The 57,671-nt window shown below is 63.8% G+C and carries 47 protein-coding genes (2 of these 47 running past the window's edge); 21 read left to right on the top strand and 26 right to left on the bottom strand.

Going from position 1 to position 57,671, the window contains the following annotated elements:
• From wecB to AC6RIC_RS24260, 8 genes are all read right to left on the bottom strand, one after another.
• Nucleotides 1–175, bottom strand: the start of a protein-coding gene (gene wecB, locus AC6RIC_RS24295) for a non-hydrolyzing UDP-N-acetylglucosamine 2-epimerase (protein ID WP_499734266.1). 911 nt of this gene lie to the left of the window's left edge; only the first 175 of its 1,086 coding nucleotides appear in the window; its start codon is at nucleotides 173–175; the stop codon falls past the left edge of the window.
• Nucleotides 172–1,254 carry a polysaccharide biosynthesis protein gene (locus AC6RIC_RS24290; RefSeq protein ID WP_499734265.1) on the bottom strand — a complete coding sequence of 361 codons (1,083 nt, stop codon included), beginning with the start codon at nucleotides 1,252–1,254 and terminating at the stop codon, nucleotides 172–174. Before AC6RIC_RS24290 ends, wecB begins: the two co-directional genes overlap by 4 nt.
• On the bottom strand, nucleotides 1,244–2,125 hold the full coding sequence (locus tag AC6RIC_RS24285) for a dTDP-4-dehydrorhamnose reductase family protein (protein WP_499734264.1): 882 nt from the start codon (nucleotides 2,123–2,125) through the stop codon (nucleotides 1,244–1,246). The genes AC6RIC_RS24290 and AC6RIC_RS24285 overlap by 11 nt, the downstream gene beginning before the upstream one ends.
• Complete coding sequence (locus tag AC6RIC_RS24280) at nucleotides 2,122–3,336, bottom strand: glycosyltransferase (RefSeq protein ID WP_499734263.1); 1,215 nt, start codon at nucleotides 3,334–3,336, stop codon at nucleotides 2,122–2,124. The genes AC6RIC_RS24285 and AC6RIC_RS24280 overlap by 4 nt, the downstream gene beginning before the upstream one ends.
• Nucleotides 3,333–4,547: a glycosyltransferase gene (locus tag AC6RIC_RS24275; RefSeq protein WP_499734262.1), complete on the bottom strand. Its 1,215-nt coding sequence runs from the start codon at nucleotides 4,545–4,547 to the stop codon at nucleotides 3,333–3,335. The genes AC6RIC_RS24280 and AC6RIC_RS24275 overlap by 4 nt, the downstream gene beginning before the upstream one ends.
• 446 nt (nucleotides 4,548–4,993) lie before the next feature.
• Nucleotides 4,994–6,268: a glycosyltransferase family 4 protein gene (locus AC6RIC_RS24270; RefSeq protein WP_499734261.1), complete on the bottom strand. Its 1,275-nt coding sequence runs from the start codon at nucleotides 6,266–6,268 to the stop codon at nucleotides 4,994–4,996.
• A 19-nt stretch (nucleotides 6,269–6,287) separates the two neighbouring features.
• Nucleotides 6,288–8,198 carry an asparagine synthase (glutamine-hydrolyzing) gene (gene asnB / locus AC6RIC_RS24265; RefSeq protein ID WP_499734260.1) on the bottom strand — a complete coding sequence of 637 codons (1,911 nt, stop codon included), beginning with the start codon at nucleotides 8,196–8,198 and terminating at the stop codon, nucleotides 6,288–6,290.
• 5 nt (nucleotides 8,199–8,203) lie between these two features.
• Entirely contained in the window at nucleotides 8,204–9,148 is a 945-nt protein-coding gene (locus AC6RIC_RS24260) for a class I SAM-dependent methyltransferase (RefSeq protein WP_499734259.1), read from the bottom strand.
• Between the two features lie 55 nt (nucleotides 9,149–9,203).
• Between AC6RIC_RS24260 and AC6RIC_RS24255 the strand changes: the two genes are divergently transcribed.
• Nucleotides 9,204–10,028, top strand: a complete 825-nt coding sequence (locus AC6RIC_RS24255) for a class I SAM-dependent methyltransferase (protein WP_499734258.1) — start codon at nucleotides 9,204–9,206, stop codon at nucleotides 10,026–10,028.
• 6 nt (nucleotides 10,029–10,034) lie between these two features.
• On the opposite strand, the gene AC6RIC_RS24250 is transcribed toward AC6RIC_RS24255, so the two are convergent.
• The 3 genes from AC6RIC_RS24250 to AC6RIC_RS24240 are packed head-to-tail and all read right to left on the bottom strand — an operon-like array spanning nucleotide 10,035 to nucleotide 12,880.
• On the bottom strand, nucleotides 10,035–10,769 hold the full coding sequence (locus AC6RIC_RS24250; RefSeq protein ID WP_499734257.1) for a TylF/MycF/NovP-related O-methyltransferase: 735 nt from the start codon (nucleotides 10,767–10,769) through the stop codon (nucleotides 10,035–10,037).
• 16 nt (nucleotides 10,770–10,785) lie between these two features.
• Entirely contained in the window at nucleotides 10,786–12,054 is a 1,269-nt protein-coding gene (locus AC6RIC_RS24245) for an ABC transporter ATP-binding protein (protein WP_499734256.1), read from the bottom strand.
• 1 nt (nucleotide 12,055) lies between these two features.
• The gene (locus AC6RIC_RS24240; RefSeq protein WP_499734255.1) at nucleotides 12,056–12,880 is read right to left on the bottom strand and encodes an ABC transporter permease; all 825 of its coding nucleotides are present in this window, start codon (nucleotides 12,878–12,880) and stop codon (nucleotides 12,056–12,058) included.
• A gap of 62 nt (nucleotides 12,881–12,942) precedes the next feature.
• Between AC6RIC_RS24240 and AC6RIC_RS24235 the strand changes: the two genes are divergently transcribed.
• Complete coding sequence (locus tag AC6RIC_RS24235) at nucleotides 12,943–13,218, top strand: hypothetical protein (RefSeq protein WP_499734254.1); 276 nt, start codon at nucleotides 12,943–12,945, stop codon at nucleotides 13,216–13,218.
• 32 nt (nucleotides 13,219–13,250) lie between these two features.
• Here AC6RIC_RS24235 and AC6RIC_RS24230 read toward each other — a convergent pair whose 3' ends face one another.
• Entirely contained in the window at nucleotides 13,251–15,143 is a 1,893-nt protein-coding gene (locus AC6RIC_RS24230) for a hypothetical protein (RefSeq protein ID WP_499734253.1), read from the bottom strand.
• Between the two features lie 470 nt (nucleotides 15,144–15,613).
• Here AC6RIC_RS24230 and AC6RIC_RS24225 point away from each other — a divergent pair, with 470 nt between their 5' ends.
• The gene (locus tag AC6RIC_RS24225; protein WP_499734252.1) at nucleotides 15,614–16,855 is read left to right on the top strand and encodes a glycosyltransferase; all 1,242 of its coding nucleotides are present in this window, start codon (nucleotides 15,614–15,616) and stop codon (nucleotides 16,853–16,855) included.
• A 20-nt stretch (nucleotides 16,856–16,875) separates the two neighbouring features.
• On the opposite strand, the gene AC6RIC_RS24220 is transcribed toward AC6RIC_RS24225, so the two are convergent.
• The 6 genes from AC6RIC_RS24220 to AC6RIC_RS24195 are packed head-to-tail and all read right to left on the bottom strand — an operon-like array spanning nucleotide 16,876 to nucleotide 23,260.
• Nucleotides 16,876–18,030: a glycosyltransferase gene (locus AC6RIC_RS24220; RefSeq protein WP_499734251.1), complete on the bottom strand. Its 1,155-nt coding sequence runs from the start codon at nucleotides 18,028–18,030 to the stop codon at nucleotides 16,876–16,878.
• A 10-nt stretch (nucleotides 18,031–18,040) separates the two neighbouring features.
• A complete protein-coding gene (locus tag AC6RIC_RS24215; RefSeq protein ID WP_499734250.1) occupies nucleotides 18,041–19,171 on the bottom strand; it encodes a glycosyltransferase family 4 protein in 1,131 nt (376 codons plus the stop codon).
• Entirely contained in the window at nucleotides 19,168–20,325 is a 1,158-nt protein-coding gene (locus tag AC6RIC_RS24210) for a DegT/DnrJ/EryC1/StrS family aminotransferase (protein WP_499734249.1), read from the bottom strand. The genes AC6RIC_RS24215 and AC6RIC_RS24210 overlap by 4 nt, the downstream gene beginning before the upstream one ends.
• Nucleotides 20,325–20,927 (bottom strand): acyltransferase, encoded by a 603-nt coding sequence (locus tag AC6RIC_RS24205; RefSeq protein WP_499734248.1) that lies wholly within the window; start codon nucleotides 20,925–20,927, stop codon nucleotides 20,325–20,327. Before AC6RIC_RS24205 ends, AC6RIC_RS24210 begins: the two co-directional genes overlap by 1 nt.
• A 3-nt stretch (nucleotides 20,928–20,930) precedes the next feature.
• Nucleotides 20,931–21,869 (bottom strand): Gfo/Idh/MocA family oxidoreductase, encoded by a 939-nt coding sequence (locus tag AC6RIC_RS24200; protein ID WP_499734247.1) that lies wholly within the window; start codon nucleotides 21,867–21,869, stop codon nucleotides 20,931–20,933.
• A 50-nt stretch (nucleotides 21,870–21,919) separates the two neighbouring features.
• Nucleotides 21,920–23,260, bottom strand: coding sequence for a nucleotide sugar dehydrogenase (locus AC6RIC_RS24195; protein ID WP_499736654.1), 1,341 nt, complete (start codon nucleotides 23,258–23,260; stop codon nucleotides 21,920–21,922).
• A 529-nt stretch (nucleotides 23,261–23,789) separates the two neighbouring features.
• Between AC6RIC_RS24195 and AC6RIC_RS24190 the strand changes: the two genes are divergently transcribed.
• The 9 genes from AC6RIC_RS24190 (at nucleotide 23,790) to AC6RIC_RS24150 (ending at nucleotide 35,228) form a co-directional block, all read left to right on the top strand.
• Entirely contained in the window at nucleotides 23,790–24,989 is a 1,200-nt protein-coding gene (locus AC6RIC_RS24190; protein ID WP_499734246.1) for a glycosyltransferase family 4 protein, read from the top strand.
• Nucleotides 24,986–25,738, top strand: coding sequence for a polysaccharide deacetylase WbmS family protein (locus AC6RIC_RS24185; protein ID WP_499734245.1), 753 nt, complete (start codon nucleotides 24,986–24,988; stop codon nucleotides 25,736–25,738). The genes AC6RIC_RS24190 and AC6RIC_RS24185 overlap by 4 nt, the downstream gene beginning before the upstream one ends.
• A 26-nt stretch (nucleotides 25,739–25,764) precedes the next feature.
• Nucleotides 25,765–26,670, top strand: a complete 906-nt coding sequence (locus AC6RIC_RS24180) for a methionyl-tRNA formyltransferase (protein ID WP_499734244.1) — start codon at nucleotides 25,765–25,767, stop codon at nucleotides 26,668–26,670.
• Nucleotides 26,670–27,317: a NeuD/PglB/VioB family sugar acetyltransferase gene (locus tag AC6RIC_RS24175; protein ID WP_499734243.1), complete on the top strand. Its 648-nt coding sequence runs from the start codon at nucleotides 26,670–26,672 to the stop codon at nucleotides 27,315–27,317. Before AC6RIC_RS24180 ends, AC6RIC_RS24175 begins: the two co-directional genes overlap by 1 nt.
• Complete coding sequence (locus tag AC6RIC_RS24170; protein WP_499734242.1) at nucleotides 27,314–28,360, top strand: lysylphosphatidylglycerol synthase transmembrane domain-containing protein; 1,047 nt, start codon at nucleotides 27,314–27,316, stop codon at nucleotides 28,358–28,360. Before AC6RIC_RS24175 ends, AC6RIC_RS24170 begins: the two co-directional genes overlap by 4 nt.
• Nucleotides 28,361–28,620: 260 nt before the next feature.
• Nucleotides 28,621–29,580, top strand: a complete 960-nt coding sequence (locus AC6RIC_RS24165) for an NAD-dependent epimerase/dehydratase family protein (RefSeq protein WP_499734241.1) — start codon at nucleotides 28,621–28,623, stop codon at nucleotides 29,578–29,580.
• A complete protein-coding gene (locus AC6RIC_RS24160; RefSeq protein WP_499734240.1) occupies nucleotides 29,577–30,710 on the top strand; it encodes a DegT/DnrJ/EryC1/StrS family aminotransferase in 1,134 nt (377 codons plus the stop codon). Before AC6RIC_RS24165 ends, AC6RIC_RS24160 begins: the two co-directional genes overlap by 4 nt.
• Before the next feature lie 412 nt (nucleotides 30,711–31,122).
• The gene (locus AC6RIC_RS24155) at nucleotides 31,123–32,028 is read left to right on the top strand and encodes a class I SAM-dependent methyltransferase (protein ID WP_499734239.1); all 906 of its coding nucleotides are present in this window, start codon (nucleotides 31,123–31,125) and stop codon (nucleotides 32,026–32,028) included.
• Between the two features lie 1,160 nt (nucleotides 32,029–33,188).
• Nucleotides 33,189–35,228 (top strand): NAD(+) synthase, encoded by a 2,040-nt coding sequence (locus AC6RIC_RS24150; protein ID WP_499734238.1) that lies wholly within the window; start codon nucleotides 33,189–33,191, stop codon nucleotides 35,226–35,228.
• A 42-nt stretch (nucleotides 35,229–35,270) separates the two neighbouring features.
• Here AC6RIC_RS24150 and AC6RIC_RS24145 read toward each other — a convergent pair whose 3' ends face one another.
• Both AC6RIC_RS24145 and AC6RIC_RS24140 read right to left on the bottom strand, forming a co-directional pair.
• A complete protein-coding gene (locus tag AC6RIC_RS24145; protein ID WP_499734237.1) occupies nucleotides 35,271–36,353 on the bottom strand; it encodes a YeiH family protein in 1,083 nt (360 codons plus the stop codon).
• Nucleotides 36,354–37,041: 688 nt separating this feature from the next.
• Entirely contained in the window at nucleotides 37,042–37,668 is a 627-nt protein-coding gene (locus AC6RIC_RS24140) for a LysE/ArgO family amino acid transporter (protein ID WP_499734236.1), read from the bottom strand.
• Nucleotides 37,669–37,736: 68 nt separating this feature from the next.
• Between AC6RIC_RS24140 and AC6RIC_RS24135 the strand changes: the two genes are divergently transcribed.
• Nucleotides 37,737–38,654 carry a LysR family transcriptional regulator ArgP gene (locus tag AC6RIC_RS24135; RefSeq protein WP_499734235.1) on the top strand — a complete coding sequence of 306 codons (918 nt, stop codon included), beginning with the start codon at nucleotides 37,737–37,739 and terminating at the stop codon, nucleotides 38,652–38,654.
• Nucleotides 38,655–38,752: 98 nt separating this feature from the next.
• On the opposite strand, the gene AC6RIC_RS24130 is transcribed toward AC6RIC_RS24135, so the two are convergent.
• The 4 genes from AC6RIC_RS24130 to AC6RIC_RS24115 form a co-directional block, all read right to left on the bottom strand.
• Nucleotides 38,753–40,603 carry an ABC transporter ATP-binding protein gene (locus tag AC6RIC_RS24130; RefSeq protein ID WP_454658479.1) on the bottom strand — a complete coding sequence of 617 codons (1,851 nt, stop codon included), beginning with the start codon at nucleotides 40,601–40,603 and terminating at the stop codon, nucleotides 38,753–38,755.
• A gap of 18 nt (nucleotides 40,604–40,621) precedes the next feature.
• On the bottom strand, nucleotides 40,622–41,563 hold the full coding sequence (locus AC6RIC_RS24125; RefSeq protein WP_454658478.1) for an ABC transporter permease: 942 nt from the start codon (nucleotides 41,561–41,563) through the stop codon (nucleotides 40,622–40,624).
• The gene (locus AC6RIC_RS24120) at nucleotides 41,529–42,488 is read right to left on the bottom strand and encodes an ABC transporter permease (RefSeq protein ID WP_454658477.1); all 960 of its coding nucleotides are present in this window, start codon (nucleotides 42,486–42,488) and stop codon (nucleotides 41,529–41,531) included. Before AC6RIC_RS24120 ends, AC6RIC_RS24125 begins: the two co-directional genes overlap by 35 nt.
• 146 nt (nucleotides 42,489–42,634) lie before the next feature.
• A complete protein-coding gene (locus AC6RIC_RS24115; protein WP_454658476.1) occupies nucleotides 42,635–44,422 on the bottom strand; it encodes a peptide ABC transporter substrate-binding protein in 1,788 nt (595 codons plus the stop codon).
• A 453-nt stretch (nucleotides 44,423–44,875) separates the two neighbouring features.
• On the opposite strand from AC6RIC_RS24115, the gene AC6RIC_RS24110 reads away from it, so the two are divergent.
• From AC6RIC_RS24110 to AC6RIC_RS24080, 7 genes are all read left to right on the top strand, one after another.
• On the top strand, nucleotides 44,876–45,676 hold the full coding sequence (locus tag AC6RIC_RS24110; protein ID WP_499734234.1) for an SDR family oxidoreductase: 801 nt from the start codon (nucleotides 44,876–44,878) through the stop codon (nucleotides 45,674–45,676).
• A 60-nt stretch (nucleotides 45,677–45,736) separates the two neighbouring features.
• The gene (iolG, locus tag AC6RIC_RS24105; protein ID WP_499734233.1) at nucleotides 45,737–46,747 is read left to right on the top strand and encodes an inositol 2-dehydrogenase; all 1,011 of its coding nucleotides are present in this window, start codon (nucleotides 45,737–45,739) and stop codon (nucleotides 46,745–46,747) included.
• Nucleotides 46,747–47,529 carry an inositol monophosphatase family protein gene (locus AC6RIC_RS24100; RefSeq protein WP_499734232.1) on the top strand — a complete coding sequence of 261 codons (783 nt, stop codon included), beginning with the start codon at nucleotides 46,747–46,749 and terminating at the stop codon, nucleotides 47,527–47,529. The genes iolG and AC6RIC_RS24100 overlap by 1 nt, the downstream gene beginning before the upstream one ends.
• Nucleotides 47,530–47,620: 91 nt before the next feature.
• The gene (locus tag AC6RIC_RS24095) at nucleotides 47,621–48,658 is read left to right on the top strand and encodes an ABC transporter substrate-binding protein (RefSeq protein ID WP_454658472.1); all 1,038 of its coding nucleotides are present in this window, start codon (nucleotides 47,621–47,623) and stop codon (nucleotides 48,656–48,658) included.
• A gap of 232 nt (nucleotides 48,659–48,890) precedes the next feature.
• The gene (locus AC6RIC_RS24090; protein ID WP_454658471.1) at nucleotides 48,891–51,107 is read left to right on the top strand and encodes an ABC transporter permease; all 2,217 of its coding nucleotides are present in this window, start codon (nucleotides 48,891–48,893) and stop codon (nucleotides 51,105–51,107) included.
• Nucleotides 51,104–52,171 carry an ABC transporter ATP-binding protein gene (locus AC6RIC_RS24085; RefSeq protein ID WP_499734231.1) on the top strand — a complete coding sequence of 356 codons (1,068 nt, stop codon included), beginning with the start codon at nucleotides 51,104–51,106 and terminating at the stop codon, nucleotides 52,169–52,171. Before AC6RIC_RS24090 ends, AC6RIC_RS24085 begins: the two co-directional genes overlap by 4 nt.
• Nucleotides 52,172–52,328: 157 nt before the next feature.
• Complete coding sequence (locus AC6RIC_RS24080) at nucleotides 52,329–54,056, top strand: Na/Pi cotransporter family protein (protein ID WP_499734230.1); 1,728 nt, start codon at nucleotides 52,329–52,331, stop codon at nucleotides 54,054–54,056.
• Between the two features lie 9 nt (nucleotides 54,057–54,065).
• Here AC6RIC_RS24080 and AC6RIC_RS24075 read toward each other — a convergent pair whose 3' ends face one another.
• Nucleotides 54,066–54,386 carry a YnfA family protein gene (locus AC6RIC_RS24075; RefSeq protein WP_257734905.1) on the bottom strand — a complete coding sequence of 107 codons (321 nt, stop codon included), beginning with the start codon at nucleotides 54,384–54,386 and terminating at the stop codon, nucleotides 54,066–54,068.
• 186 nt (nucleotides 54,387–54,572) lie between these two features.
• Between AC6RIC_RS24075 and AC6RIC_RS24070 the strand changes: the two genes are divergently transcribed.
• Nucleotides 54,573–55,826, top strand: a complete 1,254-nt coding sequence (locus AC6RIC_RS24070; RefSeq protein WP_454658467.1) for a TIGR03862 family flavoprotein — start codon at nucleotides 54,573–54,575, stop codon at nucleotides 55,824–55,826.
• A gap of 46 nt (nucleotides 55,827–55,872) precedes the next feature.
• Here the strand turns inward: AC6RIC_RS24070 and AC6RIC_RS24065 are convergent, their stop codons facing one another.
• Nucleotides 55,873–57,671 carry the 3' portion of a class I SAM-dependent DNA methyltransferase gene (locus AC6RIC_RS24065; protein ID WP_499734229.1) on the bottom strand. Its footprint extends 1,642 nt past the window's final position, so 1,799 of the gene's 3,441 nt are visible here — the last part of the coding sequence; the start codon falls outside the window, past its right edge; its stop codon occupies nucleotides 55,873–55,875.

Below are 57,671 nucleotides of genomic sequence, written 5' to 3'. Positions count from 1 at the left end.
TGTGGTGATCGGGCTCGCGCAAGCCGAGCTCCTCGAAGAAGAGCTCGCTCAGGCTTCGGTCGAAGTTCTGGCCGGTGTGGACGAGAACGTGGTCGCAGGCCGCATCCAGCTTCGGAATGATACAGGAGAGCCGGATGATCTCCGGCCTCGTCCCGAGGATCGTGACGATCTTCACCGGAGCAGCTCTCCCTGCTCGCCCGCGACGTCTTCAAGCATCAGGCGCCGGCGAACGAGCATCGCCTTGACCTCTTCCTTGGATACGACCGGTGAACCGGAGCTGTATTCGTCGTCGAGCACGATCGGCCCCGAGTCGACCGCGATCTCGGGCAGCAGCGGCGCGATCGCGTAGAAATCCCCGTTGTTGCGCGTGCGGAAGGCTTCCTCGCGGGAGACCAGTACCTCATGCAACTTCTCGCCCGGGCGGATGCCGGTGACGTTGATCGGGATGTCCCGGCCATCGATCAGAGCCTCCGCGAGATCGGCGATGTTCGCCGACATCACGCGGGGCACAAAGATCTCGCCACGACGCCCGTTCTTGACCGCTGCAAAGATGGTGTCGACGGCCTCGTCCAGCGAGAGGAGGAAACGGGTCATCCGGCGGTCGGTCAGCGTCACAGGGCCGCCCGCGCGGATCTGGTGATGGAACAGTGGTATCACCGAGCCGCGCGAAGCCAGGACATTGCCATATCTGACGACGATGAAGCGGGTGTTGGGGCGGTCGAGATTGGCGCGGATCAGCAGGCGCTCCTGCAACGCCTTGGTCATGCCCATGACATTGACCGGGTTGACCGCCTTGTCGGTCGAGATACCGACCACCGTCTCGATCGGCAGATCCCGTTCGCGGATGGCGCGGACGATGTTCTGCGCCCCGATCAGATTGGTCTGGATCGCCTCGAACGGGAAATACTCGCAGGCCGGAACCTGCTTGAGGGCCGCGGCATGGAAAACGATGTCAGCGCCGCTCAAAGCACTGGCGACCGATGCGTAATCGCGAACGTCGCCGATCTGGAATTCGAGCAGGCGTTCGAAGTTCGAATACGCGATCTCGTCGGTCGCGAACGCCTTGTGCAGGTATTGCGTGCGGATGTCGTGCTGCTTCGCTTCGTCGCGCGAGAACACGACGACCTTCGACGGCTTGCCGAACTCATTCGACATGATGCGGCGCAGCAGGGTTTTGCCCAGGGATCCCGTACCACCGGTGATAACCACGCGTTTGTCGGTAAGCATGTCGGTCCTTCTCAGCTCAGCGCGCACTGGCACTGTAGAATGGCGCCTCGGCGGCGAGATCGGCGATCATTTGCGGCCAGGACGGAAGCGCAAGCCCGGTTTCTTGGGCGAAGCGGGAACCGTCGAGGCGGCGATCGCAGTGGAAGTCGTCGTCCGGCGCAATGTCGATCGTCAGACCCATCGCATCGCGAACGAGCTTGAGCAGCTCGTATTTGTTGATCGGCTGCGCGGCAACCTGCCAAAGCCCCTCCAGCTCCGGTTTGGTGCGCAGGATGGCTGTGACGAGGTTGGAGGCGGCTCCGGTGGTCATGCCGCTGTAGAGCGCGCCTCGAAAGCCTTTCACCCGGCCGCCGTTCTGGCTGATGAACCAGTCGACCAGGCTATGGCGTCCGCGCAGTTCCCGACCAATGATCGAGCTCCGGAGGGTCAGGCAGCCGGGCGCGGTTACCTCGCCGAGGAGTTTCGAGCGACCATAGACGTCGGTTGCATCCGGGGTATCGGTTTCTTGATACGGCCCCTTCTTGCCGGAGAAGACGCAGTCGGTGCTGAAGGTGATGAGTCGGGCGCCGGCCCGTCCCGCTGCCTCTGCAAGCTGGTGCGGAAATAGCGCATTCAGCCGGATGGCGGGAACGGCTGACTTGCCGTCGGCGACCTGCTTGATCGCGCCGACCGCATTGATGACCAGTTCCGGGCGGGCCGTTTCGACCGCGTTTGCGACCGTACTGAAATCAAGCGCGTCGACACTGCCAAGCACCGTCGCGTTCGCGAAATGCGGCAGAGCGGCCCAGTCCGCAGCGTCGCCACGGACCGTTCCGGTGACGTTGAAGTCGGCAGACAATCCACGAACGAGGCGATGGCCCAGCATGCCACTCGCTCCGACGACGAGGATACGCTTCATACGGCAGATGTCTCCTGGCGGCCAAGGATGTTCTCATAGGCTGCTATGACCTGAGAGCCGATCTGCGTCGAGTCCAGCCGCGCTAAGGCCGTATCCCGGTTGATGATCGCAGCTTGGTCTATAAGTGCATCATCGGTAACGGCCAACCTAATCTTCTCGGCAACATGATCGCTGTCGTCCGCGTTGACCAGAAACGCTGATCGGCCATCCTCGACCCATTCATCCGCACAGGCACTGTCGGATTGTATGGGGAAGGAACCCATCACCATCGCTTCCGTCATCGAAGTGCAGATCGCGTCCGAGATGCTGAGCGAGATCGACAATCTTGACTGGCCGTGAAGGCGCAAGATGTCGTCATGCGTGACGTGCCCCAGCAACTCGATATTCAACCCTGAGCGCAAGGCCATCAACTGCGCTGGAATCTCGACGACGTCGGTCGGGAAGGGTGAATAGACAACGATCTTGTAGTCCTTGAGAAGCGGAGCTGTCCGTTCCAGGGCACGTAGTGCGACGAGTGAACGACCGAAGCTGTACTGATATCCCTTGACCGCGATGACCCGACGCGCGGACGGGGGACCTTCCTGGCACAGCGCGAAGCAATGGTCGAGATCGAAGCCGCCGGTATTCGGCAGCACTGGCATCACTTCGCCTCGGAAGCCCAGCTCCTGGGCGAGGACGACATCGCGAAAGCACTCGCAGCCATAGATGTCTGCGCCAGCCAGCACCGCGCGGATGCGATCCTGATGGTACGGCAGCTTGCCGAAGGCATAGATGTCACTTCCCCAGTTGGTCGCAATCCAGCGGGGGAAGCGCGGGCCGAAGCGGCGTTTCGTTTCTTCGACGAGATACCCCGCATGCTGGAATTCCAGCGAGTGGAGCAGATCCGGCTTGAGCCATTTGACGAGGGCGGCGAGCTGAGCTGCCTGGCCGAACCCGAAGCGCTCGGCCGTGAGTTTCGCGCGCAGCCCCAGGATTCGTCCGCGCCGGAACGGCCACAAGCCGCGCATGGTAACGCTCAGGTCGCTTTCCGGGGGGCGATATCCGCTCGCGACATTCCAGATCGTGACGTTCCGCATCTTGGGGTGCGGCTCGCAGTAATAGACCGGGAAGAGATGGACGTCCCAACCGCTCCTGGCGAGCAACGAGAGATAACGTGCCGTATGGACGCTATCCGCCATCGCGACGAATAGGAGGCGTGGCCGTTGCTTCATGCTCGGCTCCCGGATTGGCTGGATACGCAAGCAAGGGTTTGGGCAAAACGGGTTGCGGCCACCTCCGGGCTGAAATCCGCCTGAGCCCGAGCTTTGGCATTGGCGACCAGCTTCGCGACATGGTCCGGCTGCGTCAGCAAGCGCTGGATGGCCGCTGCCAGTGTTGCGGGGTCGCGCTCCGTCACGACCTCGGCGCAGTCGTGTTCGCGGCCGTACCAGGCGATGTAGCTGTCTGCGGGAGCATGGATCAGCAGTGGCCGGCCGCTGCTCAGATATTCCCCCATCTTGCCGGGCGCCGAAGTGCGGATGACGGCCTGGGCACTGGATTGGAAAGCGAGTGGCAGGAACAGGATATCGGCGTCGCGCTGCACGGCCGCCGAGGTCTTGTCGTCGACATGGCCGTGATGAACGAAGCGATCGAGCCCGTTGGCGGTCAGGGTCTCGGCCGGCGTTGCGGAATAGATGTCGAGCGTTGCCGTGCAATCGAGCAGGCCTAGGGCTTGGCCGAGCGTGACGAAGGCATCGAAATGCACATGGTAGATCGAGCCGGTGTAGACTATCTTTTTGGGGCCATCGCGCCGGACAGCCTCGCCCGATGGCGGGGATACATCGGACAGCCAGGGGTTGTTGATGACGACGAGCTTGTCGCCGAGCCCGTAGCGTTCCTGATATTCACGGCGCAGGAACTCGTTGGGAACGATGACCTTGGCCGCATTCGCGATGAAGCGGCGCTCGAGTGCTGCGGCCAACCGTCGTAGCCGGGGCTGAAACGCCCATTGCTCGACATAGTCGTCGAACATGTAGGGGATGAACGCGCAGCCGGTGCGCTTGCTGGCAAGCCAGGCTGCCGGCAGGTCCGCGATATCGCCCGAGCAGGCGATCGTTACGCCGCTCCGCCGCTCTCGGATCAGCTTGGCGATCTGTCCGGTGCGAAACCAAATCTCGGGCAGGGCGCCAAGCAGGCGTGCGTAGGGGGCGAGCGGGCGCCGGATGAGGATGCGGTTCAGCCAATCCAGTTTTCGCAGGTGAATGTAGTCGCCCAGTAGCCAAGGGCCATCCTGATCCGAGCGCGCTTGGCTCCGGTCATACGTCTCGACTGATGCCAGCGCGTAGGTTTCCGCTGGAAAGCCCTGGAGCAGCCGTTGAATGACGCGTGGCTGGCCGTATCGTGACGGCGGCAGGTAATGCGAGACGAGCAGAACTTTCATCATGGGCTTCGGCTTGATTGGGAGGTGTCAGGGCAGGGGCTGTGAATCGGAGGCGCAGGCGAGCCCCCAGTTTGCTTCAGTGTTGTGGCAAACAGTGCCCCCAGTATAGATGGGCGACCGTTGAACGCGGCTGACTTATCGAGATGGGCCACCTCTCTATCGTCCGATCGCATAAGACCCCTTCGCGTACATGTTTTGCCTATAGCAGGCCTGTCCATCGGCTGCCGCGATAGTTTGGCATTAGGATGGCGCTCTCCGCGTAAATCTACATATCGCGGGCGCGGACAGGCGAATCCTCATAGCTCGCCACAAGGATATCCTTGCCCGATGGAATGGTGTGAGCTGGTAGCTGGTGCGAACATGGCCGCCGCTGGCGACCGGGCGCGGAGTGCCTTCCGCGTGAGAAAACCTTTGATGCTCTTTGCCTTGACCGTCGCCTCTGGCGAAGGTCACATCGCGCCTTGCTTGTGTAATGCCTGCGTGTGCGTTTCGATCGGGCGGCGCATTTGTGCAAGCAGCTCCGCGTAATAGGTGCGGATCGGCTGTTCAAACTGCCGTCTATCCCCGAGATTGCGCACGAGCGACAGATTTCTCTGCGCCATTTGATCAAGCTGTTCGCCGCCATCCATGGCTTTCAGGATCGCGTCCCCGATCTCGTGAACGTAGAGGTTGCGTGCGAAGAAGACGTTCTCGGGCTCCGATACATGAGGCGTGATCGTTGGTAGCGGCGATACGATCGGTATGGCGCCCCCTGCCATCGCTTCGAGCAGCGTGTTCGGAATTCCATCCATGACCGATGGGGCCAGCACCACCCGCGCTTGGGTCATCAGTTCCAGGATTCGCTCCCGCGGCAGACGCGGGTGAACCTCGATCGATGCCTGCATCTCCGCAGGTAAGCTGTGGAACCAGGGTAGAGCGTCAGGATTGACGGCCGTGCAGACGACCCTGCAAGGCGCGAGGCGCGGCCAGACGATCTTTAGGGCCTCAAGGACCGGCAGTACCTTGCTTTGGAGGTGTTCGTAGGCCTTAGGCACGAACAGCAGGCGCTCTCTTTGCGAGGGAGGCACGGTGTGCCCAACCGCCAAGGCGTCTATATCGATCCCGCCGGTTCCGGGTACGCGACCGATCGACGAGCACTTTCCGACAGGCAGTCCGAGCCCTACTGCTGCGTCAAGGTTCTGATCGGTATCGGCGATAAAGGAATCGCAGGCCTGGAAAATAGCATGGAGCGTTTGCCGGCGGTCGTCGAGATGCCGGTTGACTTCGATATCCGGGCCGCCGCGCGCTTGAACAACCCAAAGAGGCTTGTCTGCGCCCAATCGGGATTGCACGCGCAGATAGGACTCTGACGCCGGGAATATGCCGAAGCTATGAACGACATTGGGGCGCCATTTGCGAAGGACACGATGCAGGGCCCACTCGGTGAGGCGGCCATTATAGAGGCCGTCGATTTCACGCAGCAGGGCCGAGATGAGCCAGTGATTGGTGAACAGCGGCCGGATGTTCGGAGAAAGCGGATACTGTGGCAGGGGCGAGTAGGTCGGCAGGTCGAAATCAGCAGGAATCACGCCGTTCACGCTGCCAAAGCAGCGTACATTGATCTCGGATCCGCGAAGGACGTTCATCCAGGATCGTGCATGGCTGCCGTGGACGTCGCCGACGAACAGGATGCGCCCCGCGCCCGGATATGGATCCGACCCGAATGGGTGTCTGCTGCTGACCATGTTCTGACGATGCCAACCTTTACGCAGCGCGAGTCTGCTCGCCGATCGCCGACGGAGCGGCTTTCAGCACATTCTGCCACCAGAGGCACAGTACCAGCAGCAGCCAAGGCCGCCCCCAGTGTAGTTGTCCGGCCAGAAATCTGTCGGCCACGCGCGCTGTCTCCGCGCTGTCGATCAGGTGGCTGAGACCGCTGGGAAGATGCCTGAGGTTGTCCTGCAAGCTCTCCAGCATCGGGCCCCGCAGCCATTTGTCGATCGGCATGGAGAAACCGCGCTTGGGTCTGCTCAAAAGCTCTCCGGGCAGATGCTTCCTGGCGATATCCTGGAGAATGCGCTTCGTTCCGAGAGCTACATAGCTGTCATCGCCGAGTGCGGAGTGCGTCGCCCCCAACTTGGCTGAATCGGGGAGCGAAAGTGCGATATCGGACAGGTCAGGGTCGAGAAACGGCACGCGGACCTCGATGGAATGCGCCATGGAAGTCGCATCGACATCTCGCAGCAGCTGGTTCTGGGTGTAGCCGGCAAGGCAAAGCCCTGAAACTCTGTTGAGCGCGGTATCATCCGCCAGGATGTCGGATCGGGTCAGGTCCGCGAGTTCCGCTGCCGCAAGCTCGTCCGGCGCTCGGCCGATCAGGCGCGCTGCGGCTTCCGGCTCGAAATGGCGGTACTGGGCCGCAAATGTGCGGAGGAACGCGCGGTCGTCTGTAAGGCTGCCTGTGCTGCCGGGCAGTAGGCGCCGAAGCCGCTGCGCCCACGACATGGCGGATCGCTCCTGGTTCGAGGCTTGAAAGCCTTGCATTGTGCGGAACCAAGGGTAGCCGGCGAAGAGCTCATCGCCGCCGGTCCCTGAAATCGCGACCTTTACGTCCTGTGCGGCAACCTCCGAAACGATCCAAGCGTTAAGGCCATCGACAGAGGGTTGGTCCAAGGCGCCTGCAAAGGAATTGAGCAACCGGGCGACACGCTCAGGAGCGACGCTGACCCGGGTGTGATGTGTCGAGAGGTGCCGTGCCACGACGAGAGCGTCTTCGGTTTCGTCCAGATCGGCGCCGTCATCACCGAAGCCGACCGAAAAGGTTCGAATGGGGTCCGCCTTGGCTTTGGCCATCAGCGCGACCAGCAGGCTGCTGTCCAGGCCGCCACTGAGGAAGGCTCCCACCGGTACATCGGCGACCATTTGCTCGCGGACGATGCGGTCGAGCTCGGCCTGCACGGCGTCAACCTGTTCCGGATAGCTCGCGGCAGCGATGTCGGCACGGCGCCCCGAGCCGGGCTCCCAGAAACGTCGGATCGTCCTGCCATCACTCGACAATCGCAGGAGGTGTCCGGGCATCAGCATCTCAACGCCGGCCAGCATCGTCGCCGGTTGGCATACCGCTCCGCGCATTAACAATTGCCTGACGGCGTCGGGGTTGAGGCGCGGCTCCGCGACCCCGGACGCGATCAGAGCCTTGATCTCGGACGCGAAAATCAAGCCGCTTCCGATCTTCGCATAGATGAGGGGTTTGATGCCGAGGTGGTCGCGCGCGAGCAGGAGGATGTCCCGCCCACTGCGCCGGTCGAGCAAAGCTATGGCGAACATGCCCCTCAGGTGCTCGACGAATCCTTCGCCGAATTCGAGATACAGATGCAGCACGACCTCTGTGTCGCTCTGGGATTTGAAGAGATGCCCCTTGAGCTCGAGCTCCTGCCGCAGATGGCGATGGTTGTAGATCTCGCCATTGAAGACCAGGACCACCTCGTCTGCCCCCCAGATCATCGGTTGATGACCTGCATTCGAGGTGTCGACGATGGCCAGCCGGGTCATGCCCAGCGTGCCGCCTGCATGTTCGAATACGCCGCGGTCGTCCGGGCCGCGATGGTGCATCGCCTCCACCATTGCCTGGATGGAGGCCGCTTCGACGCCAAACGATCCCGCGATGCCACACATGCTGCTCAGCCCCGGAATTCGGCGTAGAGGGTGTGCCCGGGCAGGGGAGGCAGCTCGGAAATGCCGCGACGCTCGAGGGCCTCCAGAAAGCGCTCGACCCTGTTCGACTTGAGCAACTGGTGTTTGACCAGGCCTGGAAGGCGACTGTTGCGGATCATGACCGGCAGATAGAAGCGCCAGATGTAGCGTGCGAGCGGTTCCCGGCGAATCCGCAGAAGCGAGAAGCCGAATTTCTGGCCAAATGCCTCCATCGATTTTGCGTTCCAGCGCGAAACGTGGTGCGGCGGGAGATCCGTCACCGAATTGGTGAAATGGCGGATCGGGCCGTCCGCATCGGGCGTCGACAGGATGAGCAACCCACCCGGGCGCAGTTGTTTTCGCAGGAGTTCGCCGAACGCCCACGGTTCATCCAGATGCTCAAGTACTTGCATGCATGTCACGGCATCGAAGCCTCCAGGCACCGCCATGTCATCCATGCTTCGCAGCGATTTCAGGCCGCTCGCGGCCAGCTCGGCCTCGGCTTCAGGGTTGAAGTCGAAACCGTAGGCTTCATAGGCGCCGCTGGCCGTCAGCTGGCGCAGAAAAGCTCCCCCGCCGCAGCCTGCGTCCAATACTGTCCGAGCTCCGGAAGCGGCGATGCTAGAAACGGCTTTGCGAAATTCCCAGCGATCTTGGGTGTAGTAGCTCGCGCCCTCTCCGGTGATGGCGGCATAGAAGGAGCCGGTCCCGGCCCGCGGGGGAAGAAACTGTCTGAACTCGCAAGTGGGGCAGCGATGCAGGACGATGTCCTCGTCAAGGCAGGTCTCGTAATCCTGCCAGACTGCTTCCGGGAACAGGAGTGCGCCCTGTACTTCCCAATCGAGCAGGTTTTTCCGCAACGTGACCGTCTGGCCGGCAGGCCGAAATCCGACCTGGCCGCAATTGGGGCATCCGAGACTGCTGGCGTTCATGACACCCTTGAGGTAACGAGACCCGTTCTGATCGTGGGTAGCTGGAGAATGCGGCGTGGGCCTAAACGCGGAAATGGTTCGCATCCTGGTGGAGTTGCGACCGCAACTCGGCGTCGGCGGTCTTAGCGTGATCGAGCTGGGCGCTCAAGACCTCTGTGCAGCTCCAGAAGCCGTCGACCACGTTCTGGTACAAGGCGGTGTCGGGGCCGCGCCGGAGGCCATCACAACGGCCCGGGCTCTGTACGAACGTCTCGGCTATTCCCGTTATGAGTGCATCGACGCGACCGATCTACATGGGGCGCGGATATTCGACCTGAATCGCAACATCGCGCAGGAATATGGCTTCACGGATCGGTTCGATGTCGTGACGAACCTTGGAACGGCCGAGCATTGTTTCAATCAGTTCGAGGTCTTCCGCAACATGCATGAGATGTGCAAGGTCGGAGGATTCATCATTCACGCTGCCCCGAGCGCGGGAAATGTCAATCACGGGTTCTTCAACTATCATCCTAGATTTTTTGCGGATCTTGCAGCGGCAAATAAATATCGGATCGTTAGGTTAGCGTTTACCGTCGATTACCAACCCAATCTTATTGAATACTCCCTTGAGCGGTTCAAGCGATACGATAATCGTGACCTGCTTTTTTATGCTGTTCTGCAGCGTGTGTCGGACGACGCCTTCCAGACACCGTTCGACGGCATGTTCGCATCGGAGAACGCGCTGCAGAGCTATGCCGGCCCGACGGGTGATCCGCTGACCACTGCGTTCGCGCCTTATCTCAAGGGAGGCGACTGGAGCGGCACGCGCGGCCATGCCGTCCTCCCTTGGTGGAGACGCGGTCGGGCCGGCCGTTTGCTTGCAGGCTTGTCCGGGCGCTGAACGTCGTCAGCGGTCCGGCAGCGCCGAAACCGTCCAGGCCAGGCCATGATGGCCGAACGAGAAAAGCTCGCGAAGGGCCAGTCCCGGATTGCGCTCTAGCCACTCACGCGTCGCGCGCTGCTGCCCGAATTCGGGCAAGTTACGGAACACCCTCCAATCGTCGAAGAGAAGGATGGACCCGACGGACAGGCGCGGAGCCAGGAAATCGAGAACGGGGACCGTCGATTCGTAGAAGTCGCAGTCGATCCAGGCGGCCGCCACTTTTTCCAGTCCGAGCTTGGTCGCCGTCTCCGGCGTCAATGTCTTGTCGAACCACCCTTCAATGAAATCGATCCGGCTCATATCGGCGCCCGAGGCCGCAACGCGCCGGCGGACATTCTCGACCGAAACCGCGAATTGGCCTTCGTGAAAGTTGCTGCTGTAGCCGTCGACATTGTCGATGCCGGTGGGGGCCGGCAGGCCCTCGAAGCTATCGAAAGCGAAATAACGCATCTGCGGCAAGGCGGGTGCGAGAAGCCTCGCCGCGTACTGGAACGTGTCGCCTTTGTAGACGCCGAATTCGCAGTAGTCGCCGGGGACTTCCGCGCCCACGAGATAATCGCCCATTTCTTCGACCGCGGCCCAGCGCCGGTTGGTGACGCGCTGCTCGAGATAGGCGACCCGCGCGGCAAGCGCCTCGATTGCGCCGCGCTGATCGGGCCATACCTTCGAACGCCACCGGCGGATGCGGGACAGGATCATTCCGAAGCGCTCCATCTTATCGATCGATCCAGGCGTCGAACCGACATTGGTAGACCCCGGGGAAAATGGCTGTGTGCTGCGTGGTCGTCAGGTCCGGCTCGACCTGGAATGAGACGGCATGGAGAACGCCGTCGATGTCTTCGACATTGGTGCGGCCAAGCCAGAGGCCGATGGAATATTCGCCCGGCTTCAACCGCAAATCGCGCAGCGCAAAATTGACATGGGCGGACTGGTTCAGCGCCAGATCGAGCGGGCGGCCGGCGAGCAGCAGATTCGCGTCGATCAGGCGATAGCCGGTTGCGTCGTAGACGACGATGGCCGCGTTGAGGTGCTCGACCGCCTGGGAGGCCTCGATCTTCAGCCCGATCCTCAGGTCGTGACCGGTGATCAGGATATCGCTGGGATTACCGTCTCGGTCGAGCGGCGTCAGCGAAATTTCGGCAAAGCGCGCCTTGCCGGTTCCGAAATGCTGGACATCTGCAAGGTCGAAGGTGCCGAACCCGCTCAGAGAGGAGCTTAATGTGCGCTGGTATTCAGACAGCACCGCATCGACGCTGGCATCGCGGATGAGTTTGCCTTGCTCCAGGAAGATCGCCCGGTTGCAGATGGCCGCGATAGCCGGGAGGCTGTGGCTCACGAACAGGATCGTTCGGCCGGACTGCGCTTCATCTCCGATCTTCTGCTGGCATTTTCGTTGGAATGCCGCATCGCCGACTGCGAGCACCTCGTCGACCAGGAGGATCTCGTGGTCGAGATGGGCCGCCACCGCGAAGGCCAGGCGCATGTACATGCCGGACGAGTAATGCTTCACCGGCGTGTCGACGAAGCCCGGGATCTCGGCGAACGCGATGATCTCATCCAGCCGCTGGATGATCTCATGCCGCTTCATGCCGAGAATGGCGGCACTCAGAAAAATGTTCTCGCGGCCGCTCAGGTCGGGATTGAAACCAGTGCCGACTTCCAGCAGCGAGCCAACGCGCCCCTGGACCGTCACTTCGCCAGTGGTCGGTGCGGTGACGTTCGACAGGATTTTTAGCAGGGTGCTCTTGCCTGCGCCGTTGCGGCCGACGATGCCGACCATGTCGCCCTGCGCGATGTCAAAGTCGATGTCGCTCAAAGCCCAGAACGCGTCGCCCTGCATTCGGGTGTTGCCGGGCGTCGGTGCCGGCGGGGGCGCCGGTCGCAGAAACGAGGTGAGGGTCTTCAGCAGCGTGTCGTGGCGCTTTCCATGAGTGATGGTGTAGCGCTTGCCGAGGCCGCGCGCGGAGATGACGTTCTCACTCATGTCAGATCGCATCCGCGAACAAGCGCTCTTCGGCCCGCAAAAAGAGCAGGCCGGTCGGGATTGAGACGGCTACGAAGACAAACCATGTGACGAACATCGCTGGAGTGAGCGTCCCGGTGCCGAGAAGCAGATATCGGAAGGCTTCGATCGGGAACACCGCTGGATTCAGGATGTAGATATTCCAGAGGGTGGGGGGCACCAGACTGATCGGGTAGACGACGGGCGACCCGAACAAGCCGATCTGGAGCAGGAACGGGATGATGAACCGAACATCCCGGAACCGGACGTTGAGGGTTGCCAGCCAGAGACCGGGCCCGAGCGCGGTCAGAACAATTGCCAGGCCCAGGAAAGGCAGGAGCAGGGCGGTCGGCTTCGGGACGATGCCATACAGCATCATCATCACGGCGAGGACGACTAGGGCGATCAGAAAATCGACGAAAGGCGTAAGTGCGGCGCTGAACACCATCACGCTTCGGGGGAAATAAACCTTGGTCATCAGCGCCGAATTGGCGACGAGACTGGACGATGTGGAGCCGAGCGTGGATCCGATCAGAGTCCACGGCACGATGCCGGTAAGCACGAGCACCGCATAAGGCAGATCGTCGGAAGGAACGCGCGCGAGATAACCGAGCGTGATGGAAAACAGCGCCATCATCGCGACAGGCTGCAGGAACGCCCACAATACGCCGGCTGCGGTCTGCCTGTAGCGCACGGTCAGATCGCGCCAGCCGAACCAGATCAGCAATTCCCGGTGAGCCCACAACTCGGCCAGGCCCATGTCCAGGCTGTCGGGCTTGGCGGTGATCCGGCGCGTAACGTGTTTCATGGCAAAGCCCGCTCTGCGGCTTTCAACGCGGTTGGAAACTGCATGTGCACTCCGGAAGGGGCGTGATCCTGATGCTGGACGGCAATCGAGGAGGCGGCCAGGACGTGCAGTATCGAAGCACCTGCGTTGGGCGCAAGCGCCAACGAAACGCGGAGGGTGCGAATAGCAGCGGGGACGTCCTGGGTTCTGCGGTCGGGTTTGATGAAACGCGTCATGATCGGGGGATTGAAACTGTCGAAAGCAACGGGGGTGGCGCCTGTGGTCTGGCTTGCGTTGAAGAGGTCACGCCGCCTGCGGGCCGCATCAGCGTGTTCTTGCTCGTCATGATGCTTCTCTAGCGCATCGACAGCTCATCGTCTGCCGGACCGCTTCAGCAGGTCGCTTTTCTGGGAGGGGCTCCCGGTTTCGGGGTGATCTCGTATGAGCTGAAACGGTCATTGATCTTCGTCTCGACGATATTCAGCCACGCGGGAGCCGCGAGAGGATCGATGCCCGCGTCCAGGAGGCGCTCGTGGGTAAGTCGGTCGAACGAGATATGGGTGACACCATTCTCATAAGCACTGAGCCAGAGATGCTCGGCCGTGTCGGACATCCGTCGTAGCATCTCAGGTTCGGGTGCGATCATGCACGCCAGTAGATCGGCCCGATACATCGAGCTGTAATACATCAGGTTGAGCACCCTTGCATCCGGCCGCGTGGAAAGGTTGGCAGCATCGGCCGTCTGCCAAATGGGATGCTGATAGCGTCGCGGTAGCGAAAGCAGATAGCCCTTGTTGTCACGGTAGGTCAGTTGGACATCGTACAGAACCCCGGCGAGGGACAATCCGACAAGCAGCCCTGCCAGAGCCCGCATCCAGGAGTCCCGATGCCAAAGCCATGATAGTACCCCTGCTGCCAACGGTACGATCATCACGAGCGAGGGAAGGATGTAGCGCGGGGCGAGCACGGATGGGCGCAGGACGGCCCAAGCGAGAATGCCGGCGCCGCCGGCCAGGGCAAGCCAGACCGCATGGGAGCCGACGGCCTTGCGGATCGCTGGAACCAGTGCAAGGGGCGCTGCAACCAGGACCAAGACTGACAGATTCCCGTGCTGCATGGGGTACTGTCCAAGGACCAGCGCGAACGGGTAGGTCTGCAGGATCCAGCGCGTGTTCTCGGAATTGAACCAGACCTGATCGAGCGGGAAGCCCTTGCCTGTGCCGATCAGGAAGAATGGTGAGAAGGGTTCGCCGAAGACGATGCCGTTCTTGATGGCCAAGGCCGCAAATGGAATCACGGCGAAGGCGCTGAACCAGGCCGCGGAGCGAGCCATAAGGGGCAGGGCTCTCCGAAGCTCCAAACCGCTCGATGTGGCCTGCCTGAGGAATAGAAACGCGATTCCGGGGCCGAGGCTGGGAAGAAACGAGAGCTTGCTGACGCAGGCGAGGCCGGTTGCCAGTCCCGCGAGCGCGTACTCGCGCCGATCCAGCGGAGACTTCAGGAGCCAGTAGACGGCCAGCAGGGCGAGGCCGTTGGGCAGAAGGTCCGTCTTGCCGTCCCATAGGAGCAGGGTGAAGGCGGAGCAGCAGAGCACGATGGCAACCGCAGTCCAGCGTGCCAGCAGTTCAAGTTTACCCCGTTCCGCGATTCCCCAGACCAGGGCCAATGTCGCGGTGCCGTTCATCCAGATGAAGAACTTGCCTGCCATCGCGCCGATGTGGTCGCCACCGAGCGCGAAGAACACAGCGTAGTGCATTTCCGAAGCAAGGCCGATATTGGCGAAATAGACATATCCCGGCAGCGGCGTCATCGCATGGGTGCTCGCGATGAGCTTCGGCTGCGCCATATAGAAGGCCATGGCGTCGGTGCCGGGCGGAAGCACGCTGAGCGGCGCAAAAGTCAGAGCCGCGCCGATGCAGAGAGCGCTGAGTGCGGCGGTGGCGAAGTCGATCTGAAAGGGCCGGGGCGGATTGCGGTCCCGGGGCACAGCTAGGCATTTCGCGATTCCCACGGCGATGCAGGCTGCAAGAATCGGCCCGGAACTGTACCATCCGAAAATCCCGAGGGCGGCGAGTGTCTGCCAGATCGTGCCCAGAACCCCTTGGCCCAGCATGAAGCAGGCCGCTAAGATGACCCATGGATTTTCGGCTGTGGCACGGGGCACATGGCTGGCACGCTTCAGCCCAGACACCAGGATGCTGCCGCACGAGGCGGCGGCGAAGCCGTAGGTCATCGCCAGAGCTATGAGGCTCGCATAGTCGAGAAGGAGGGCCAGCAAGCGCATCAGAAAATATAGGGCCGGGTGAACCAGGGAAGGATCGCTGAGCGCAGATCGTTCACCATTGGAAAGTTGGCCGCGAAAGCCTGATACCCCACTGTCCCTTGCAGGACCCAGGAAAACACAACGAGAGTCACGGCCCAGATTGCAAAGGCGCACCGGGCAATCAGCTTTCGTCCTGATCGGGCCGACATCTGTTACCGTCCGGTTGAAGCGTTTGAAGCATGGGCTCGATAAAGGGCTTAGGCGGAATCGGCAACCGCAGACATGTCGTGGTGGTCAGTTGCGGGGCATCAAGACGTGAACGTCCGCCGAAGCTCGGAGATGGGCAATGCGGATGACAAGCGATCCGACTTTCAGTATGGCCCCGTTGGAAGTTGCACGCTTGATGAGGCCCCTTCCAAGAGGACAACAACTGACGTGACAGCAGACGCATCGCTCCTCATGGCCATGACAAGGCTTTCGCATGGTCTTCGATGGTAGGTGAGCGCAAGCGCATCGGGCTGCTCAGTGACTCGGTGATCGGCGACGACCCGCGCCTGCGCCGCCAGGGCGAGATGCTGACCGCTGCAGGGTACGATGTGGTCGCGATTGGGCAAGGGCAGGCCCGATCGCGAAATCCGGATTGGCCGATTCGCGCGATTGATCCGACCCTGGCCACTCTGGACTTGCGTGATAGTCGAGGGGTGCGCGGTTTTATGCGAAAGGCGCGGCGTCTTTGCGATACCGCGATACTAGCCGTCGATCCCAGCCATGCACGGCGAATCTACTGGCGGTTGAACCGGCGCTATGCCGCCCTCCTGGCGCAGGCCACGCAAGAGAAGGTGGATTTCTGGATTGCCAATGACTGGTCGAGCCTGCTGATAGCTTTGGCGCTCGAGGCGGAGACTGGGACGGCTTTCGGATATGACACGCATGAACTGGCCGTTGACGAGTATGCACACAGCCTGGCATGGCGCATACGCCATCGGCCGGTCGTTCGTCATATCGAGGCCTTGGGAATCGGCCGCGCCCGGTTCGTGACCTGCGTCTCGGACGGCATCGCCAACAGACTGGCCGAGGTGTATCGCCTGGAAAGGCGCCCGACGGTCGTGCGCAATATGCCGAACTATGCAGCTTCGTCACTTCGCCTGACGGAAAGCCCGATCCGCGTTCTCTATCACGGCATCATGGCGCCGGGGCGCGGACTTGAAGCCTCGATCGCGAGTGTTGCGGAATGGCGGCCGGGCATCACGCTCACCCTGAGGGGGCCAGGCGATCAAAATTATCTGGCGCAGCTCGCGCGGCAGATCGAGAACTTGGGCCTTCGCGCGCGGATTACGTTGGCCCCTCCGGTGCCGATGACGGCGCTGGTCGCGGAAGCTAGGCTCTTCGACATCGGCCTGTTCGTCATGCCCGATAACTCTTTGCAGAACCATCATGTGTTGCCGAACAAGTTCTTCGAATACGTCGCGGCAGGTCTGGTGCTCTGCGTTTCTGATCTTCCCGAAATGCGGGAGCTTGTCGATCGGTTCGCGCTTGGAGCCTGCGTCCGTTCTGGTGCTCCGGTGGATATCGCGACCGCAATCAACACCTTGGCGATGGCGCCGCTGGACGATTTGAAGAGAAACGCCTTGGCTGCGGCCAAGGAGCTTTGCTGGGAGCATGAGAGCATTAAGCTGCTCAAGCTTGTCAACGAAAGTCTCCACTCGACCAGTACAAGCATGCCCGTTCGGTGACCTACTGGGGCCGGCAGCCGCTAGCGCTCGAGGCTTTTCACCAACGCCAATAGCTTTTCGCTCTCATGTTCGAAATTGAGCGACCTTGCTGCGGAGAGGCTTGCTTGCTTGTAGGCGTCGATTTGTAAGCGGGTTGTCGCCGCGAGCGCGGCTGCGATGGCCGTCGCGTTGTCATCCGCGAGCAGAATCCCGGAGCGGGAGCGCTCGATAACGCCACGAATCTCCGGCAGGTCGCTGCTGATGACCATGAGCCCGGCCTGCATGTACTCGAAGATCTTGTTGGGCATGGCGAAGCGTGCATGTGTGGTGCTGTTGTTCAGGAGGAAGATGCCGATATCGGCCTTTGAGGCGACCGCGACGGCCTGATCCGGCGGCACGGCCGGGTCGAATACGACGCGTCCCCCCAGCCCCTCGGCTAGGCCGCGCAGATGTTGGTCGAAGCCACCTTGTGTCGGTCCACGGATGACGAGCCGGAAGCGCTCGGGCCATGAGGCGACGCTTTTGACCAATGTCTCGAGGCCACGGCGTGGAACGACCGCCCCGTGATAGAGCACGGTGATCAGATCCTCAGTCGGTCGGAACGAGATGCCCTGCCATGCGGGTGTGTTCGATATGACGGTCGGTCGCGGCAGGTCGTAACGCTTGGCCAAGGCGTCGGCGATTCCGGCGCTGACTGTGATCACCGCGTCCGCCTCGCGGATGAAACGTTGCTCGATCTCGATGACATGTCGACGCGCGAGCCAGCGCCACCGCCAGCTATCGGAAAATTCCTCCGAAGCGAACTCGTGGCTGTCGTACAGGATGCGCGCGCCATGGCGCTGTTTGGCCGCGAAGGCGATTGGCAACGCGCGCCAATCATTGGCGATGACGAGGTCGGGGCGAAAGCGGAGCAGGTCTCGCCGTGCAGACACCTTGCTCCTGGATAGCCAGAAGAAGCTCGCGGCGCTGGCTGGGATCAGCGAAGCTGGTGCCTGCCGGAAGACCATGCCGAAGCGCACGCGATTGTCACTGCCCGGACCGGGTATGACCGAGACGGGCGCAGGAGGCGAGCTTGGCAGTGGGGCTTGTGCGAGTATCCGGACATCGTAGCCGGCGGACACCAGCAGCGCCGCATGCCGCAGGACGCGTGAATCATGCTGGAGCGGGGACACGCAGACGAGGGCGATCTTGTTCATTGTCATATGATCATCGATCGGCGAGAGGACATGCGCCGTCTGCTTTCTTAGGGACCACAGAGCGCAGGATTCCATCGACCTGACGGCCGCGCTGGTGCCAACTCGCCTCGCGTGCAACGTAATCGGCTCCGTTGCGGCCGAGAGCCCGCGTGCGCTCCGGCGCTGCGATCAGTTCCGCCACGGCGGAGGCGATGGCTGATGGCGAGCCCGACGGCACGATCATTCCCGCATCGTTGTCGTGCACGATCTGCGCCTGAAAGGGAAGATCGCTCGCGATGACGGGCACGCCGCAGGCCATGGCTTCGAACAGCTTGAGTGGTGCAACTCCGGAAGCCGACCGTCCGTCCTGGTCTTCGATGACGCAGAGCGAGGCCAGCGCGCCGCGCAGCAGCGCCGGGACTTCGTCATAGGGCCGCCTGCCGAGCCACAGCAGGCGCGGGTTGTTCGCTTCGGCTTCCAGCTTGCTGCGTTCGATGCCGTCGCCGACGACGACCAGTCTGACATCGTCTGGCCAGGCAGGCTCACTTAAAGCCGCCAGCATCGTGCCGATGCCGTGCCAGGCGACGAGGCCACCGACAAAGATCATATAGCGGCCTTCGATCTCGCCGCGCGGGCCATCGGGCCTGAACAACTCTGTATTGGCGCCGTTGGAAACGACGCTGACGCGGTCATGCCCGGCGAAGGTACTGGCCCATGCGGCGAGCCCATCCGTCACCGCAATGAGATGCGCTGCCATCCGATATTGCATCCGATAGAGCCAGGCGAAGACAGGTCCAAGCGGCTTCAATGCGGGGTAGGTCACGCCGATATCGGCCGGTTTGCCGTTGATCTCGTGTACAACTGGCAGCTTATGCCAGCGAGCGCAGAGTGAGAGCGGTAACGCCATGAAATGCGAGCGGATGAAAACTGCATCGAACGTGTTCAGCTGCCGCATGAGGGCGATCTGTACGCGCCCGTAATCGGAAAGGCGGCGCAGCGGCGAGGAACGCGCGCTTGCGCCCCCGCTCGTCGTCGCGAACAGCTCGACTTGCCAACCGGAATCCCGAAGGCTGGCGATGATCTCGTCTATATGGGTTTGCGAGGCTTGGCCTGGCCTCGGCGTCTCCAACGACAGATACGCCAGCCGCAGCACCCGCGTCATGCCACCGCGGCCACCGGCTTTGCGAGGGACTCGCAAACGGCCGCGATGATGTAATCCTGCGTCTCCTCGTCGAGATAGGGATGCATCGGCAGCGCGACGACCTCCTGCGCGACGCGCTCGGAGATCGGCAGGCCGTTGCCCGCGACGGGGTAGTGCTTGTAGGCGGTCTGCTGGTGCAGCGGCTTCGGGTAATAGACCGTGGTCGGCACACCCTTGGTCTTCAGCGCCGCCTGGAAGGCGTCGCGGCGACCGGCCTCGACGCGGATCGTGTACTGCGCCCAGGTCGAGACGCAATCCGCCATGACATGGGGCGTCACGACGACGTCCTTGAACGCCGCGGTGTAGCGCTGCGCCACGACCTGCCGCTTCTCGATCTCCTCGGCATAGACCTTGAGCTTCTCGATCAGCACGGCGGCCTGGATCGTGTCGAGCCGCGAGTTCACGCCGACGCGGACATTGTCGTATTTGTACGAGCCCTTGCCGTGGAAGCGCAGCGACATCAGCAGCGCGGCATGCTCGTCATTGTCGGTGAGAATGGCGCCACCGTCGCCATAGCAACCCAGCGGTTTGGCGGGGAAGAAGCTTGTGGTCGCGAAATCGCCGATCGCGCCGGCGACGCGGCCCTTGTAGCGGGCGCCGTAGCCCTGCGCGGAATCCGAGATCAGCACGAGGCCGTTCTGCTTGCAGAAGGCTTCGATCGGCTCGTAGTCGCAGGCCTGGCCGAAGAGATCGACGGTGATCAGGGCGCGGGGCGTGAGCTTGTGCTGCTTCGCCGTCTCCAGCGCGGCTCCCAGGCCCTTCGGGTCGATATTGTAGGTCGCTTCGTCGATCTCGGCGAAGACGGGCGTCGCACCCATCCAGGCGACGACCTCGGCGGTCGCGGCGAAGGTGAAGCTCGGGCAGATCACCGCGTCACCGGGGCCGATGCCGAGCGCTTCCAGCACGAGGATCAGCGCGTCCGTGCCGTTGGCGACGCCGATGGCGTGCTTCGCGCCGCAGAAAGCTGCGAGCCCGGTCTCGAACTGCTGGACCTGTTCGCCGAGGATGTAGTTGCCGTCATGGACGACCTTGAGGATCGCCTCGTCCATCGCCTTGCCGATGTACTGGCGCTGGGCCTTGAGGTCGATGAACTCGATCGCGGGACGCTCGCTCATCAGGCAATCTCCTCAAGCTGCTCCGGGCTCACTTCCCGGTAGCGCGTTCCGGTCAGCGGGCAGGTCAGGTCCGGCCCGAGCCTCTCGCCGGCCTTGCTCATCCAGCCGATCCGGCGCGCCGGAACCCCGGCCATCAGAGCATGGTCTGGCACATCCTTGGTCACCACCGCGCCAGCGGCAATGAAGCAATACGCTCCGAGCGTGTGCCCGCAGACGATGGTCGCATTGGCGCCGATGCTCGCGCCGCGCTTCACCAGCGTGCGGCGGAACTCGGCCTTGCGATTCATGAAGGCGCGCGGGTTGTTGACGTTGGTGAAGACGCAGGACGGGCCGCAGAACACGTCCGCTTCCAGCTCGACGCCGTCATAGAGCGCGACATTGTTCTGGATCTTGCAGCCGTCGCCGATCGTGACCCGCGGCCCGGCCATCACGTTCTGGCCGAGCACACAGTCGCGGCCGATCGTGGTCTGGCCGAGCACATGCACGAAGTGCCAGATCCTGGTGCCGGCGCCGAGCGTCGCGCCCTCGTCGACATAGGCGCTCTCGTGGACGAGCGCGCCGGGAAAGCGCGGGTCTTCCCGCATCTGCAACGCGCCGGCCATGCTCTAGCCCTTGAGGTATTTGGCGACGAAGGGATGCGTTTCGCCGGCGGTCACGACCGGGGCGTTGCGGAACTGCGAGACGACCTCGATCGAGAAGCGGACATCCTCGAGGCCATAGCCCTTGCCGGCGAGGATTTCCTCGTAGCTGCGGGTGTGCAGGTCAGTGAAGCCCTCGGAGAACTCGACCTCCTCGCCGTCCATGGTGATCGAGCGGTAGGTCGTCTTTTGGCCCTTGACGCTGTCCGGCAGGTCGTTGGCATCGACCGAGAGGAACCAGCGCACATCCGCCTTCTCGTAGGAGAGCAGGCCACCGGCCCGCTCGGCCTCGCGCAGGTTCGCGGTCTGTGACTGCAGGGGGCCGAAGACATAGGCGAGCATGTCGAAGAAATGGACGCCGATATTGGTGGCGACGCCGCCGGACTTGGCATCGTCGCCCTTCCAGGATGCGTGATACCAGCGCCCGCGCGAGGTGATGTAGGTCAGGTCGACGCAATGGCGCTCTTTGGAGGTGGCGATGCGTTCCTTCAGCGCCTGGATCGCCGGATGCAGGCGCAATTGCAGGATCGTGTTGACCTTGCGGCCGGAGTCGCGCTCGATCTCGATCAGCCCGTCGATGTTCCAGGGATTGAGGACGAGCGGCTTCTCGCAGATCACGTCGCTGCCGGCGCGCAGGCCGAAGCGGATATGGGCGTCGTGCAGGTAGTTCGGCGAGCAGATCGCGACATAGTCGATGCGCTCGTCGCGGCGGCGCAGCTTGTCGACATGCCGGTCGAAGCGCTCGAACTCGGTGAAGAAATGCGCCTGCGGGAAATGGCTGTCGATGATCCCGACGGAATCGTTCGGGTCGAAGGCGACCTTGAGATCGCCGCCCACGGCCTTGATGGCCTTCATATGGCGCGGCGCGATATAGCCGGCGGCACCGATCAGTGCGAATGACGTCATGGTGTAAATCTCGATCCTGTCGCCTATGCCGCCGGCTCGGCGCTGTTCTGTTAGGCCTTGAAGACGTTGTTCGCCTTGATGCCGGCCCGGGCGCAGGCGTTTCGGGTGTCGATCACCAGCTTCGATCCGCTGACAAGGGCGGGATAGTCGATCTCGTCGTGATCGGTCGCGATCAATACCGCATCGAAGCCGGCCAGCGAAGTCGCATCGATGGCAACGCTCTTTCGCCCAGCAAGTTCGGCATGCTCCCGCGTCGGCGGGATCACCGGGATGAAGGGATCGTGGTAGTCGACATGCGCGCCGCGCTTTTCGATCAACTCGATCAGTTTGAGCGAGGGACTCTCTCGCATGTCATCGATGTTCTTCTTGTAGGCGATGCCAAGAATCAGGACCCGTGCGTCGCTGAGATTCTTGTGACCTTTCCGGTCCAGCATGGCGGCGAGCTGATCGACCACCTGATAGGGCATACGGGTGTTTATCTCGCCGGCAAGCTCGATGAAGCGCGTCGCGATATCGTATTCGCGCGCCTTCCAGGTCAGGTAGAACGGGTCGATCGGGATGCAGTGCCCGCCCAGGCCGGGACCCGGATAGAAAGGCATGAAGCCGAAGGGTTTCGTCTTGGCAGCTTCTATCACCTCCCAAACGTCGATACCCATGGCTGCGTAGACGGTCTTCAGCTCGTTAACTAGGGCGATGTTGACCGCACGGAAAATGTTCTCGGTCAGCTTCACGGCCTCGGCCGTTGCCGTCGACGAGACCGGCACGGCCTTGACCACGAGTGCGCCGTAAAGCGCCAGCGCCATGGCCAATGCACCCGCGCCGTCGCCCCCGACGACTTTCGGGATCGTCGATGTCCCGAAGTCCGGATTGCCCGGATCCTCGCGTTCAGGCGAGAACGCTAGGAAGAACTCCTCGCCACTCTTCAGCCCCGTGGCGTGTTCCAGGATGGGGCGCATGACCTCGTCGGTCGTGCCGGGGTAGGTCGTTGATTCCAGTACGACAAGTTGGCCTTTGCGCAAGCGCTTCCCGATGGCATCGGTCGTCTTCACGACATAGGAGAGGTCCGGTTCGCGGTATTTCGTCAGCGGTGTCGGCACGGCGATGAGCAGGGCGTCCGGCTCGGCCATACGGTCGAAATCGGTCGTTGCGGTAAACCTGCCGGTCCTGGCGCCTTCTACGATCAGGTCCATCGGAATATGCTTGATGGCGCTATGCCCGGCGTTCAGCTCATCGACCCGCTTCTGGTCGATGTCGAAGCCCACGACCTTGATGCCCTGGCGCAAGGCGGCCAACGCCAACGGGATGCCGACATAGCCGAGGCCGACGATGCCGATGACGACCGACCGGTCGTTGACACGATCGATGAATCGCTGCGCGGTTGGCAAGGTCACTGTGCACCTGGTTTCAGGGAAACGAAGAGGGACGCCTCGGTCGCGGCTTTTTTCAGAGTTGCTAAACAACGTCAACTTTTGAGGCCGGCCAGAGGTCTGCGCGTGGGGCTCCACATTTGCATGGGGGGCGTCGGTGAAAATTCCAAGATAGTTGAAGTTATTTTCTCGATTTCGCGTTCACGGAATTTCCCTGGCTGCAGATGGGTCGCACGGGTTTAGTGTATCGCCTCGCCGTGCGGCGCGGTGGCTTCGGCTTATCTCGATGTCGGTTGCCTTCTGGTCCGGGGGAGCGTGTTTTCTGCTGCACTGTGATGGCCGGTATGGGAGCCGCGGTCGCATTGCAGTGTTCAACAAGTCGCACTAGACGTGGGCTTCGACCTTTGGCGGGCAGAGTGGTGGCAATACTGCTGCGCGATCTCGGTCCGCGATATGCAATTGACGCGAGGAGAGTGCCCATGGACGGCGTGTTGCCGCAAGCAGCTTCGTGACGCACGGTAGCACGGGTACCGGCAAACCACTGCGCGTCGCGATGCTGGCCAATCTGTTTCGGCCCGTGGTCTCCGGCTCCTCGACGCAAGTCGAGGGATTGGCGCGTGCCCTCACGCTGCAGGGGCACCACTGCGTCGTCATCACCGCTCATGTCGACCCGAACACGCCGTCGCGTGAGGTGATCGACGGTTTCGAGGTTCATCGGATTCCGGCTCTGCATCTTCCCAAGATGGAGATCTCATTGAGCTTTCCATGGCTCAATTGGGTTCTTTGGCCAAAGAATCTCAGGTTGATCGAGAATTTGCTCAAAGAGCACAGGATCGAAGTCCTGCATGTGCACAATCATATGTTCGACATGGCCTTCGTCGGTGCGATCCTGAGGCGGCGCCTGCACTTGCCGATGATCCTGACGATGCACACCGTCATCAAGCATGCGAATGCTGGTTATAATGCGATCCTGAAATTCTTCGATCGTGTTCTGCTGGGATCCTTAGTGATCCGCCGCGCGGACAGGATCATCTGCCCCGACAACAATATGCGAGCCTATCTCGAAAGTCGCTTCGGGATGATGAAGTCGGATCTCGTCACTTATGGCGTCGACCCTCCGCGGCCGGTATTGGACGAGGAGCTGAACGAGATGCGACGGGCTTACCAATTGGAGGGGCGCCGGGTCATTGTCTCGGTCGGGCATGTCCACGCCATTCGCAATCGTCATGAGTTGTTGCGCGCGTTGCCGGCGGTCATCGAGCGTGTCCCCAACGTTAAGCTCGTTATCGTCGGTGGCGTCTTCTCCAACTCGACGACGGATTTGGTGGCGGAACTCGGCATTGGTGAGCATGTCATCTTTGTCGGCCCGCAGGAGCGATCCAAGATCTCCGCTTTCCTGAAGCTGGCGGAGATCGAGGCGCACTGGCTTAATCAGGATGAAGGAACCTGGGCATCCCCGGGGCTTGCCTCGATGGAAGCGATGTATGCTGGCTTGCCGGTTCTGACGGTTTCGAACGAGGGGATCTACGGGGCGGGTGTCCTCAAGGATGGCGAGAACATCGTCCTGATCCAGCGCGAGCAGATCGAGGCACTGTCCGAGCGGCTTTACGAGCTTCTGTCGCGGCCGGAGCTTGCACGTTCGATCGGCGCCCGAGCCGCGGAGACCTGTGATGCGCATTTCAGCTGGCCGATGACGGCGCGATCGACAGCTGCGGTTTATGGGGGCGCCATGCGGGCGAAGCATCGCCAGTGACCACGATCGTCACCTTCGACATCGACTGGGCACCGGACTGGGCCATCGGGCTGTGCCATGAATTGTGTCGCTCGGCCGGCGTGCCAGCGACCTTCTATGCGACGCATCAATGCGATGCTCTGGACGCGTTGCTGGCTGATCCGATGATCGAAGTCGGCGTCCACCCGAATTTCCTCGCCGGCTCGTCGCATGGAGAGGACACCTTGTCCGTTCTGGACCATTGCCGGAAGCTCGTGCCCGACGCCGCGAGCATGCGCACGCACGGCTTGCACCAATCGACGCTGATGTTTTCGGCGGTGATGGATCATTGCCCGTCGATCATTGCCGATGCTTCGCTTTTCCTGCCTGGCCATCCGTATTTGCAGCCAACACTGCTGCACCTCGGCCGCTCTCGTCCATTGGTGCGCCTGCCCTACTGGTGGGAGGACGATATCGCCGCATGCACGCCGGGATGTGTGTGGGCGCCGCCTGCGCCTCGTGATGGGGAGTTGCGCATTTACGACTTCCACCCGATCCACGTCGCCTTGAACATGTGCTCTCTCGACAGCTATCGCAGCTTGAAGCAGCATTTGGACAAGCCGCTCTGGCTTGCATCCCGGGGCGATGTCGCGCCGTTCGCCAACCCCGATGGCCCGGGTACCAGGTATTTCCTGCAAGAACTCTTGGACAATGCGGATAGCGGCAGCTTCTCCCGGGTCGTGGATGTCGCCAAGGATCATCTGGCTGCAGTGGGGGCGGGATGCGCATAGCGATCCTTGGACGGACACGATGGTTGTTGGATTCCGCGCTCGCCCTGGCGGCAGCCGGACACGAAATCGGTTTCGTGGCGAGCTCAAAATCTGCCAGCCATGATCCGACGCAGCCCGACGATTTCATTGATCTCGCAGCGCGCTTCGCAGTCCCCTTTCTGCGTGTCGCAGACCTCGATGCGCCGCCCGCCCTGGCGCAGTTGCAGGAAAGCGGCTGCGAGATCGGGCTCTCGATCAACTGGAACCGGATACTGAACGCCGCGATAGGTGCCTTGCCGCACGGCATCCTCAACGTTCATGCCGGAGACCTGCCAAGGTATCGCGGCAATGCGCCGGTGAACTGGGCCATCCTGAACGGCGAGCCACATGTCGGGCTCTGTCTCCATCGCATGGAGCCGGGCATTGTCGATGGTGGTGAGGTTCTGGCGCGGCGCCACTTTTCGTTGACGGAGCAGACTTATGTAGGCGACGTGCATGCTTGGCTCGACCGCGCCATCCCGGAACTCGTTGTTGCTGGGTTCAGCCGGATCGTCACCGGGGCGGCCGCGTTTGAAGATGTGGAAGACGCGTTGCCGGCACCGAGGCACTCCTTGCGCTGCTTCCCGCGCCGGCCGGAGGATAGTCGGATAGACTGGTCGCAGCCGGCGGCAACCGTCCACCGTCTCGTCCGTGCCAGCGCCGCACCCTATTCTGCCGCGTGCACGACGCTCGAGGGCAGGGAAGTCGTGAGGATATGGCGTGCCGATCTCGTTCAGGTCGAGGAAGCGTTCCTGGCGATTCCCGGACAGGTCATGTTCCGGCAGGACGGTTGCCCGGTGATCGCATGCGGGGAGGGGGCGTTGGTTTTGCGCCAGATCACCATCGACGGAACCGATGATGCCGACGCGGCGCTCGCGCTGGTCGGCAAGAGCTTGCGCAACAGGTTGATCTGATGGGCAAGCTCGCGATCCTTGGTGCCGTCGGAAATTGCCTCGACATCGTCGACGCCTGGAAGGCATTGCGGTCGGCCGCTCTGACAGAGGATGATCTGATCGGCTTTCTTGACGACGGTTGCCTCGGCACGGTGGTCGCTGGTCTCCCGGTTCTCGGTCCGCTAGCCCAGGCGAACACCATGGACGGTGTGCGCTTTATCTGCGGCATCGGGGGGCCGCGCAGCTACAGGCAGAAGCCGGAGATTGTCGCTCGGCTCGGCCTGCCGCAGCAACGCTTTGCCACCATCGTCCATCCCGCTGCGACGGTATCTCCCTCCGCGCGCATCGGGGCTGGCAGCTGCATCCTGGCGAATACGACCGTCTGCGCCAATGTCGAGATCGGAATGCATGTCATGATGCTGCCCGGCTGCGTCATCGGCCATGACACGGCGATCGGGGATTGTTCGATCCTGGCTGCGGGAGTGATCGTCTCCGGCAACGTCAGGATCGGCAGGAACTGCTATCTCGGGGCCGGCAGTGTCCTTCGCGATGGTATTTCGATCGGCGAGCGCGCAATGGTCGGTCTCGGAGCCGGCGTGGTCGGGGACGTCGAAGACTGCGCGATCGTCACTGGTCTGCCCGCGCGTCGCCGTGAGACTTCGACGTGACGACCGAGCCTGAAGGACAGCAGGAGATGGCGCCGCAGGCGCTTCGTTTGCCGAGGGCAGGCTGGTTGAGCCTTGCCGGCACTATCGCCTGCGTTAGCTTGATCGGGATTTATCTGTCGCGCCAGGTGACGGAGTCGTTCTGGTCGTCATTTGCCACAGCGGATCTGTGGGTGCTGCTGCTGACTGTGCCGCTCGTCCTGAGCAATATGGCGCTGCGCAGTGCGCGCTGGCGGGCCCTTCTCGATGCGCCGGCCGACGCGACCCTCGGCAGGACTTTTTCCGCCCTGATGATCGGCTATCTCGCCAACAACGTCCTGCCGGTTCGGCTGGGCGACCTCGTCAGGGTGGTGGTGCTCGCCGGCACGACACAGTTGTCGCGCAGCCGCATTCTCTCGACGGTGTTGTTGGAGCGTCTCCTCGATGTCGGCATGGTGGTCCTCTTGCTGACGAGTATCGCCTTCGTGGGGAGCCTGCCCGCCTGGTTACGCTCGGCGGCGGTGGCCACCGGAGTGGTGACGATCCTCGGCTTCGCGGGCGTGTGCGCGCTGTTTGTCATGGGCCCAGGTGCCGTCGCGGCATTTCGGCGATGGCTGCCTTTCCTTCCGGCGCGGTTGACGGCTCGCCTCGAGATCTGGGTGACGGAGTTCAATCAGGGCGTATCGCAGTTCCGGCGGCCGGCGGTCGCGACTGCCTTTTTCGGCGGAACGCTTGCGATCTGGTTGAGCGAGATCGGCATCGTGGTGACAGTCTCACGGGCTTTCCATTTGGCTCTGGGGCCGCTCGATGCTGGCGTGCTTATGCTGTTTTCGCTGTTTTCGAGCTTCATTCCCGCGCTTCCAGGGCAGCTCGGCACATTCGAGGCGGCGATGCTGCTTGGGTTGGAATTTCTGCAGCGCAGCTCGCCCTCGGGTGTCGCATTCGCGCTGTCCCTGCATCTGGTGCTCCTGATTGGGACCAGCCTGTTAGGTCTCTTCTGTCTACTTGGCAGTGGCCTGCCCCTCTTGCCCCGGAAATTCGTTGAGCGCATCCAGTTCGGCAGATAGCCCCGAGGCGACGAGGCCAACATTGTCATGGCGGGAGGCGCGCATTATGAAGCGCGGATCGTATGGGAGAGCCGCAAGCGCGGCCTTCCATCCTGTGACGACATTCAGTCTGGCGTATCGCCGTCGTGGCGCGATGTTGAAGGGGCCGTTATCGGCAATGAGCCCCTTCCCGTCGGGCGCGAAGGCCGGCGCGCCTGCACCATCCGCCCCTTGCCGCGGCGCAAAATGATCTTCTCCAACCGGGTTCGGGATCTGGATCAATGAGTATTTCAGGTAAGCGCTTGTTCGTAACGGGCGGCGCAGGCTTCATCGGGTCCCGGTTGATCTCCCGGCTGCTCGACGACAATGAGGTCGTCGCTTTCGATACCTTCGACCGCGACGCGCTGACCGGTATGGGATTGATGGGCCATCGCAATCTGCGGGTCGTCAAAGGAGATGTCCTGGATGTCGCGGGACTGCGCGAGGCGATGAAAGGGGCGGACATCGTTGTCCATTGCGCCGGCATTGCCGGTATCGACACTGTCATCAAGAGCCCGGTTAAGACCATGTCCGTCAACATGATCGGCTCGGCCTATGTTCTCGAGGAGGCGTCGCGCCTGCCTTCCTGCGAGCGCGTCGTCTGCTTCTCGACCAGCGAGGTTTTCGGGCAACATGCGATCGGGGTAAGCGAGACCGACAGGACGGTGATAGGCGCTGTCGGCGAAGCACGCTGGACCTATGCGGTGAGCAAGCTCGCGGAGGAACATCTCGCGATTTCCTACCATAAGGAGCGGGGGCTTGCCGCGACCGTCGTTCGGCCCTTCAATGTCTACGGGCCGCGCCAGGTCGGCGAAGGCGCGCTGAAGATTTTCGTGCAGCGGGCGTTGGCGAATGAGCCGATCCAGATCCACGGCGACGGGACCCAGATCAGGGCATGGTGCTATGTCGACGACATGGTGGACGGGGTGATGCTTTGCATGACGCATCCCAACGCCGTCGGCGAGTCCTTCAATATCGGGAATCAGCGCAGCATCGAGACGATCTACGGTCTCGCGAACACGGTCGTTCGTGTTCTCGGCTCGTCGTCACCGATCGAATTCGTGCACAAGGGCTATGCCGACGTCGAACTCCGGATTCCGTCCGTGGCGAAAGCGCGCGATCTTCTGGGCTTCGAAGCCAAGGTCGGTCTCGAAGAAGGAATTCGGCAAAGCGCCGAGTTCTTCAGGAGCCAGCTGCCATGAACGAAAGTGCCGGGAAGGCGCCGATCCATCTCGCTCTGCCTGATACGGGCGAAGAAGAGGCGGAGGCCGTCCGCCAGGTGCTGCTCTCGGGTTGGCTGACACAGGGACCGCGCGTTGCCGAATTCGAGCAGCGCTTTGCCGGCGAGATCGGCGTGCCCCATGCCGTCGCCATGTCCTCGGCGACGACGGGGCTGCATCTCGCCCTCCTTGCGCTCGGTGTCGGCCCGGGCGACGAGGTGATCGTCCCCTCGTTCACCTGGGTCGCGACCGCTAATGCCGTAGTCTATTGCGGGGCACGGCCACTTTTCGCCGATGTCTCGCTGGCGACCTACAATATTGACCCCGCTTCCGTGGCGCGGTTGCTGAGCCCGCGAACTAAGGCGGTCATTGCCGTACATCAGTTTGGTCTATGCGCGGATCTCGCCGCACTGAAGCAGGTCATACCGGACAATGTCCCGATCATCGAGGATGCGGCCTGCGCTGCAGGGGCGGAGCTCGATGGCCGGCCGGCCGGCGCCCTCGGTACCTGTGCGGTCTTCTCGTTCCATCCCCGCAAGTCGATGACGACGGGCGAGGGCGGCATGCTCACGACAGGCGATGACCGGATCGCGGATCTGGCGCGCGTGCTGCGTTCGCATGGCGGGCGGATGCCCGAGCGGCCCGAACCGCATGCGATGCCGGAGATCGAGGAGCTCGGATATAACTATCGCATGACGGATATCCAGGCGGCGATCGGCATCGTCCAGCTGGCGAAGCTCAAGGGCTATATTGAAGAAAGGGATCGCTGGGCGAGTTGGTATCGATCCCAGCTGGCTGGGCTCAACTGGCTGGCCTTGCCGGAGGTGAGGACCGGATCGCGCCATGCCTGGCAGTCCTTCGTTGTGCGTGTGCAGGACGATGCGCCGTTCAGCCGCAACGAGCTGGCGATGCGTTTCAAGCAGGCTGGCATCGGTACGCGGCCGGGCACCCATGCGGTTCACAACCTCGCCTATTATCGCGAGACGTTCGGTGCACAGCCGCTCGATGCGCCGAACAGCCTGGCCTGCGAAGATCAGACGCTTGCCATTCCGCTTCATAACCGGATGGCACCTTCCGATTATGCGCGGGTACTGGAAGTTCTACTCGCGTAACGGTTCGTCTGGCCGTGGCTTTGCGATGGCAAAGCCACGGAAAGCTGGCACCTCTCCTGATGTGGAGTGGGCAGCCGGTGCCAAGAGCAGCCATATTGCGCCCACCAGTGCCTGGAGGATCGCTTCATGAAGTTGCTCGGCCTCAGTCGAGGCGCCCGCCCACCGACATCGTTTGGGACGCTTTGCTGAGAGCGGTTCAGTTACCTCTGTGAGACCGCTCTACCGACCTGCCGCAACTTAATGACAGGTCTTTTCGGGCGTCCTCGGCATCGCGGCTCCTTGGCAACCTGAGGCCCACCCGCTAAGCACGGCTCGAAACCTGTCGAGCGGTGTGGCGCCTGTGAACCCCGATCACTTGAAATACCTCCGATCCCCGATCACGAAGGGGCGTCTCCATCTCGAGGTGATCGAAATGGAAGGCGAGCGTGTTCGCGAAGGCAAGCTCGTTGATGACGCAGGGAATGTCTTCCCGATCACAGCGTTCATCCCGCGCTTTGTGCCTGCAGAAAACTATTGCGAGAGTTTCACTGTCGAATGGGACAAGTGGCGCGACATTCTGTCGAGCTACACCGGCTATGGAGAGCGGTTCGTCAAGGAAACGAAATGGCCTGACGACCTAGTCGGGGAGGTCATGCTCGAGGCTGGCTGCGGCAGCGGCGCTTTCACGGAACATGCGCTCAAGACCGGCGCGATGGTTGTCTCCTTCGATTTCTCCACCGGTGTCGAGACGAACTATGCTCGCAACGGATCAGCCCCCAATCTGCTGGTTGTGCAGGCCAGCATTTTTGACATGCCATTCGCCGATGGTGCGTTCGATAGGGTGTTTTGCTTCGGCGTGATCCAACACACGCCAGACCCGAGGGGGGGCTTTGGCAAACTGCTTGATGTTCTCAAGCCCGGCGGCTCTGTTGCCGTCGATATCTATCTCGATCCTCCTGATTGGGCTCATCTGGAGCGTGCAAAGTACTTTTGGCGGGGCAAGCTGGCCGGCAAATACGAGCCCGCCAAACTCCTCCGTTATGTCGAGACCTACGTGCGCATGGCGTGGCCGGTTGTCCGGTTGATCGAGTCGACGCCCCTTCGAAAACTGAACCGATGGGCATTGTTCGACAATTATAAGCCACGCCTGCCAGGCATGGACCCATCCAGGTACAAGGAGTTCGCGGCGCTTGACATCTTCGATTTTCTATCTCCGGCTTATGATGCGCCGGAGACTGTCGAGGGGTTCAAGGCGTGGTTCATCGAAAGCGGGCTCGATCAGGTAGACGTTCATCAAGGCTATAACGGCGTCGAAGGACGAGGCATCAAGGCAGCCTAGTATAAGGTATCACCACCTCGGGCGACGGGCGGGTTGCAGTGGGCGGCAGCCATAGCGATCACAGGTGCTTTCCCAGACGCGGCCTCTGCCATCGATGCAGCGAAGGTGATTGCAGTCGAAGCCGCCGCCACCGCGATATCCCCCGCGATAGGCGGGCGGAGGAGGCGGGGCATATCCGCCGCCATAGCCGGGACCGCCTCCGTAACCCGGTAGGCGTCCTACCGGCCCTCCCATCGGACGACAGCCGTAGGCGTTGCAAGTTGACTGAGTATAAACGCCTGTTCGCTGATCAATACAGCTCGCTGGCGTGCACTGCATCTGCACGCGTTGGATCGTTTGGGGGAGCGGAACCTCCGAAATCGGCAAGGCCTGGGCGCCTGTGGCGATCGCCGCAGACAAAAGCAAAGCCGGGGTAAGAAGTGCGAAGCGCATCGAGGATTCCTCCTAAGCTATCATCGATCGCCAGACCTGAACAATTCCTGACCGGCATAGTTCCTCGCCGCCTGCATCGGCCTGTTCTTGCCCAAGGACGATCGCCGATGCCCAATGCCACCAACCGTCGCGAAGCCTACCCACGGCCGCTCTTTCAGCCCGTCACCATTGCCGGCCTTGCTGACAATGGGCCACCGCCGCTGGCAAATGTTGAGGCGGTTCCGTGGTCGCGAGCCGGTCTGCACAGTTGGCGTGGACGCCCGCATTCTTAACATCTACCGGCACCACCGGTGGGCGATTACTACAGCCGCAATGCGCTCGCGTGGGTGCCGCTTGCATCCCAGCCCGTAGTTGAACAGGGTCGTGGTCACCGGAGGCTTCCGGTTTCGTTGGCCGTCATGTGGTTGAGCCGCAGCCAAGCCACGACTTTATCTGTGTCGATGACATCCGTGAGGCAATCGTCCGCCTTGACGGGCGACAAGCCGTCCCCGATCCGAATTTTGTTCCGGCGCGGTCGGGTCGGTCGACCTCGTCCGCGCTCTGGCGTATCTACAATCTCGGCAATCACGCCCTGGGCCCGCGCGTTGCATTGCGTTTGAGCCTCCGAGCAGGCGCGGATGCCAGGACGGCATGCCCTGGCGTTGGTTCCCGCCGTCTTGCCCCGCAGGCGCCGTCTGCGCGATAAGCGATGCGCCGCGGTCGCGGCATCCGGCTTCAACGGAGTCTCGATGAGTTTCCGCAATATCCACGCCCACGGTTTCGTCCGCATCGCCTGCGCCGCGCCGCGGTTGAAGGTGGCGGATCCCGCCTTCAACGTGGCCGAGACCATCGCCATGCTCCGGCGTGCGGATGAGGGCGGTGCCTCGCTCTGCCTGTTCCCGGAGCTCGGCATCAGCGCCTACGCGATTGACGACCTGCTGCAGCAGAACGCGCTGCTCGATGCGGTGAACGACGCGCTGGCGCGGCTCGTCGCGGAAAGCCGCAGCCTGCGCTGCGTCGCGGTCGTCGGCGCCCCCTTGCGTGTCGATGGCAGGCTGTTCAACTGCGCCGTCGCGATCCATCGCGGCCGCATCCTGGCCGCCGTCCCGAAGACCTATCTGCCGAATTATCGCGAATTCTACGAGCGCCGCCAGTTTGCCTCGGGCGAGCGGGCCAGCACGCTCTATATCGACCTCTGCGGGCAGGAGGTGCCGTTCGGCACCGACATCCTGCTGACGGCGAGCGATGTTTCGGATTTCGTTGTACATATGGAGATCTGCGAGGACGTCTGGACGCCGATCCCGCCCTCGTCTTACGCCGCGCTTGCCGGCGCGACCTTGCTGCTCAATCTCTCGGCCTCGAACGTCACCATCGGCAAGTCGGACTGGCGCCATGCGCTCTGCAAGGCCCATTCCGGCCGCTGCATTGCGGCCTACGCCTATTCCGCTGCCGGAACCGGCGAATCGACCACCGACCTCGCCTGGGACGGCCAGGCGATGATCTACGAGAACGGCGCGCTCCTGGCCGAAGCCGAGCGCTTCGCCGCTGAGCCGCAGCTCATTCTCGCCGATATCGATCTCGAACGGCTGGCGATGGACCGCATCCGCCAGAACACCTTCGGCGACAGCGCTGACCTGAATCGCGACCGGCTCGGTTTCCGCCGCATCGCCTTCGCGCTGGAACCTGATCGCGACAGCGATCTCGGCCTCGCCCGCGAGGTCGAGCGCTTTCCCTTCGTGCCCAACGACGATGCAAGGCTGAACGAGCTCTGCTTCGAGGCCTATAACATCCAGTCGCACGGCCTGCGCAAGCGGCTGGAGAGCACGCGGCTCGACAAGGTCGTGATCGGCGTTTCAGGCGGCCTCGATTCGACGCAGGCCCTGATCGTCGCGGCCCACACCTTCGACGCGCTCGGCCTGCCCCGCGAGAACATCCTCGCCTATACGCTGCCGGCCTTCGCGACGAGCAAGGGCACCAAGGACAATGCCTGGCGCCTGATGCGCTCCCTCGGCGTCAGTGCCGAGGAAATCGACATGACGCCGGCCTGTCGGCAGATGCTGGTCGATATCGGGCATCCCTTCGCCGCGGGCGAGCCCGTCTACGATATTACGTTTGAAAACGTGCAGGCGGGCGCGCGCACCTCCGTGCTCTTCCGCCTCGCCAACCGGCACAATGCGCTGGTGATGGGCACCGGCGATCTCTCGGAGCTGGCGCTCGGCTGGTGCACCTATGGCGTCGGCGATCACATGTCGCATTACAATGTCAACGGCTCAGTGCCGAAGACGCTGATCCAGCACCTGATCCGCTGGGTCGCCCAGTCCGGCCGCTTCGGCGCCGAGGCCTCGGACGTGATGCTCGACATCCTGGCGACCGAAATCTCGCCGGAGCTGGTGCCAGGCGATGGCGACAAGCCGGCGCAGAAGACCGAGGATTTCGTCGGCCCCTATGCGCTGCAGGATTTCAACCTGTTCTACACGACGCGCTACGGCTTTAGGCCGAGCAAGATCGCCTTCCTGTCCGAGCATGCCTGGCGCGATGCCGGGGCAGGAGACTGGCCGCCGAACATGGAGGCGGGCAAGCGCGTCGCCTATGACCTGCCCGTGATCAAGCGCTGGCTCGGCGTCTTCATCCGCCGCTTCTTCGAGACCAGCCAGTTCAAGCGCTCGGCCGTGCCGAACGGCCCGAAGGTCTCGTCCGGCGGTTCGCTCTCGCCGCGCGGCGACTGGCGTGCGCCGAGCGACGCTTCAGCCGCACCCTGGCTCAAGGACTGGGAACGCATACCGGATTGAGAGGGCGGCGACGGCTGGGAGCCAGCGTCGCGCGCCGAAGCTTCAGGCAATGCCCAGGAGCCGGATGAGACCGAGGCTGACGGCTGCCAGGGCGATCAGGGACAGGGTGACCGCCGCAGTGACCCGCCCGCCGGCGCGGGCGACGACGCGGATATCGACCCCGAGGCCCAGCGCTGCCATCGAGATGATGGTGAGGATGGTCGCGGTCTTGGCGATGGGCGCGAGCGCGACCTCTGGAATGACGCCATGGCTGCGCAACGCCGCCATGCCCAGGAAGGCGATGATGAACCAGGGCACGAGCTTGTTGACGGCCAGGCGCCGCGGCGCCGGCTTTGCGTTGCCTTCGGTCGAATCCTCCCGCAGCCGATGCCCGAAGACGGACAGCGCAAGCACGACGGGCCCCAGCATGAGGACGCGGACGAGCTTGACGAGGGTGCCGATCTGGACGCTGGCCGCCGCAACCGGGGCCGTTGCGGCAAGGACCTGCGGAACGGCGTAGACGGTCAGCCCCGCGAGAACGCCATATTGGGTCTCGCTCAGGCGCAGCAGCGGCACGAGCAGGGGCAGCCCGAGCACGACGAGCACGCCCAGCACGGCGGTGAAGGCGATGGAGGCGGCGACATCCTTGCCATCCGCACCGATGACCGGCGCGACGGCGGCGATGGCGGAGTTGCCGCAGATCGAATTGCCGCAGGCGACCAGGACCGCCATGCGCTTCGGCAACCCGAGCGCCCGGCCGAGCAGGAAGCTGACGGCGAGCGCGATCGCCACCACCATCGCGATGCCGGCGAGCAGGGCAGGTCCGGCGGCCATGATCATCGCCACGTTCAGGGACGCGCCGAGGAGCACGATGGCGATCTCCAGCACCATTTTCGCCGAGAAGGCGATGCCCGGGCGCCAGCGCTCGGACGGTGTCCAGACCGAGCGGATGGCGGTGCCGAGCAGGATCGCCAGCACCAGGGCCTCGAGCCAGGCGCGGCCGGTGGCGAGGGCTTCGACATGTTCCAGCGCGAAGGCCAGCGCGCTGATGCCTGCGCACAGGCCCAGACCGGGCAGGATGCGTCCTGCGCCCCGTAGCAGGGGGCTGGACGGCGCGGGCACGGGTGCGGAGGCGTGCGTGGTCATAGGAGAACCTTCTTCTCCGTCGACCTAGTCGGAGAAGGAATGTGCTGTCTATCGCATTGTTCCGATCGCTCTGTTCGATCTGGCCGAACGGTCAGGTGCGTTGCCGGGAAGTTTCGACGACAAGCCTCTCGGTGGCCACTGCGTGGTTGTTCCGCAGCAGAGCAATTGCGATGTCTGCTAGCGACCCATAAATGACGTTGGCAGCTAGGATCTAACCACCGAGTTTAGATTCAAGTCCCAGCTTTCTTTGCCGATCAATCTCATGATTCGACGGTTGTTGAACAAGAAATAGAACCGAGATTTGCTGCGGCAGAAGGTGCACTCCCCATAACATCCCTCCGTTGCATAAACGCTTCCTGCCGCTCCGAGCGCCGAGACGAATGAATAATCTCCAGGCCAAGTATCTCTGGACTCGGGATTAGGGTACCAGTCCATCACATCACCAATGCGATATTCTCGGTCACACAGGCGATCATTTCCGTCGTAGCCGCCAAAATCGGCGCATGTTGAGCATCTTGCACGATGCTCTTGAGCCGAATGGCAAGTCTCGCAGATCGACGAGAACAATATGTAATTGGTAGCGCCCACACGCTTCTCCCGCCTTTGCGCCGCAAGTTATTGCTGTGGCAACGCCACTGCAACAACGCGTCCGCTTCCGGCCCATTGCCCGTACCGAGCGCAGGCTGGATCAGCCGACGAACACGTCCCGAAGCAGGCTGACGGCCAAGGCCGCCATCATCAGAGCGATGAGCAGGTCAAGCATCCGCCAGGTGATCGGCCGCGCGAAGAGCGGGGCCAGGAAACGCGCTCCAAACCCGAGCGATGCGAACCAGGCGAAGCTGGCCGTTGCGGCGCCCATGACGAACCATGGCCGCTCGTCCGCGGGGATGCTGGTCCCGATCGTGCCCATCAGCATGACCGTGTCGATATAGACATGAGGGTTGAGGAAGGTGAAAGCGGCCGTGCTGGCGAGAGCCGTCGTGAGCGAGATGCCGGCCTGGTGATCGACGATCAGGCTCGACGGGGCCATGGAGCGACGCAGGGCGCCGTAGCCGTACCAGCTCAGGAAGGCGGCTCCGCCAAGGCTCAGCGCCGTCGAAAGACCGGGTATTGCCGAAAGCAGCGCGCCCAGCCCGTTGACGCCAGCGACGATCAGCATGGCGTCGGCCGCCGCGCAGAACATCACGATGGGCCAGACGTGCTCGCGCTTGAGCCCCTGCCTGAGCACGAACATGTTCTGCGCGCCGATCGCCATGATCAGGCCAGCCGAAAGCATGAAGCCCTTGAAGAGGGCCGGGAGGAAAGCCGTATCCATGTCCGGTTGATGCGGTAGTGAAGAGGTGTAGTCTAACTAAAATTTCTAAGACGGAATTAGGGCGGCTAATGCTTGACTACCTAGCACTCGCTGCCGTCGCGGCGGTTCTGCGCGAAGGCAGTTTCGACAAGGCGGCGGCCGTCCTCGGCGTCACGCCCTCGGCGGTCTCCCAGCGCGTGAAGGGGCTGGAGGAGCGCCTTGGGGCTGCATTGTTGACGCGGGGAACGCCGTGCCTCGCGACCCCCATCGGTGCCAAGCTCTGCGCCCATTTCGAGCGCGTCAGGCTGCTGGAGGCCGATATCTCGGGCGATCTGGAGGGCCTGGCCGGACAGAGGGACGAAAAGCCGACGCTGCGGGTCGCCGTCAATTCCGACAGCCTCGCCACATGGTTCCCGCTCGCCGCCGCGCAGTTCACGGCCGCAAGCGGCGCACTGCTCGAGTTGGTGCTGGATGATGAAGCGCACACCGCTGAAAGGCTGCGTACCGGCGAGGTCATGGCTGCGGTCAGTGCCGACCTGGCGCCGGTGGCGGGCTGCAAGATCCATCCGTTGGGGGCCCTGGATTACGTTGCCGTTGCAAGTCCCGCATTGCATGCCGAGCATTTCGCGAACGGGGTCGCTGTCCAGAAATTGCGGTCGGCTCCCATGCTGCGGTTCGATCGGCGTGACGAATTGCAGTTCCGCTGGATGCGAGAGGCCTGTGGCGAGACCGTCTTGCCGCCAACGCATTGGGCGCCCTCGACGCACGGGATGCTTGAACTGACGCTCGTAGGCCTGGGCTGGTCGATGGCGCCGGTCGGCATGGCCGAGCCGCTGCTCGCGCAGGGACGCCTGATCGAACTGCAGCCTCGCTGTCGGATCGCGGTAACGTTGAACTGGCAGCGCACGCGGCTGAACACGCAGCTTCTCGACGCCATGACCAGGGCTGTCAGGCAGGTGGCGGCACAGCGGCTGCGCCCTCTTGAGGTGCAGGCCGGCTCCGCCTGATCCGCGCAACGAATGTCACGGCTCGCGCTTGGCAGCCCGAACCCAACAAAAAGCCCGCGGCTTGCGCCGCGGGCTGATCGTTTCAGGCTTCGGAAGGCTCAGGCTGCGATCGCGGCCGGGTCCTTCTTTTCCCATTCCTCGCCCCAGATCATCACGGCATGGCCCGGCGAGACCTCGCGATACTGGCGCACCGGCGGCACGTAGTCGGCCGGACGGACGGGGCTCTTGATCTCGTCGTTCGAGACCGGGCGCTTCTGCAGGCGCCGGGCCGGATCGGCGATCGGAACCGCCGCCAGCAGGCGCTTGGTGTAGGGGTGCTGCGGGTTCTGGAAGATCGACTCGCGCGGACCGATCTCGACGATCTCGCCGAGATACATCACCGCCACGCGATGGCTGACGCGCTCCACCACCGCCATGTCGTGCGAGATGAAGAGATAGCCCAGCCCCATGCGGGCCTGCAGGTCGAGCATCAGGTTGACCACCTGCGCCTTCACCGAGACGTCGAGCGCCGAGACCGCCTCGTCCGCCACGATCAGGCGCGGCTCGACCGCGAGAGCACGGGCGATGCAGATGCGCTGGCGCTGGCCGCCCGAGAACTCGTGCGGGAAGCGGTTGGCCATCTCCGGCTGCAGGCCGACGCGCTTGAGCAGGTCGGCGACCTTGTCGCGCGCTTCGTTGCGCGTGGCGAGGTTGTTGATCAGCAGCGGTTCGGCGACGGCGGTGCCGACATTCATGCGCGGATTGAGCGAGGCGAAGGGGTCCTGGAAGATCATCTGCATGCGCTTGCGCTGCTCGCGCAGGTCATGCTGGTTGAGCTTCAGCACATCGACGCCATCGAGCAGCACCGAGCCGGCGAGCGGCTCGATCAGGCGCATCACCGAGCGACCGGTGGTCGACTTGCCGCAGCCGGACTCGCCGACCAGCGCCAGCGTCTCGCCGGCCATCAGGCTGAAGGAGACGTTCTCGACCGCGTGCACCCGGCCCTTGACCGAGGAGAGGAGCCCGGAGCGGATCTCGAAGCGCGTGGTCAGCCCGGCGACCTCGAGCACCGGACGCTCGGCCGCCTTGACGGTGTCCGGAACCTCGACCGGCACGTCGGACTCGCCGGTATTGCGGTCGACGACCGGGAAGCGCATCGGGCGCCCCTTGCCGATCATCGAGCCGAGCCGCGGCACGGCCGAGATCAGCGCCTTGGTGTAGGGCTTCTTCGGGCTGGCGAAGATGTCCTCGGTCGCGCCGGTCTCGACCTCGTCGCCATTGTACATGACGACCGTGCGGTCGGCGATCTCGGCGACGACGCCCATGTCGTGGGTGATGAAGAGGACGGACATGCCCTCCTCGTCCTGCAGCGTCTTGATCAGCTCGAGGGTCTGCGCCTGGATGGTCACGTCGAGCGCGGTGGTCGGCTCGTCGGCGATCAGGAGCTTCGGCTTGCAGGCCAGCGCCATCGCGATCATCACGCGCTGGCGCATGCCGCCCGAGAAGCGGTGCGGATACTCATGGAAGCGGGACTTGGCGGCGGGGATGCGCACCTTCTCCAGCAGGCGGATGGTCTCGGCCTCGGCCTCCGAACGCGACAGGCCGCGATGCAGGATCAGCGCTTCCGCAATCTGGAAGCCGATGGTCAGCACCGGGTTCAGCGAGGTCATCGGCTCCTGGAAGATCATCGCGATCTCGTTGCCGCGGATATGGCGCATATCCGCATCCGGCAGGGTCAGGAGTTCCTTGCCGTTGAGCTTGATCGAGCCTTCGATCTTGCTCGACTGCGGCGGGGTCAGGCGCATGATCGACAGTGCGGTCACGCTCTTGCCGGAGCCGGATTCGCCGACGACGGCCAGCGTCTCCTTCGGCTTGATGTCGAAGGAGAGATTGCGGACGACCGACTTCCACTGGCCTTCCACGCGGAAGGAGGTGGTCAGGTTCGATACGGTCAGGATCGGAGAGGTCATGCCTAGCCCTTCGCTGATTTAGATGACACGGCGCGGGTCGAGCGCATCGCGCAGGCCATCGCCGATGAAGTTGATCGAAAGCACGGTAAGGAAGATTGCGGCGCCTGGGAACAGCGCCCAGTGCGGGGCAGTGTCGAGCTGGTCCTTGGCGTCGAACAGCAGGCGACCCCAGGTCGGGATATCCGGCGGGAAGCCGAGACCAAGGAAGGAGAGCGTCGATTCGGCGATGATCGCCGAGGACACCTCGATCGTCGAGGCGACGATGACCGGGCCGAGCGCGTTCGGCAGGATGTGCCGGAACATCTGGCGCATCTTGGTCGCGCCCTGAGCGCGCGCCGCCTCCACGAATTCCTTCTCGCGCAGCGAGAGGAACTGGGCGCGCACCAGGCGCGCCACCGGCATCCAGCGCAGACCGCCGATGACGATGACGATCAGCACGAACACACCGCCCTCGACGCCGAAGATGGCCTTCAGCTGCTCGCGGAACAGGTAGATGATGAGCAGCAGCAGCGGCAGCTGCGGCAGCGACAGGAACAGATCCGTCACCCACATCAGGATCGGATCGGCATATTTGCGCGACATGCCGGCGAGCGCGCCGATCAGGACGCCGACGATCGTCGCCACCACCATCGCCGCGAGGCCGACGGCGAGCGAGATCCGCCCGCCATACATCATCCGCGCCAGGATATCCTGGCCGAGATCGTCGGTTCCGAGCGGATGCGACCAGGAGGGACCCTGGAGCTGCGCCGAGAAGTCGATCTCGTTGATCGCCACCGGCCACAGCCAGGGGCCGACGATGACGCCCAGCACCAGCAGGCCGAGCACCACGGTGCTCGCCATGGCCAGGCGGTGACGGCGGAAGCGGCGCCAGGTCTCGCGCCCGGGCGAGACCGAAACCTGGCTCACGGCAGCGCCCGCAGCCGGATCAGCTGAAGGAGATGCGAGGGTCGAGCCAGCCATAAAGAATATCCGCGATGAGGTTGAAGAAGACGACCAGGCAGGAGAACACGAACGTCACGGACATGATGACCGGAGTGTCGTTGGCGAGGATCGCGTCGATGAGCAGCGATCCGATGCCCGGAACGCGAAAGATCTGCTCGGTCACAAGCGCGCCGCCGAACACGGCGGGCATCTGCAGCGCGACCAGCGTGACGACCGGGATCAGCGCGTTGCGCGTGATGTGCCGCAGCGTGACCCTGCGCTCGCTCAGGCCCTTGGCGCGCGCCGTGGTGACGTAGTCGAGCCGGATGACGTCGAGCACGGCCGAACGGACATAGCGCGTGTAGGAGGCCGCCTGGAACAGGCCGAGCACGGTGATCGGCATGATCGCCTGACGGAACATCTCCCAATACCAGCGCCAGCCGGTGGCGGCGATGTCGGAGCGGTAGACGAAGGGGAACCAGTCGAGCGTGACCGAGAAGACCAGGATGAAGAGCAGGCCGGTGAAGAAGGTCGGCAGGGAGAAGCCGACGAAGGCGAGCGTGTTGGCGATCTGGTCGAAGACCGAATAGGGCCGCGTCGCGGCATAGATGCCGACAGGTAGCGCAACGCACAGCGCCAGGATCTGCGATGAGCCCACGACGAACAGCGTCGTCGGCAAGCGCTGCAGGATCAGGTCGTCGACATTGATGCGGCTGGCGAAGGAGAAGCCCCAGTCGCCCTGCACCATGTTGGACAGCCAGCGCAGGTAGCGCACCATGACGGGATCGTTGAGGCCGAAGCTGGCGCGCAGCGCCTCGCGTACTTCAGGCGGAACGTTCGGATTGGTTGCCATTTCCGAGAACGGGTCGCCCGGTGCCAGCGCCAGGATCGTGAACAGGATCACGCTGATGCCGAGCAAACTTGGAATGGCGATCAAGAGCCGCCTGATGAGATATGTCGCCATGAAAAAGTCTCTGTACGCACGGCGGGGCCGCGGACTGATGTTGATGACGGTCGGCCCGCCCCTATGGCTGGTTTAGCCGCAGGAGCGGGCCGGCGCGTGTGTCACCCTTCACCGCAGCCGAAGCCGCCGTGAAGGGAATCGAGCGCTTAGCTACGATACCAAGCCGCGATGTTCCAGCTGTCGACGTCCCAGCCGCTGTGATCATGCGACAGGTTGTTCAACGAGGCCGCGATGCGGGTGCGCGACAGGATCGGCAGGATGACGTTGGCTTCGCAGAAGATCTCGTTGACCTTGATCAGGAGCGCAGCGCGCTTGGCAGGGTCGAGCTCCTTCTGCGCGGCCTTGTAGGCCTCGTCGGCAGCCGGATCGGAGTAGCGCGAGACGTTGCGGCCCAGCCACTTGTTCTCCTTGGTCGCGATCTCCCACGAGGTGAACTGGTTGAGGAAGCGCTCCGGATCGGGCTGCGGCTGCGTCGTGGTGTACATCTCCATGTCGACATACAGCTTGGTGTAGGTGTCGGGGTTGGCGACGTCCGACGAGAAGAACACCGAAGCGGTGACCGACTTCAGCTCGAGGTCGATGCCGGCGCGCTGGCAGGCCTGCTTGATGATGGCCTGGGTCTTCTGGCGCGGGGCATTGATCGAGGTCTGGTAGACGTATTTGAGCTTCTTGCCGTCCTTCTCGCGAATGCCGTCCGAGCCCTTCTTCCAGCCGGCGTCGTCAAGGATCTTGTTGGCCTTGTCGATGTTGAATTCATACTTGAGCTTGGTCGACTTGAACTGCTTGGGCTCGTTGACGAAGCTCGCCGTGGCGCGACCGCCGCGGCCGTAGATGAACTTCTCGATCGAATCGCGATCGATCAGCAGGTTCATCGCCTGACGGACCTTGGGGTCGCTCAGCGTCGGGTGCTTGGTCTTGACGCTCGAACGCTCGCCATCGACCTCGGTCCACGGATCGGTCGTGTTCAGGATGATGAACTCGATATCGCCAGCCGGAACCGCGCTGATCTTGCCGCGACCGCCGGTCTCCATGCGCTTGAGGACCTCGTCCTCGACCTGCAGGTTCCAGGCATAGTCGTATTCGCCGGTCTGCAGGACGGCGCGGGCCGCGGAGACCGCGTCACCGCCGCCCTTGACCTCGATCGTGTCGAAATGCGGCTGGTTCTTGATGTGGTAATCTTCGTTGCGGGTACCGGTGAGGACGTCGCCCGGCTTGAACTCGACGAACTTGTAGGGACCGGTGCCGACGGGCTTGAGGTTGTCCGGGGCCTCGCGGGACTTGGCGCCGACATAGTCGCCGAAGCGATGCTTCGGGATGATCTGGCCGACCGTGCCGACGAAGGGATCGGCCCAGAACGGTGTCGGCTGGCTGAAGATCACCTTGACGGTGTGGCTGTCGACCTTCTCGACCTTGATGTCCTTGTAGGAGCCCGTGGTGTAGGCGGCGGTCGCCGGGTCCTTGGCATATTCGTATGTGAAGACGACGTCGTCGGCAGTCAGCGGCTTGCCGTCATGCCACTTCACGTCCTTCTTGATCTTCCAGGTGACGCTGAGGCCGTCGGCCGAGAGACCGCCATTGGCCTTGGTCGGGACTTCTGCCGCGAGGCAGGGGATCAGGTTGCCTTCCTTGTCCCAGCCGGCGAGCGGCTCATAGAAGATGCGCGAGGCGATCTGGTCCTTGGTGCCCGAGGCGAAATGCGGGTTCAGCAGCGTCGGAGCCTGCCAGAGCAGCATCTTCAGCGGGCCGCCGCCGCCGGCCTTGGTCGGCTTGTACTGCAGCGTGGCATTCGCCATCGCCACGTCGTTCCAGATCAGAATCTGGGATGCGATCGGAGCGGCGATACCGACCGCCGCCATTTTCTGCATGAAGGAGCGACGCGACAGCGTGCCTTCCTTCACATCCGCGACGAGGCCGCGGATTTCCTGCTCTTTCATCGAATGCCTCCACATTTTAAACAAAATTTATCCCCGGCGCCTTCGCACCGTGTTCTCGTTGATGGGGCCAGCAAGGCATGTGCCAACGAAAGCGTCAACTGTGCAGCGCAGGGCAGATGCGCGTCTGTCGCGATGCGGGGCTTCCCAGAAGGCTTTCATTTGCATGAATGCGCCTGATTTCGCCGCATCGTAACAATTTTATGCCGGAGAGAGCGCGAAGACGACAGTTTTCTTTCCGTTGAGAACGCTTCGCTCGCGGGCAGACTTGCGGCCGTGTCAGGCTCCGGCAATCCGCTCGATCGCCTGACGCGCGAACGGCCGCGTGGTCTCTTCAACGATGCCGTCGCTGCACGTGCCGCATCGTCTTGACTCGTCCATGCCAAAAATGGAATGTTTATTCCAACTAGCGGGAGCTCTAAAAAATTCCTGCCATTCGCTGCGGGAGGCGGGTCGTTGTCGCAAGCCGGTTCGTTCGGCCGTGATCTTCACGGCAAGGTTGCCATCGTCACCGGCGGCAGCCAGGGGCTGGGCGAGGCAATCGCCCGCGAATTCGCCGGGCGCGGCACCCGCGGGCTTCTCCTGACCGGGCGTAACGCGGCGCGCGGCGAGGCCGTGGCGGAAAGCCTGCGGGCGGCCGGCTGCGATGCCCGTTTCCATCAGGTCGATCTCGCCGATCTCGATGCGGTCCGACAGGTCGTTCCGGCTGCCGAGAAGGCTTTCGGCCATCTCGACACCCTCGTGAACGCCGCCGGCGATACCGATCGTGGCACGATCTTCGACACCTCGCCCGCGCTCTACGAGCGCATCATGGCGGTGAACCTGCGCGCGCCCTTCTTCCTGATCCAGGATGCCGCCGATCTGATGCGCCGGCAGGATATCCCCGGCGCCATCGTCAATATCCAGTCGATGTCGGCCCATGGCGGCCAGCCCTTCCTCTCCGCCTACAGCGTCTCGAAGGCGGCCTTGGCCGCGTTGACGAAGAATGCGGCTTACGGCCTCCTGAAGCACCGCATCCGCGTCAACGGCCTCAATATCGGCTGGATGGCGACGCCGGGCGAGGACGCGATCATGAAGCTGCGCCACGACGCCAAGGACGGCTGGCTGGAGGAGGCCAACGCCTCGCAGCCCTTCGGTCGTCTGATCGATCCGCGCGAGGTCGCCAAGGCGGTCGCCTATCTCGCTTCGGCCGAGTCGGGATTGATGACCGGCTCCAACATCGATTTCGACCAGACCATTCTCGGCGCGCACGACTAGCGCCGGATTTCATGGCGGCGTACCGGCCGCAAGACCGCCTGACGAGACGCGACCACGGGAATGACGAAGACCATGAAGATCGGATTGCTGGGCGCCGGCCGCATCGGGCGCATCCACGGGCTGAACGTCGCCGCGCGCGGCGATGCCGAACTCGTCGCCGTCACCGACGCAATGCCCGAGGCCGCCGCCTCGCTGGCCGCCGCTGCCGGCGCCAAGGCCGTGAGCGCCGAGGCGATCCTCGCTGACGCCGCGATCGACGCCGTGCTGATCTGCACGCCGACCGACACCCATGCCGACCTGATCGAGCAGGCCGTCTCGGCCGGCAAGGCCGTATTCTGCGAGAAGCCGGTCGATCTCGATGCCGCCCGCATCCGCCGCTGCCTCGCCACCGTCGAGAAATCCGGCAAGCCGCTGATGATCGGCTTCAACCGCCGCTTCGATCCGAATTTCGCGGCGCTGGAGAAGCGCCTGCGTGCTGGCGAGGCCGGCGCGATCGAGATCGTCACGGTGATTTCGCGCGATCCCTCGCCGCCGCCGGTCGATTACGTCAAGCGTTCGGGCGGGCTCTTCCGCGACATGATGATCCATGATTTCGACATGGCGCGCTTCCTGCTCGCCGAGGAGCCGGTCGAGGTCTTCGCGCTGGGCTCCGCCCTCGTCGACAAGGCGATCGGCGAGGCCGGCGACGTCGATACCGCTGCCGTGATCATGAAGACGGCCTCGGGGCGGATCGCCCAGATCTCGAATTCGCGCCGCGCCACCTATGGCTATGACCAGCGCATCGAGGTCCATGGCTCCAAGGGCATGCTGCGCGCCGGCAATATTCACGAGACGACGGTCGAGATCGCGACCGGGCAGGGCTTCCGTGCCGATCCCGTGCAGAACTTCTTCCTGGAGCGCTATGCGGCGGCCTATCGCGCCGAGCTCGACGCCTTCATCGCCGCCTGCAACGGCAAGGCAGCCGCGTCGCCGACCGGGCTCGACGGCCTGAAGGCGCAGATTCTCGCCGATGCCGCGACGGAATCCGCGCAGACCGGCAAGCCTGTCCGCGTCGACCTGGGGGCCAAGTGATGACGCCGGCCGAGCGCGATCTGCGCTATTACGCGGCGCTGGGACTTGCCGCCGAGGCGAGCCATCTGGCGCTGGGCTATTTCAACCGGCGCGAGTCGCTCGGCATCACCATGAAGGGCGCGCAGGACTGGCTGACCGTCGCCGACGGCAAGGTCGAGGATTTCCTGCGTCGCCGCCTGTCTGAACTCTTCCCGCAGGATACGGTCATCGGCGAGGAGGGCGGCGGCGAGGCCTCCGATGCGGTCTGGATACTCGACCCGATCGACGGTACCGCCAATTTCGCCCATGGCGACCGCAACTGGTGCATCTCCATCGGCTTCCTCGCGGACCGCAAGCCGGAGATCGGCGTCGTGGCGGCGCCCGCTCTCGGCGAGGTCTATGCCTCCAGGCGCGGCGCCGGTGCAACCCTGAACGGTGACCCTATCAAGGTGTCCGGCGCGACCGACATCGCTCGCTCTTCGGTCGAGCTGGGCTGGTCGACCCGCATGCCGGCCGCGAGCTATCTCAAGGTGATCGAGCGTGGCTATGCGGCGGGCGCCGCGATGAAACGGGGCGGTTCGGGCACGCTCGGCCTCTGTCATGTCGCCAATGGCTCGAGCGATGCCTATGGCGAGCTTCACATCAACGCCTGGGACGTCGCTGCCGGCATCGTCATCGCCAGTGAGGCAGGCGCCCATATCAATGATTTCTTTGCCGGCGAGGGAATCGCCAGGGGCAATCCGATCCTGTGCTGCACGCCGGCGCTGGCGGCGCCGCTCCGGGAGATCACCGGCATCCTTTAGCCAGCACGATAGTCCATTGATCTTTCGCAAAAATTCATCTCAGCTTCGTCTCAAGCAACAAGAAGCGAAAGATCCGAACAGGGAGGTTCACATGCAGACGAAATCATGGCTCAAGGCGGGGTTCTTCGCCGCGCTCGCCACGGCGGCCATCGCCGCCACTCCGGCCCGGGCTCAGGGCTCGCTGGTCATGTATTGCGGTGTCCAGGAAGAATGGTGCCGCGCCATGTCGACGGCCTTCGAGAAGGAGACCGGCGTCAAGGTCGCGATGACCCGCAAGTCGGCGGGCGAGATCTATGCCCAGCTCAAGGCCGAATCCTCCAACCCGCGCGGGGACATCTGGTGGGGCGGCACTGGCGATCCGCATCTCCAGGCGGCGGAGGAGGGACTCACCCAGGAATATGAATCGCCGAAGAACAAGGAGCTGCATGGCTGGGCGCTCGACCAGTGGAAGGCCGCCAAGCAGCGTTCGGTCGGCATTTATGCCGGCGCGCTCGGCTTCGGCTTCAACACCGAGCAGATCAAGGCCAAGGGCATTCCCGAGCCGAAATGCTGGGCCGACCTGCTCAACGCCAAGCTGAAGGACGACGTCCAGGTCGCCGATCCCAACTCCTCGGGCACGGCCTATAACCTGCTGGCGACGGTGATCCAGCTCATGGGCGAGGACAAGGGCTTCGAATATCTCAAGGCTCTCCACAAGAACGTCAGCCAGTACACCAAGTCGGGTGCGGCGCCGGCCAAGGCCGCGAGCCTCGGCGAGACCGCCGTCGGCATCGTTTTCATCCATGACGCGGTGGTCTTCGCCGTGCAGGGCGACCCGATCAAGCCGGTCGCGCCCTGCGAGGGCACGGGCTACGAGATCGGTTCGATGTCGATCGTGAAGGGCGCGCGCAACCTGGACAACGCCAAGAAGTTCTACGACTGGGCGCTGACCCCGGCCGCTCAGGCGCTGGCCGCTCCCGCGAAGTCCTATCAGGTTCCCTCGAACAAGGCCTCGCCGGTGCCGGCGCAGTCGCCGAAGATGGATCAGATGAAGCTGATCAACTACGACTTCGTGAAATACGGCTCCTCGGCCGAGCGCACCCGTCTGCTCGCCAAGTGGGACAAGGAAGTCAAGGCGCTGCCGAAGTAAGGCTGCGTCGCCCCTGGCCGTGACGGCGAACGGTTTCGTTCACGAACCTCTGCCGTCATCCCGGGCTTGACCCGGGATCCATCGAAGGGCGCTGCGCTCTACGATGGATCCCGGATCTTCGCTTCGCTCCGTCCGGGATGACGGCAGCGGGATTTCACAAATAACATTCAGAAGCGCGAAGGCCGGCTCGAACCGGCCCCGGACCACGTTACGACAGGGGAACAGGGCAACCATGGCGCCAGCAACGAGACTCGTGCTGCTGATCGGCTGGCTCGGCTATGCGCTGATGCCCTGGTATCTCGTCGAGGGCATGAGCCTGACGAACTGGGCCTGGCTTGCCGAGTACCCGTTCGGCAAGGCCGGCAGCGCGCTGGCGCTCGCCCTCTCGGGCCAGACGCCCTGGCTCCTGCCGGTCGGCATAGCGCTCGCGGCTGCGACGCTGTTCTGGGGCAGTGCCGACCGTCAGCGCACGGCGACGGTGCTGCTCTGGGCCGGCCTCCTCGGCATGGCGCTGTTCTTCGCCCAGGCCTTCTCGATCGTGCTGAAGGACCAGGGCATCTCCTGGCTGGCCGCTCTGCTCGGCGGCGCCGGGGCTTCCCAGCGCGGCATCGGCGGCGGCGCCTTCCTGACGCTTCTGTCGCTGCTCTTCCTGCTCTGCCACGGCCTCGCCTATCGCGGCGTCTGCCGCGGCGACCTCTTCACGACTTCGACGATCGGCCTCGTCGTCCTGCTGATCGGCATCTTCATCTTCTTCCCGGTCGCGATCATCCTGAAGAGTGCGCTGGTCGACCAGAACGGCGCCTTCGCGCCCTCGGCCTTCATCGCTCGCTTCTTCGATTCCTCGATCTGGGGGCTGGGCTGTCTCAGCGCCAACGTCAATTGCGGCGTTGCCTGGAACACGCTGATCCTGGCCGTGCTCTGCGGTGTGATCACCACCTTGCTCGGCCTCGCCTGCGCGCTCCTCATCCTGCGCACCGGCATGCCCGGCAAGCGCGTCATGCGCGCGCTGACCGTGCTGCCGATCATCACCCCGCCCTTCGTCATCGGCCTCGCGCTGATCCTGCTCTTCGGCCGCGCCGGTGCCGTCTCGACGCTGCTCTACGAATGGTTCGACATCCCGCGTTCGCGCTGGCTCTACGGCCTGCCCGGCGTCTTGCTGGCGCAGGTGCTGGCCTTCGCGCCGATTGCCTTCCTGGTGCTGATCGGCGTCGTGCAGGGCATCTCGCCCAGCCTGGAGGAGGCCTCGCAGACGCTCGGCGCCAAGCGCTGGCAGACCTTCCGCACCGTTACCTGGCCGCTGCTCCGGCCCGGCATCGCCAACGCCTTCCTGCTCGGCTTCGTCGAGAGCATGGCCGATTTCGGCAACCCGCTCGTGCTCGGCGGCAATTTCGAGGTGCTCTCGACCAAGATCTTCTTCGCGGTGGTCGGCGCCTCCTACAATCAGGGGCAGGCGGCGGTGCTCGCCATCGTGCTGCTCGCCTTCACGCTCGGCGCCTTCTGGGTGCAGCAGCGCTGGCTCGGGGACAAGTCCTACACGACCGTCACCGGCAAGGGCGATGCCGGCCTGCCGACGCCGCTGCCGCGCCGCATCACCTGGCTCTCGGCACTCGTGATCGTGCCCTGGGTCGCGCTGACCGTGGTGATCTACATCGTCATCCTGGTCGGCGGCTTCGTCCGCAACATGGGCCGCGACTTCACGCCGACGCTGCAGCACTATCTCACCGGCTTCGCCATCGACTTCAGCAACGGCATCTATTTCCAGGGCTCGGCCTGGCCGTCCTTCTTCACCACGGTGAAGGTCGCCGCGATCTCGGCCCCGCTGACGGCGGTGATCGGCCTGCTCACCGCCTATCTGTTGACGCGCCAGCGCTTCAGCGGCCGGGCCGGGCTGGAATTCGCGACGATGCTGTCCTTCGCCATTCCCGGCACGGTGCTCGGCGTCGCCTATATCCTCGCCTTCAACGTGCCGCCGGTCGAGATCACCGGCACCGGCCTGATCCTCGTCATCGCCTTCGTCTTCCGCAACATGCCGGTCGGCGTGCGCTCCGGCATCGCCGGGCTCTCGCAGATCGACAAGAGCCTGGACGAGGCCTCGACGACGCTGCGCGCCCGCAGCTTCACCACGCTCTGGCGCGTCGTGCTGCCGCTGCTCAAGCCGGCGCTGGTTTCGGCTCTCGTCTACTCGTTCGTGCGCTCGATGACGGCGGTCAGCGCCGTGATCTTCCTGGTTTCGGCCGAGTACAACCTCTCCACCGCCTATATCGTCGGGCGCGTCGAGGCCGGCGAGTTCGGCCTCGCCATCGCCTATTCCTCGGTGCTGATCGTCTTCATGGCGCTGGGCATCGCCCTCATCCAGTTCCTCGTCGGCGAGCGCAAGCTCGGCCGGCGCAAGGTCGTCGCGCTCTCCAGCTCGGTGTCCAACCCCATCAGTCAGGGAGCAGCAAGTTGACGAAGGCCGGGCCTGCATCCGTCGAATTCCGCAACGTCTCCATGCGCTACGGCGCGGTGACGGCGGTCGACAACATCAACTTCACCATCGAGGCCGGCAAGCTGGTCACCCTGCTCGGCCCCTCCGGCTGCGGCAAGACCACGACCTTGCGCATGATCGCGGGCCTCGAGATCGCCAGCGAAGGCCAGATCCTGATCGGCGGCAGGGACGTCACCAAGCTCTCGGCCGCCGACCGCGACGTCTCGATGGTGTTCCAGTCGTACGCGCTGTTCCCGCATATGAGCGTACTCGACAATGCCGCCTATGGCCCGACGGTGAAGGGCCTCGGCAAGGAGCAGGCGAAGCAGATGGCGCTGGAGAAGCTGGCGCTGGTCGGCCTCAAGGGCTTCGAGAACCGCTACCCGTCCGAGCTCTCGGGCGGCCAGCAGCAGCGCGTCGCGGTCGCCCGTGCGCTGGTGCTGGAGCCGCAGGTGCTGCTCTTCGACGAGCCGCTCTCCAATCTCGACGCCAAGCTGCGCCGCCGCGTCCGCGAGGAAATCCGCGAATTGCAGCAGGACCTCAACCTGACCGTGGCCTATGTGACCCACGATCAGGAGGAGGCGCTCGCCGTCTCCGACCGCATCATCGTGATGTCGAACGCCCGGATCGCGCAGGAAGGCGCCCCGCGCGACCTCTACGAGCAGCCCTCGAACGCCTTCGTCGCCGATTTCATCGGCGACGCCAATCTGGTCGACGTCACCGTGAAGGCGGCGGCTGACGGCCGCGCCGATGTCGCGATCGGCTCCGCCACGGTCAGCCTGCCGGCGCGCGGTCTCGGTGTCGGCCCGGCCAAGGTCGCGATCCGGCCGGAGGCGCTGCTGCTGGGCGAGCCGGGGCAGGGCGGTTCGCTGCCCGGCACGATCCGTAAATGCGCCTATCTCGGCAATCACCTCGACGTCATGGTCGAGACCGAAGTCGGCGAGCTCTTCGTGGTGCAGTATGGCGGGCGCGAGATGCTGGCGCCCGGCAGCCCGGTCTCCGTTTCCTTCGCGAACAAGGGCGTCACGCTGATTCCGCCGGCCTGATCGGCGCCGGAACCCGCTATTCGTCCACATCTCCGCAAGGCCGAAAGTGCTGCCCAATTATCAGCACTTTCGGCGTGTATTTCTGTTGAGTTGGCTAATCAAAAATTGATAGATTTGGCTGACGATCGTCACCTGAATCGGGGAAGACCACACGAAAATGGCCACGGGCGAGAGCGCAACCACCATCCTGATCCATCTCGTCGGCGGCGTCGCGCTGCTGATCTGGGCGGTCAGGCTGGTGCGAACCGGCGCGATGCGCGCCTTCGGCTCGCAACTCAGGCAGGCGCTGCAGAGTTTCACGCGCAATCGCTTCGCCGCCTTCGGCAGCGGCGTCGCCGTGACCATGGTGCTGCAGAGCTCGACGGCGACGACATTGCTCGTCTCCTCCTTCGCCGGTCAGGCGCTGATCGTGCCGGCGATGGCGCTCGCGGTGCTGCTCGGCGCCAATCTCGGCACGGCGCTCGCGGCCTTCGTCATCTCGATGGATATCGGCTGGCTCTGGGGGCTCTGCGTCGCCGTCGGCGTCGCGTTGTATCTCTCCAGCGAGGCGATGGAGCGGCCGCGCAATATCGGCCGCGTGCTGGTCGGTATCGGCCTGATCCTGCTCTCGCTGATCGAGCTGAACGCCGCCGCCGCGCCGCTCGCGCAGTCGCCGACCTTTCGCCTCGTCCTCACGGCCATGGGCTCGGAGCCGCTGCTCGGCATCCTCGCGGCCATCGCCGCGACCTGGATCGTGCATTCCTCGATCGCGATCATCCTGCTTGTCGCCACCTTCGCGGCATCCGGCCTGTTCCCGCCCGCGACGGCGCTGACACTGGTCATCGGTGCCAATCTCGGCAATGCGCTGATCCCGGTGCTCGACCAGCTCGGCGCGCCCGCCGCCCAGAGGCGCGCCGCTGTCGGCAATCTCGTCACGCGCCTGATCCTGGCGCTTGCCGTGCTGCCCTTCGTCGGCCCGCTTTCGGCCTGGCTCGTCAGTCTGCCCTCGGCGGATGCAAGGCTCGCGATCGAATTCCACGTCATGCTCAACGTCGTCGGCGCGCTGGTCTTCCTGCCCTTCGTCGGTCCGGTCTCGGCGCTGGTCGAGCGCTTCATGCCCGGCAAGGAGGAGAAGGCGGAGGCCGTGACGCCGCGCTATCTCGACCCGAACGCGCTCGACAGCCCGACCGAGGCGCTTGCGGGGGCGATGCGCGAGGCTCTGCGCCTCGGCGACCGCGTCGAGGGCATGCTGCGCGATACCATGACGCTGCTGGAGAAGGACGAACTCAAGCTCTCCCGAGCCATCGCCCAGGCTGATGACGGCGTCGACACCATCCACGAGTCGATCAAGCTCTATCTGGTCAAGGTCTCCCGCAACGAATTGTCCGAGGAGGAGAGCCGGCGCCTGTTCGAGATCATCACGCTGATCACCAATCTCGAGCATATCGGCGACGTCATCGACAAGAACCTGCGCGAGCTCGCCGAGAAGAAGATCCGCAAGCGCTATTCCTTCTCGCCAGAGGGTTTGGCCGAGATCCGCGATTTCCATCACCGCGTCGCCTCGGCGCTGGCGCTGGCGCTCAACGTCTTCGCGACGCGCGATCTCGAACTCGCCCGTCAGCTCTTCGCCGACAAGGCGGCGATGCGCGACGCCGAGCGGCGTGCCACCGACAGCCATTTCCAGCGCCTGCGTTCGGGTCGGGCGGAATCGATCGAGACCAGCGCGATCCATCTCGACATCATCCGCGACCTCAAGCGCATCCACGGCCATATCGTCTCGATCGCCTACCCGATCCTGGAGAGCGCCAACGAATTGCGTGAAAGCCGCTTGCGCGACACCAAGGCAGCGGCTGCGCAGCGCGAGATGCCGGCCGTGCTCATCCCCGCCGCGCATTCCGGCGGCTGAGGGCCATCCTCAGCGTGGCGCCGCCAGGATGATCGCGGCGCCCACGAGGCAGATGGCGCCGCCGGTCAGGTCCCAGCGATCCGGCCTGATGCCCTCGACCGCCCAGAGCCAGCCGAGCGAGGCGGCGATATAGACCCCGCCATAGGCCGCGAAGGCGCGGCCCGCCGCCGCGCTCTCGACCAGCGTCAGGAGCCAGGCGAAAAGCCCGAGCGAGACGAGGCCCGGCAGCAGCCACCAGATCGGCTTGCCGAGCCGGAGCCAGCCCCAGAAGGCGAAGCAGCCGGCGATCTCGAAGAGCGCGGCGCCGATATAGGCGGCGATGGTCGGCATGGAAATCGATATCCGTTACGGGCTTTCCGAGGCGAGGGAGCCAGTCTAAAGCGGTAAGCCTTCGAACGGAAACGCGCCGTCATCCCGGACAAGCCGCGTCAGCGGCGCCGATCCGGGAGCCATGCCGGAGCATCTCCAGGGACGCTTCAGGCATGGATCCCGGGTCTTCGCTTTGCTGCGCCCGGGATGACGTGCCCAGAACAAGACAGGGCCGCGGTGGAAAAGCCGATACGCAACATCGCCATCATCGGTGCCGGCCCGGCCGGGCTGATCGCGGCCGAGCGGCTGGCCGGCGCCGGGCACCGCGTCACGATCTACGAGCGCATGGCCTCACCCGCCCGCAAGTTCCTCCTCGCCGGGCGCGGCGGCCTGAACCTCACCCATTCCGAAGCGTTCGACGTTTTTCTCCGCCGCTACCGCGAAGCGGGCGACTGGCTCGAGCCGGCCCTGCGAGCCTTCCCGCCGCAGGCGCTGCGCGACTGGGCGGACGGGCTCGGAGCTGACAGCTTCATCGGCTCCAGCGGCCGCATCTTCCCCCGCGCGATGAAGGCTTCGCCGCTGCTGCGCGCCTGGCTCGGCCGGCTCGATGCGCTGGGAGTCAAGCTGGCCTCGGGCAGGCTTTGGACGGGCTGGGATGCCGGCGGCGCCCTGACATTTCGTGTGGCCACCGGCGAAGTCGAAACCGTTCGTCCCGATGCCACGCTGCTGGCGCTCGGCGGCGCGAGCTGGGCGCGGCTCGGTTCCGATGGCGGCTGGGTGCCTCTGCTGGCGGAGCGCGGCGTCACGGTCTCGCCGCTCGGGCCGGCCAATGGCGGCTTCACGGTTGCCTGGTCGCCCGTGATGAAGGAGCGCTTCGCCGGCCAGCCGCTGAAGCGGATCGTGCTCCGTTGCGCGGGCGAGGAGGCGGCCGGCGAGGCGATGATCGATGCCGGCGGCATCGAGGGCGGAGCGGTCTACGCGCTGTCGGCGCCGATCCGCGAGGCGATCCGGCGCGACGGCGCTGCCGCGCTTGAAGTCGACCTCCGCCCCGATCTCTCCGTGCCGGAACTCGCCGCCCGCCTGGCGAAGCGTCGCAAGGGCGAGACGCTGAGCAATCATCTGCGCAAGGCGGCGGGGCTGGCCCCGGCCGCGATTGCCCTGCTGCGCGATGCGGCCGGTGCGGCTCTTCCGGACGGACCGGATGCGCTCGCGGCACTGATCAAGGCGGCGCCGCTGCGGCTCGAAGCCCCCATGCCGATCGCGCGCGCCATCTCGACGGCAGGCGGCATTGCGCGCAACGAGGTCGACGCAGGCTTCATGCTGAAGCGCCTGCCGGGCGTCTTCGCGGCCGGCGAGATGCTGGACTGGGAGGCGCCGACCGGGGGGTACCTCCTGCAGGCGAGCTTCGCCACCGGAACCGCCGCGGCAGCCGGAATCGACGCCTGGCTCGCACACGGGTGACGCAGGCCGCAATCGACGCGAGCGCAAGGAACCGGCGTGCCCCCGATCACCCCGTGCCGGTCAAACGGCGCGCGAAGCTGTGTCCGCCATCCACGGTCGAGATTTCTCCGACACGCGCCAGCGAGATCAGGATGTCGCGTATCGCGCGCTCGACCTTGAGGCCCTGGCGGAAGTGCGCCGCGATCGTCCGTGCATCGATCGGCGTCGCGGCCGGCGCCAGCGCGGCGAGCACGGCTGCGACGCGTTCCACCGCCTCGGCCGGAAAGACAGGCTTGCTGACGAGGGCCGATAGCGGCTCCGGCAGCAGCGCGTCGAGCTGCTCGCCGGTTCTCGCCGGGGCGCCGAAGCGCGGCCGCTGATAATCGGGCCTGAGCCAGCGGATCAGGCCCTGCGTTTCCTCCTGAGCGCGCTGCCGGTTGAGCGCGACGAGCCGGGCCAGGATCTCCTCCTCGCCGAGATCGGCCGGCCAGCCATAGGCGGCGGCGACGGCGGCATCGAGCGCTTCGTGATGTTCGTCGATGATCATCACCAAACCGCGGTCGCGTATATCCACTTCCGTGGCCTTTAGCGCGTATCCGGCAAGGAGCGCCTCGCGCACATTGTAAAGCTTGGTCAGTGTCAGGCCGGGGTGTTCCAGCAAGACCTGCTTGCGTATGGCGTCTAGTGCCTCCGCCGCGCGGCGGATGGCTTCCCGCTGGTGCTCGGTCGCATCGGGGAAAGGAAACGGGTCGAAGCAGCGGGACTTCACATAGACCGCATCGCGTTCGTAGACGCCGCGTTTTCCGGCGCTGGCCAGATACCAGGTTTCATGAATGCGGGAGGACAGGACGCCGAGCGTATGAGCGTCCGAGAGAGCGATCGCCAGGATCTTGTTGTCAGGCAGGATCGCAGCATCGAGGAACTGGAAGACGCGGTGCTTGGCGGTTTCAACCGTGGCGATGTAGCGCTGAAGCGGAGCGAGGGCTGGGCGCAGCTCGCGTCGCGGTTCGCCGAAAACCCACCAGAGTTCGCGGTAGCTTTCGCGCCGGTTTGCATCCCGGCCGATGAGTTTTCCGTTGCCGTCCTTTTCCTCCTTCACCGTCCGTTTGAGGTACTGATAGACTTCCGGGAATCGGTCGCGAACCTCTTCCGCAGCGAGACCGAACAGGTCGATGACCATCATGTCACGCGAGCGCGCCGTCAGGTCACGCCCGTTGCGATACTCGCGGACATGATTGTCCAGGCCCTTCCGGAGGCCGAGGCCGAGAGCCTGTGCTTCGGCAGGCATCACGATGAAGCCCGCGCCGTGCAGCTTCACGCCGGGCGAGCAGAGCCCGTGATTGCTCCGCAAAGGCGCAGCCTGGGTCATGTCCACGCCGATCGTCAGGTCGGAATTGATCCGCCCCTCGCTGACGCCGAGTTCGATCTGGGGCTGGTCGGTGTCGAGCCTGGTTTCGGACAGGACCGAGCAGAGCTTGCCGTCATGGGATCCAGCCCGCGCGACCGTCATCGCGATCCGGACGGCGGCGCTGTCCCGCTCGGCCTTCGTCCAGGGATGGTCGGGAATCGCCATGACGATCGAGAGCGGCCGCTTGCCGGCGAGGTGCCGCTCGACCGTCCGACGCTGGAAGAGCTGCGTGATCGAGTTCGTCGTGACGAAGCCGAAGCGGCGCAGGTGCGTGCCCGGCTGCGTCAGCAACTCGGCGGAGCGGTCCCACCAGTACATCACGAGATCGGCGCTCTCGTTCATTTGCGGATGTGCCGCCCAGAGCGCCTCGACATAGGCGGCCCCGAGCCGGGCGCGCAGGTCCTTCCCGCCGATGAAGGGCGGATTTCCGACGATGAACTCGGCCTCCGGCCAGCTCG

This window comes from Allobosea sp. TBD101 (genome assembly GCF_059817965.1).
Note: the sequence above shows the minus strand (reverse complement) of the source record. Positions and strands in the feature narration are given on the sequence as shown.

Bases quoted from the DNA above. Each gene is read 5' to 3' on its own strand.
- AC6RIC_RS24285 (WP_499734264.1), bottom strand. From the start codon at position 2,125: ATGAAGCGTATCCTCGTCGTCGGAGCGAGTGGCATGCTGGGCCATCGC.
- AC6RIC_RS24280 (WP_499734263.1), bottom strand. From the start codon at position 3,336: ATGAAGCAACGGCCACGCCTCCTATTCGTCGCGATGGCGGATAGCGTC.
- AC6RIC_RS24275 (WP_499734262.1), bottom strand. From the start codon at position 4,547: ATGATGAAAGTTCTGCTCGTCTCGCATTACCTGCCGCCGTCACGATAC.
- AC6RIC_RS24270 (WP_499734261.1), bottom strand. From the start codon at position 6,268: ATGGTCAGCAGCAGACACCCATTCGGGTCGGATCCATATCCGGGCGCG.
- asnB (WP_499734260.1), bottom strand. From the start codon at position 8,198: ATGTGTGGCATCGCGGGATCGTTTGGCGTCGAAGCGGCCTCCATCCAG.
- AC6RIC_RS24260 (WP_499734259.1), bottom strand. From the start codon at position 9,148: ATGAACGCCAGCAGTCTCGGATGCCCCAATTGCGGCCAGGTCGGATTT.
- AC6RIC_RS24250 (WP_499734257.1), bottom strand. From the start codon at position 10,769: ATGATCCTGTCCCGCATCCGCCGGTGGCGTTCGAAGGTATGGCCCGAT.
- AC6RIC_RS24245 (WP_499734256.1), bottom strand. From the start codon at position 12,054: ATGAGTGAGAACGTCATCTCCGCGCGCGGCCTCGGCAAGCGCTACACC.
- AC6RIC_RS24240 (WP_499734255.1), bottom strand. From the start codon at position 12,880: ATGAAACACGTTACGCGCCGGATCACCGCCAAGCCCGACAGCCTGGAC.
- AC6RIC_RS24230 (WP_499734253.1), bottom strand. From the start codon at position 15,143: ATGCGCTTGCTGGCCCTCCTTCTCGACTATGCGAGCCTCATAGCTCTG.
- AC6RIC_RS24225 (WP_499734252.1), top strand. From the start codon at position 15,614: ATGGTAGGTGAGCGCAAGCGCATCGGGCTGCTCAGTGACTCGGTGATC.
- AC6RIC_RS24220 (WP_499734251.1), bottom strand. From the start codon at position 18,030: ATGAACAAGATCGCCCTCGTCTGCGTGTCCCCGCTCCAGCATGATTCA.
- AC6RIC_RS24215 (WP_499734250.1), bottom strand. From the start codon at position 19,171: ATGACGCGGGTGCTGCGGCTGGCGTATCTGTCGTTGGAGACGCCGAGG.
- AC6RIC_RS24210 (WP_499734249.1), bottom strand. From the start codon at position 20,325: ATGAGCGAGCGTCCCGCGATCGAGTTCATCGACCTCAAGGCCCAGCGC.
- AC6RIC_RS24205 (WP_499734248.1), bottom strand. From the start codon at position 20,927: ATGGCCGGCGCGTTGCAGATGCGGGAAGACCCGCGCTTTCCCGGCGCG.
- AC6RIC_RS24200 (WP_499734247.1), bottom strand. From the start codon at position 21,869: ATGACGTCATTCGCACTGATCGGTGCCGCCGGCTATATCGCGCCGCGC.
- AC6RIC_RS24190 (WP_499734246.1), top strand. From the start codon at position 23,790: ATGCTGGCCAATCTGTTTCGGCCCGTGGTCTCCGGCTCCTCGACGCAA.
- AC6RIC_RS24175 (WP_499734243.1), top strand. From the start codon at position 26,670: ATGGGCAAGCTCGCGATCCTTGGTGCCGTCGGAAATTGCCTCGACATC.
- AC6RIC_RS24165 (WP_499734241.1), top strand. From the start codon at position 28,621: ATGAGTATTTCAGGTAAGCGCTTGTTCGTAACGGGCGGCGCAGGCTTC.
- AC6RIC_RS24160 (WP_499734240.1), top strand. From the start codon at position 29,577: ATGAACGAAAGTGCCGGGAAGGCGCCGATCCATCTCGCTCTGCCTGAT.
- AC6RIC_RS24155 (WP_499734239.1), top strand. From the start codon at position 31,123: ATGGAAGGCGAGCGTGTTCGCGAAGGCAAGCTCGTTGATGACGCAGGG.
- AC6RIC_RS24150 (WP_499734238.1), top strand. From the start codon at position 33,189: ATGAGTTTCCGCAATATCCACGCCCACGGTTTCGTCCGCATCGCCTGC.
- AC6RIC_RS24145 (WP_499734237.1), bottom strand. From the start codon at position 36,353: ATGACCACGCACGCCTCCGCACCCGTGCCCGCGCCGTCCAGCCCCCTG.
- AC6RIC_RS24140 (WP_499734236.1), bottom strand. From the start codon at position 37,668: ATGGATACGGCTTTCCTCCCGGCCCTCTTCAAGGGCTTCATGCTTTCG.
- AC6RIC_RS24135 (WP_499734235.1), top strand. From the start codon at position 37,737: ATGCTTGACTACCTAGCACTCGCTGCCGTCGCGGCGGTTCTGCGCGAA.
- AC6RIC_RS24130 (WP_454658479.1), bottom strand. From the start codon at position 40,603: ATGACCTCTCCGATCCTGACCGTATCGAACCTGACCACCTCCTTCCGC.
- AC6RIC_RS24125 (WP_454658478.1), bottom strand. From the start codon at position 41,563: ATGGCTGGCTCGACCCTCGCATCTCCTTCAGCTGATCCGGCTGCGGGC.
- AC6RIC_RS24120 (WP_454658477.1), bottom strand. From the start codon at position 42,488: ATGGCGACATATCTCATCAGGCGGCTCTTGATCGCCATTCCAAGTTTG.
- AC6RIC_RS24115 (WP_454658476.1), bottom strand. From the start codon at position 44,422: ATGAAAGAGCAGGAAATCCGCGGCCTCGTCGCGGATGTGAAGGAAGGC.
- iolG (WP_499734233.1), top strand. From the start codon at position 45,737: ATGACGAAGACCATGAAGATCGGATTGCTGGGCGCCGGCCGCATCGGG.
- AC6RIC_RS24100 (WP_499734232.1), top strand. From the start codon at position 46,747: ATGACGCCGGCCGAGCGCGATCTGCGCTATTACGCGGCGCTGGGACTT.
- AC6RIC_RS24095 (WP_454658472.1), top strand. From the start codon at position 47,621: ATGCAGACGAAATCATGGCTCAAGGCGGGGTTCTTCGCCGCGCTCGCC.
- AC6RIC_RS24090 (WP_454658471.1), top strand. From the start codon at position 48,891: ATGGCGCCAGCAACGAGACTCGTGCTGCTGATCGGCTGGCTCGGCTAT.
- AC6RIC_RS24080 (WP_499734230.1), top strand. From the start codon at position 52,329: ATGGCCACGGGCGAGAGCGCAACCACCATCCTGATCCATCTCGTCGGC.
- AC6RIC_RS24075 (WP_257734905.1), bottom strand. From the start codon at position 54,386: ATGCCGACCATCGCCGCCTATATCGGCGCCGCGCTCTTCGAGATCGCC.
- AC6RIC_RS24070 (WP_454658467.1), top strand. From the start codon at position 54,573: ATGACGTGCCCAGAACAAGACAGGGCCGCGGTGGAAAAGCCGATACGC.